The organism is Rhizobium sp. CF142 (assembly GCF_000281145.1).
In the GTDB taxonomy this organism is placed as follows: Bacteria; Pseudomonadota; Alphaproteobacteria; order Rhizobiales; family Rhizobiaceae; genus Rhizobium.
Map to the genome: position 1 here is coordinate 1 of NZ_AJWE01000009.1, position 53,070 is coordinate 53,070.

Genomic DNA, 53,070 nt, shown 5'->3' on the forward strand with positions numbered 1-53,070 from the left:
TCGGTGCAGGCATCGTTGCTTCGATCATCGAGTAATTCATTCGGCTGCTCCGGTGGGGCAGCCGATTCGATGACATTATTATGATGCAGGCGGCGCAAGCCGCTTGCTTATTACACAGAAATGTTGCAAATGGCGCGCGAGCGCGATTTGCGTAACGCTTTGGATGACGAAGCGGCGACTAAACAAACAATAAGGTGGGTCAAAAGGCCCTGAAGAGTGGATAGGGGTGCCGTAACAGGCGTCTCTCTCGATCTTTGAAACCGGTGGTCCGCCTTAGGAAGAAAGAACAACCCGTGTCTTGCCCAAAGACATGTGGAAAAACAAACACAAGGATAACGTCGAATGAACGGCCAAAATATCCGCATTCGCCTGAAGGCGTTCGATCACCGGATTCTCGATGCTTCCACGCGCGAGATCGTGTCGACGGCGAAGCGCACCGGTGCTAGCGTCCGGGGCCCCGTTCCGCTTCCGACCCGCATCGAGAAGTTTACGGTCAACCGGTCCCCGCACATCGACAAGAAGAGTCGCGAACAGTTCGAGATGCGCACGCATAAGCGCCTGCTCGACATCGTAGATCCGACCCCGCAGACGGTAGACGCGCTGATGAAGCTCGATCTCGCCGCAGGTGTCGATGTTGAGATCAAGCTCTGAGCTTGCTCGAGCTGAGTTGGAAGGATTGAACCGATGCGTTCAGGTGTAATTGCACAGAAGGTGGGAATGACCCGCGTCTACAACGACGCCGGCGAGCATGTCCCGGTAACGGTACTGCGTTTGGAAGGCTGCCAGGTCGTGGCCCAGCGCACCGTAGAAAAGAATGGCTATACCGCGCTTCAGCTCGGTGCTGGCCAGGCCAAGGTCAAGAACACGTCCAAGGCCATGCGCGGCAACTTTGCCGTCGCTAACGTTGAGCCCAAGGCCAAGCTTCAGGAATTCCGCGTTTCGGAAGACCATCTGCTTGATGTTGGTACCGAGCTTAAGGCTGGCCACTTTGCCGCTGGTCAGCTCGTCGATGTCACCGGCACGACGATTGGTAAGGGCTTTGCCGGCGCCATGAAGCGCCACGGTTTCGGCGGTCTCCGCGCCACGCACGGTGTGTCCGTTTCGCACCGCTCGCATGGTTCGACGGGTTCGCGCCAGGATCCGGGCAAGGTTTTCAAGAACAAGAAGATGGCTGGTCACATGGGCCAGACGCGCGTGACGACGCAGAACCTTGAAGTGGTTTCGACCGATGAAGATCGCGGTCTGATCCTGATTAAGGGTGCAGTACCCGGTTCCAAGGGTGCCTGGATCATCGTGCGCGACGCCGTCAAGTCGGCAGCGAAGTAAGGGAGCCAGACCAATGGAATTGAACGTCAAGACCCTCGAGGGAAAAGACGCTGGGAAGGTTTCCCTTTCGGAAGCGATTTTCGGCCTTGAGCCCCGCGAAGATATTCTCGCCCGCGTTATCCGCTGGCAGCTTGCCAAGAAGCAGCAGGGCACGCACCAGGCAAAGGGCCGCGCAGACGTCTGGCGCACCGGCGCCAAGATGTACAAGCAGAAGGGTACGGGCCGCGCTCGTCACCATTCGGCTCGTGCTCCGCAGTTCCGCGGCGGTGGTAAGGCTCACGGCCCGGTTGCTCGCAGCCATGAGCACGACCTGCCCAAGAAGGTTCGTGCACTCGGCCTGCGCCATGCGCTGTCCGCCAAGATCAAGGCAGACGAACTGATCATCATCGATGATCTGGTCGCCAACGAAGCAAAGACGAAGGCTCTGGCCGGCGTATTCGCAACGCTGGGCCTCACCAACGCCCTCTTCATCGGCGGCGCCGAGCTCGACGGTAACTTCAAGCTCGCTGCACAGAACATCCCGAACATCGATGTTCTGCCGATCCAGGGCATCAACGTTTACGACATCGTCCGCCGCGGCAAGCTCGTGCTTTCCAAGGCTGCCGTTGAAGCGCTAGAGGAGCGATTCAAGTGACCGATCTCCGCCACTACGATGTGATCGTTTCTCCTGCGATCACCGAAAAGTCCACGCTGGTATCGGAAAACAACCAGGTTGTTTTCAATGTCGCCAAGAAGGCGACGAAGCCGGAAATCAAGGCTGCAGTCGAGGCGCTCTTCGGCGTCAAGGTTACCGCCGTCAACACTCTGCTGCGCAAGGGCAAGACCCGGCGTTTCCGCGGTTTTGTCGGCAAGCAGCAGGACGTGAAGAAGGCTGTCGTGACGTTGGCCGAAGGCCAGACGATCGACGTCTCCACCGGTCTCTGAGGATAAAAAAATGGCATTGAAAACATTCAATCCGACGACCCCGAGCCAGCGCCAGCTGGTCATCGTCGACCGTTCGGGCCTCTACAAGGGCAAGCCGGTCAAGTCGCTGACGGAAGGTCTGACCAAGAGCGGCGGTCGTAACAACCTCGGCCGCATCACGGCCCGCTTCATCGGCGGCGGTCACAAGCGTACGTATCGCATCATCGACTTCAAGCGTCGCAAGTTCGACGTCGAAGGCACCGTTGAGCGTATCGAATACGACCCGAACCGCACGGCTTACATCGCGCTCGTCCGCTACTCCGACGGCGAACAGGCCTACATCCTCGCTCCGCAGCGTCTCGCTGCCGGCGACAAGGTCATCGCTTCCGACAAGGCTGTCGACGTCAAGCCCGGCAACACGATGCCGCTGCAGTACATCCCGGTCGGCTCCATCATCCACAACGTGGAAATGAAGCCCGGCAAGGGCGGTCAGATTGCCCGCTCTGCCGGTTCCTACGCGCAGCTCGTCGGCCGTGACCAGGGCATGGCTATCCTTCGCCTGAACTCGGGCGAACAGCGCCTCGTGCACGGCACCTGCCTTGCTTCGATCGGTGCGGTGTCGAACCCTGACCATGCCAACATCAACGACGGCAAGGCCGGTCGTACTGTTTGGCGCGGCAAGCGTCCGCATAACCGCGGCGTCGTCATGAACCCGGTCGACCATCCGCACGGCGGTGGTGAAGGCCGCACCTCTGGTGGTCGTCACCCGGTTTCTCCGTGGGGCAAGCCGACCAAGGGCAAGCGCACCCGGTCGAACAAGTCGACCGACAAGATGATCATGCGCTCGCGTCATCAGCGTAAGAAGTAAGAGAGGAAGTCCTCAATGGCTCGTTCAGTATGGAAAGGTCCGTTTGTTGACGGCTATCTTCTCAAGAAGGCTGAGAAGGTTCGTGAAGGCGGACGTGCAGAAGTAATCAAGATCTGGAGCCGTCGCTCCACGATCCTGCCGCAGTTCGTTGGTCTCACCTTCGGCGTCTACAACGGCAGCAAGCATGTTCCGGTCAGTGTCAATGAAGACATGGTCGGTCACAAATTCGGTGAATTCTCTCCGACCCGTACCTATTACGGTCACGGCGCGGACAAGAAGGCAAAGAGGAAGTAACGATGGGTAAGGCTAAAGCCGAACGCCGGCTGAAGGACAACGAGGCGCAAGCAGTCGCCCGTACGCTCCGCGTCAGCCCACAGAAGCTCAACCTGGTTGCTGCGGCCATCCGTGGCAAGAAGGTCGAGCGTGCACTCGCTGAGCTGGAATTCTCCCGCAAGCGTATCGCAGGCGCCGTCAAGAAGACGCTCGAATCTGCGATCGCCAACGCCGAGAACAACCATGACCTCGACGTCGACGCTCTCGTCGTCGCCGAGGCCTATGTCGGCAAGTCGATTGTCATGAAGCGCTTCCACGCTCGTGGCCGCGGCCGCGCATCGCGCATCGAACGTCCGTTCGCTCACCTGACGATCGTCGTTCGTGAAGTGCAGGCACAAGAGGAGGCCGCATAATGGGTCAGAAAATCAATCCGATTGGTTTCCGTCTTGGCATCAACCGTACCTGGGATAGCCGCTGGTTTGCGGACAATGCCGAATACGGTCAGCTCCTGCACGAAGACCTGAAGATGCGTAAGTTCGTCATGAGCGAACTGAAGCAGGCCGGCATCTCCAAGGTGGTCATCGAGCGTCCGCACAAGAAGTGCCGCGTCACGATCCACTCGGCCCGTCCGGGCCTGATCATCGGCCGCAAGGGCGCCGACATCGACAAGCTCCGCAAGAAGCTGTCGGAAATGACGAACTCCGAAACGCACCTCAACATCGTTGAAGTGCGCAAGCCGGAAATCGACGCAACGCTCGTTGCTCAGTCGATCGCCCAGCAGCTCGAGCGCCGCGTGGCTTTCCGCCGCGCCATGAAGCGCGCCGTTCAGTCCGCGATGCGTCTTGGCGCCGAAGGCATCAAGATCACCTGCGCAGGCCGTCTCGGCGGTGCAGAAATCGCTCGTACGGAATGGTACCGCGAAGGCCGCGTTCCGCTGCACACCCTGCGCGCTGACATCGACTACGGGACGGCTGAAGCCGAAACCGCATTCGGTATCTGCGGCATCAAGGTCTGGATCTTCAAGGGTGAAATCCTTGAGCACGATCCGATGGCTTCCGAACGCCGCGCGCTGGAAGGCGACGCACAGGGCCCGGCAAGCCGCGAACGCGACCGTGGCGATCGTCGCCGCGAACGCGACAACGCGTAATTAGCGCTGGCGAAAGATAAGCTCGGAGAAGTAAGAAAATGTTGCAGCCAAAGCGTACTAAGTACCGCAAGCAGTTCAAGGGCCGCATCAAGGGCGTTGCCAAGGGCGGTTCCGACCTTGCCTTCGGCGAATTCGGCCTGAAGGCTCAGGAGCCGAACCGCGTTAACGCTCGTGAGATCGAAGCGGCCCGCCGCGCGATCACGCGTTACATGAAGCGCGCCGGTCGTGTTTGGATCCGCGTGTTCCCGGACGTTCCGGTAACCGCAAAGCCTACCGAAGTCCGTATGGGTAAGGGTAAGGGTTCCGTGGAATACTGGGCATGCAAGGTCAAGCCCGGTCGTATGATGTTCGAGATCGACGGTGTCTCCGAGGAAATCGCGCGTGAAGCGCTTCGCCTCGGCTCGGCCAAGCTCTCGGTCAAGACGCGCTTTGTACAGCGCATCGCAGAGTAAGGAGAAGGCACGATGAAAGCCGAAGAAGTACGCGGCCTCACGGCCGACCAGCTCAAGGACAAGCTTGCCGACCTGAAGAAGGAGCAGTTCAACCTGCGCTTCCAGAAGGCGACCGGCCAGCTCGAAAAGTCCTCGCGCATCGATGAAGTTCGCAAGGACATCGCCCGCGTGAAAACCATTGCTCGCCAGAAGGCGGCGGAAGCAAAGGCGTAAAGGAAGAAAAACATGCCGAAGCGCATTCTGCAGGGCGTCGTCGTTGGCGACAAGAACGAGAAGACTGTCGTAGTTCGCGTTGAGCGTCGTTTTGCTCACCCGCTGCTCCAGAAGACCGTTCGTCGTTCCAAGAAGTACAAGGCCCACGACGAAAACAATCAGTACAAGATCGGCGATATCGTCTCCATCGAGGAGTGCGCACCGATCTCCAAGGACAAGCGCTGGACGGTTATTGCCGCCCAGGCCAAGTAAGAATTTTGCGCGAGGCCTTGCGTCTCGCGGAAATTTCTGTATGAAGCAGCGTCGGAACGCTCGAATGCCGGGCGTTCTTTTGCTTTAAGCGCACGGAAGGTCCCATCTGGGAAACCACCCTGGCAACGATCTATCCCGCGCTATTCAAGCTATTGCCGTGTTTTCGCTGTCCTCACGACGAGCGGCCGGTAGAGAATTTTCATAAGCCGGGAGAGGGGGCATTGCCCAACCATTCCGGTAGGAACAAGAAGGCGACCTGATATGATTCAGATGCAAACAAACCTCGACGTCGCGGATAATTCCGGCGCTCGTCGTGTCATGTGCATCAAGGTGCTGGGCGGCTCGAAGCGCAAGTATGCCTCGATCGGCGACGTCATCGTCGTTTCGATCAAGGAAGCTATTCCGCGCGGCCGTGTGAAGAAGGGTGACGTGATGAAGGCGGTTGTCGTTCGCACCGCCAAGGACATCCGTCGTCCGGATGGTTCTGTCATCCGCTTCGACACCAATGCAGCAGTCCTCATCGACAACAAAAAAGAGCCGATCGGCACCCGTATCTTCGGACCGGTTCCGCGCGAATTGCGTGCGAAGAACCACATGAAGATCATCTCGCTGGCTCCCGAAGTACTGTAAGGAGCGAGAGCGATGCAGAAGATTCGTAAGGGCGACAAGGTCGTCATGCTCGCAGGTAAGGACAAGGGCCGCACTGGCGAAGTCCTTCAGGTCCTGCCGAAGGAAGATCGCGCCGTCGTTCGCGGCGTAAACGTCGTAAAGCGCCACCAGCGCCAGACGCAGACCCAGGAAGCCGGGATTATTTCCAAGGAAGCTTCGGTCCACCTGTCCAACGTCTCGATTATCGACAAGGACGGCAAGCCGACCCGCGTCGGTTTCAAGGTTGTTGACGGCAAGAAGGTCCGCGTGGCCAAGCGTTCGGGAGAAGTGATCGATGGCTGAGGCAAAGTACGAGCCGCGGCTCAAGAAGGAATATGTCGAGCGGATCCGCAAGGCGATGCAGGAGAAGTTCTCCTACGCCAACGAGATGATGATCCCGAAGCTCGACAAGATCGTTATCAACATGGGTGTGGGCGAAGCCACGGCTGATTCCAAGAAGCCGACCGTTGCTGCCGCCGATCTGGCTGCCATCGCTGGCCAGAAGCCGGTCATCACCCGTGCACGCAACTCTATCGCTGGCTTCAAGGTCCGCGAAAACATGCCGATCGGCGCGAAGGTCACCCTGCGCGGCGCCCGCATGTACGAGTTCCTGGATCGCCTGGTCAACATCGCGCTTCCGCGCGTTCGCGACTTCCGCGGCCTGAACCCGAAGAGCTTTGACGGCCGTGGCAACTTCGCCATGGGCATCAAGGAGCACATTGTGTTCCCAGAAATCAACTACGACAAGGTTGATCAGATGTGGGGCATGGACATCATCGTTTGCACGACGGCAACGACCGACGACGAAGCTCGCGCGCTCCTCACGGAGTTCAGCTTCCCGTTCCGTCAGTAACCGTAACGACGAGCGTAGAAAAGGAACCTGACATGGCGAAGACAAGCGCAGTTGAAAAGAACAAGCGCCGCCGTAATACGGTCGCAAACCAGGCTGGCAAGCGTGCTGCCCTGAAGGCGATCATCATGAACCAGGCTCTTCCGATCGAAGAGCGGTTCAAGGCCTCGATCAAGCTGGCATCCCTGCCGCGCGACGGATCGAAGACCCGCATTCGCAACCGTTGCGAAGTGTCCGGTCGTCCGCGCGCTTATTACCGTAAACTGCGTATGTCGCGTATCGCGCTGCGCGAACTGGGCAATCTCGGCAAGGTGCCGGGCATCGTCAAGTCGAGCTGGTAAGGAGCAGGTTAGATGACAATGACTGATCCGTTGGGCGATATGCTCACCCGTATCCGTAACGGCGCTTCGCGTCGCAAGTCGTCGGTTTCGACGCCTGCTTCCAAGCTCCGTGCACGTGTTCTCGATGTTCTCCAGTCCGAAGGCTACATCCGTGGCTATTCCGTCGTCGATTTCGGCAACGGCAAGTCCGAGCTGAACATCGAACTGAAGTACTATGAAGGCGCATCGGTGATCCGTGAGATCGGCCGTGTGTCCAAGCCGGGCCGCCGGGTTTATGTCTCGGTCAAGTCCATTCCGCAGGTCGCGAACGGCCTCGGCATCACCATCCTTTCGACCCCGAAGGGCGTGATGGCCGATCACCAAGCTCGCGAACAGAACGTTGGTGGCGAGGTTCTCTGCTCTGTCTTCTAAGACAGCGCAGGGTCTCCATAGCGAACAGACAGGATTGAAACATGTCTCGTATCGGTAAGAAGCCCGTTCAGGTACCTGCTGGGATCACGGCTACGGTCGATGGCCAGAAGGTTACTGCTAAGGGCCCGAAGGGCGAACTGTTTTTCGTCGCAAACGACGAAATCAGCCTCAAGCTCGAAAACAATGCGGTCGTCGTAACGCCGCTTTCCCAGACGAAGGAAGCTCGTTCGAAGTGGGGCATGTCCCGCACGATGATCGAAAACATCTTCAAGGGCGTTAAGGACGGCTTCGAGCGCAAGCTCGAAATCAACGGCGTTGGTTACCGTGCCTCCCTGCAGGGCAAGAACCTGCAGCTGGCGCTTGGTTTCAGCCACGACGTGGTCTACGAACCGCCGCAGGGCATCACGATCGCTGTACCGAAGCCGACGGAAATCGTCGTCACCGGCATCAACAAGCAGCAGGTCGGTCAGGTCGCCGCCGAGATCCGCGAATACCGCGGTCCGGAGCCCTACAAGGGCAAGGGCGTCAAGTATGCCGAAGAGCGGATTGTCCGCAAAGAAGGCAAGAAGAAGTAAGGATCACGCGAAATGGCTAGCAGGAAAGAAGCACTTGCACGTCGTGCCAACCGCGTGCGCCGTCATCTCAAGTCGGTGGCCAATGGCCGTCCGCGCCTGTCGGTTCATCGCTCGTCGAAGAACATTTACGCTCAGGTTATCGACGATGTTGCCGGCAAGACCCTTGCCGCTGCATCGACGCTCGACAAGGATCTGCGCGGTTCTCTGAAGACCGGTGCTGACACCGCAGCAGCTGCCCTCGTTGGCAAGCTTGTTGCAGAGCGCGCTTCGAAGGCAGGCGTCACCGAGGTCGTATTCGACCGTGGCGCCTTCATCTATCACGGCCGCATCAAGGCCTTGGCAGATGCAGCCCGCGAAGGCGGTCTGACCTTCTAATAGTTTCCGGCCGAAGCTTTCATAGTCTTCGGCCGGATTTCACCGGACCGCAAATCGTTCCCCAGAGGAAGCCGATGCGGTCCTCATTTTGTTTGCCGATTGCACCCGGAAAAGAAAAAGGAAGAGGACAATGGCACAGGAAAGAAGGCCACAGCGGGAAGACCGCCAGAGCCGCGAAGAGCGCGATAGCGAATTCGTCGACAAGCTTGTCGCGATCAACCGCGTCGCCAAGGTCGTAAAGGGCGGCCGTCGTTTTGGTTTCGCAGCACTCGTCGTCGTTGGCGACCAGAAGGGCCGCGTAGGCTTCGGCCATGGCAAGGCGCGCGAAGTGCCGGAAGCCATCCGCAAGGCAACCGAAGCAGCCAAGCGCGAACTGATCTTCGTACCGCTGCGTGACGGCCGTACGCTGCATCACGACGTCCATGGCCGTCATGGCGCCGGCAAGGTTCTGCTGCGCTCGGCCAAGGTCGGTACCGGCATCATCGCCGGCGGTCCGATGCGCGCCGTTTTCGAAACGCTCGGCGTCCACGACGTCGTTGCCAAGTCGACCGGTTCCTCGAACCCCTACAACATGGTTCGCGCTACCTTCGACGCTCTGAAGCACCAGGTTCACCCGAAGGACATCGCAGCTCAGCGCGGCATCAAGTATGCTACGCTCCAGGCTCGCCGTGCCGCTTCTGGCAACGCCTCTGAAGAATAAGAGGAGCTGACCAATGGCCAAGGCTACCAAGAAGGCTGAAGCGAAGACTGTTACGATCGAACAGATCGGCAGCCCGATTCGCCGTCCGGACGTCCAGCAGCGCACGCTGATCGGTCTCGGACTGAACAAGATGCACCGTCGCCGCACGCTGGAAGACACTCCGGCCGTTCGTGGCATGATCCGTGCAGTCCAGCATCTCGTTCGCGTCGTCGACGAGAAGTGAGTCCGGAGTAACGCTCATGAAACTCAATGAAATTAAAGATAACGAAGGCTCTACCCATAGCCGCAAGCGTCTTGGCCGTGGTATCGGCTCGGGCTCCGGCAAGACCGGTGGTCGCGGTGTAAAGGGTCAGAAGTCCCGTTCGGGTGTCGCCATCAACGGCTTCGAAGGTGGTCAGATGCCCATCTACCGTCGCCTGCCGAAGCGCGGCTTCAACAACATCTTCGCAGCCGACTACGTCGTCGTATCGCTGGCACGCATCCAGGCTGCCGTCGATGCCGGCAAGCTCGACGCGAAGGTAACCGTTGATGCAGCTGCCCTGAAGGCTGCCGGCGTCATCCGCCGCGCCAAGGACGGCGTTCGCGTTCTCGCCGACGGCGAGCTCAAGGCCAAGATCACGCTCGAAGTTGCAGGCGCTTCCAAGCCTGCCGTCGAGAAGATCGAAAAGGCTGGCGGCAAGGTAACGCTTCTTTCTGCCGCAGCGGCAGAATAATAAACTCATGATATATCGCCCGGGGTGCTTCACACCGGGCGATTTTGCTCCCATATGTGAGCCTCACAAAAACCTGCTTGGACGCATCCGCGTCGAGACGGTAAGACTGAAAACGAGGGTGAGGCATAGGGTTGCGCCAGCGATCCGTCCGAAGCCCGGTTTTTAAAAGAAATTCATACTGATTCCGGTGCCGGCCGACTCGAGAGCGCCCGGAATTGGTAGCGCGGAGAAACGCATGGCTTCTGCAGCGGAACAACTGGCTTCGAACCTCAATTTTTCGACCTTCGCCAAAGCCGAGGATCTTAAGAAGCGCCTGTGGTTCACACTGGCAGCTCTCCTCGTCTACCGGTTGGGTACCCATATTCCGCTTCCGGGCCTCAATCCCCAGGCATACGCCCAGGCCTTCCAGGGTCAGGCTGGCGGCATTCTCGGCCTCTTCAACATGTTCTCGGGCGGTGCCGTACAGCGCATGGCGATCTTCGCGCTCGGCATCATGCCCTACATCTCCGCTTCGATCATCGTGCAGCTCATGACCTCGGTCGTGCCGGCGCTCGAAAACTTGAAGAAGGAAGGTGAGCAGGGCCGCAAGATCATCAACCAGTACACCCGCTACGGCACGGTCATCCTCGGCGCGCTCCAGGCTTACGGTATTGCCGTTGGTCTCGAGAGCGGCAACGGCCTTGTTGTCGATCCGGGCTGGTTCTTCAAGATTTCGACCGTTCTGACGCTGCTCGGCGGTACCATGTTCCTGATGTGGCTCGGTGAGCAGATCACCTCGCGCGGCATCGGTAACGGCATTTCGCTGATCATCTTCGCAGGCATTGCCGCCGGTCTTCCGACCGCTCTTGCAGGTACTCTGGAACTCGGCCGTACGGGTGCGCTGTCGACGACGCTCATCCTGGCCGTCATCGTCGTCGCAATCGCAGTCATTGCCATCATCGTCTTCGTTGAACGTGCGCAGCGCCGTCTGCTCATCCAGTATCCGAAGCGCCAGGTCGGCAACCGCATGTTCCAGGGCGATACCTCGCACCTGCCGCTGAAGCTGAACACTTCGGGCGTCATCCCGGCTATCTTTGCTTCTTCGCTGCTGCTTCTGCCGGCGACGCTCGCAGGCTTTGCCAGCACGACGGCGATGCCCGCCTGGGCGACGTCCATCGTTGCAGCACTTGGCCACGGCCAGCCGCTTTACATGGTGCTCTATGCGGCTCTCATCGCCTTCTTTGCCTTTTTCTACACGGCCATCGTCTTCAACCCGAAGGACACGGCCGATAACCTGAAGAAGCATGGCGGTTTCATCCCTGGCATCCGCCCGGGCGATCGCACTGCCGAATATATCGACTACGTGCTGACCCGTATCACGGTGATCGGCGCTATCTATCTCGTCTTCGTCTGCATCCTGCCTGAGATTCTGGTGTCGCAAACCGGCATCCCATTATCCCTTGGTGGGACTTCGCTTTTGATCGTGGTTAGCGTAACTCTTGATACGGTGGCACAGATCCAGGGCCATCTGATCGCACAGCAGTACGAAGGCCTGATCAAGAAATCGAAGCTGCGTGGAGGAAAGAGGGGGCGATGAGACTTATACTTTTGGGGCCGCCGGGCGCGGGTAAGGGGACCCAGGCCCAGCGGATCGTGGAAAGGCATGGCATTCCGCAGCTTTCCACGGGTGACATGCTGCGCGCCGCCGTTCAGGCCGGTACTGAAGTCGGCAAGCGCGCCAAGGCTGTCATGGACGCCGGAAACCTGGTCTCGGACGAGATTGTCAATGCCATCGTCTCCGAACGAATCGATCAGCCCGATTGCGCCAACGGCTTCATCCTCGACGGCTTCCCGCGCACGCTCGTGCAGGCAGATGCCACAGAGGTGATGCTGAAGGCCAAGGGTCTCGATCTTTCGGTCGTCATCGAATTCCGTGTCGACGACAAGGAACTGGTCCGCCGCGTGGCAGGCCGTTACTCCTGCGCCCAGTGCGGCACCGTCTATCACGACTCGGACAAGATCCCGGTCAAGGAAGGCGTCTGCGACAAGTGCGGTTCGACCCATTTCAAGCGTCGCCCTGATGATAATGCCGAGACCATGACCAAGCGTCTCGAGGTCTACTACAAGGAAACCTCGCCGCTGATCGGCTACTATTATGCCAAGGGCAAACTGAAGTCCGTGGATGGCATGGCCGAAATCGATCAGGTTACTACCGAGATCGAACGCATTCTTTCCAAGCTTTAAAGCTTTGAAAATAAACTTCGCGGGAGCGGTTGCTTTTTTGCACTGATTCCGCTAAACCGCGCCAACTCGCGACATTCCCTGCGATCGGCGCGGATTTCCCGAAGGAAATCCGGGTTCGATCGTTTTGTGATGTTACGAACCCGGATTTAATCGAGCGGCCTCTGGCTGCATAACGAAGCCCTATTGCCGGATGGCAACTGGAATGCAAGGAGAACAGGCGTGGCACGTATCGCTGGCGTCAACATCCCGACTGCAAAGCGCGTCGTCATCGCGCTGACCTACATTCACGGGATTGGATCGAAATTCGCGCAGGAAATCGTCGAGAAGGTCGGGATCCCGGCTGATCGCCGCGTTCATCAGCTCACGGATGCTGAAGTCCTTCAGATCCGCGAAACCATCGACCGTGACTATCAGGTCGAAGGTGACCTTCGTCGCGAAACCTCGATGAACATCAAGCGCCTGATGGACCTCGGCTGCTACCGCGGCCTGCGTCACCGTCGTGGCCTTCCGGTCCGTGGTCAGCGCACGCACACCAATGCCCGTACCCGCAAGGGTCCGGCAAAGGCGATCGCTGGTAAGAAGAAGTAATTTCCGGGAAACCGGGATGGGGAGGCTGGCGGTCTGCGCCGGCCTCTTTTGAGTTTGGAGCGGGGTCATATAGGCGCCGTTCCGGTGTAGCCGCTGGGATTACGGCGGTGAAGAGATCCAAGAAAGGAATACCATGGCTAAGGAAGCCGTCCGCGTTCGCCGTCGCGAACGTAAGAATATCTCGTCGGGTGTCGCTCACGTCAACTCGACCTTCAACAACACGATGATCACCATCACCGACGCGCAGGGCAACGCGATTGCTTGGTCGTCTGCTGGCGCCAAGGGCTTCAAGGGCTCGCGTAAGTCGACCCCGTTCGCTGCCCAGATTGCTGCCGAAGACTGCGCCAAGAAGGCTCAGGAACATGGCATGAAGTCGCTGGAAGTCGAAGTCTGCGGCCCGGGTTCCGGCCGTGAATCGGCTCTGCGCGCGCTCCAGGCTGCCGGTTTCATGATCACGTCCATCCGCGACGTGACCCCGATCCCGCACAATGGCTGCCGTCCGCGCAAGAAGCGCCGCGTCTGATCATCGCTATCGTCACTGGTGAGCGCCTCAGCGCTCCCGGTGGTTTTCAAGCTCGGTTGTCACGATTGGATGGTGGCAACGAACGGAAGGCAAAATTATGATTCAGAAGAACTGGCAGGAATTGATCAAGCCGAACAAGGTGGAGTTCTCTTCGAGCTCGCGTACCAAGGCGACTCTCGTTGCAGAGCCGCTTGAGCGCGGTTTCGGCCTCACCCTCGGCAACGCGCTGCGCCGCGTTCTGCTCTCCTCTCTGCGCGGTGCCGCTGTTACGGCCGTGCAGATCGACGGCGTGCTGCATGAATTCTCCTCAATCCCGGGCGTTCGCGAGGACGTTACGGACATCGTGCTCAACATCAAGGAAATCGCCATCAAGATGGATGGCGACGATGCCAAGCGCATGGTCGTGCGCAAGCAGGGTCCAGGTGTTGTAACGGCTGGTGACATCCAGACGGTCGGTGATATCGAAATCCTCAACCCCGAGCATGTCATCTGCACGCTCGACGAGGGTGCCGAGATCCGCATGGAGTTCACCGTCAACAACGGCAAGGGCTACGTTCCGGCTGAGCGCAATCGTGCGGAAGATGCTCCGATCGGTCTCATCCCGGTGGACAGCCTCTATTCGCCGGTCAAGAAAGTGTCCTACAAGGTTGAAAACACCCGCGAAGGACAGGTTCTCGACTACGACAAGCTGACCATGTCCATCGAAACCGATGGGTCTATCTCCGGCGAAGATGCCGTCGCTTTCGCGGCACGCATCCTGCAGGACCAGCTTGGCGTCTTCGTCAATTTCGACGAACCGCAGAAGGAAACCGAAGAAGAGGCAGTCACCGAACTGGCCTTCAATCCGGCGCTCCTCAAGAAGGTGGACGAGCTCGAACTGTCCGTTCGTTCGGCAAACTGCCTGAAGAACGACAATATCGTCTACATCGGCGACCTCATTCAGAAGACCGAAGCAGAAATGCTCCGCACCCCGAACTTTGGTCGCAAGTCGCTCAACGAAATCAAGGAAGTTCTCGCTTCCATGGGCCTGCACCTCGGCATGGAAGTGCCTGCATGGCCGCCCGAGAACATCGAAGATCTCGCCAAGCGTTACGAAGACCAGTATTAAGAAACAAAAAGGCAGGCTTTTTACGGCTGCCTTTCCCCGTCAAACAGCAGGCCTATCGCCTGCATGTGCCAGGAAACGGCAGGCCCAGTTAGCGTAAGGGCACCTGCATTAAAGGAGAATAGCAATGCGCCATGGTAAAGCCGGCCGCAAGCTGAATAGAACTGCAAGCCACCGCAAGGCGATGTTCGCCAACATGGCGGCTTCGCTCATCACCCACGAGCAGATCGTCACGACCCTGCCGAAAGCCAAGGAAATCCGTCCGATCGTCGAGAAGCTCGTCACCCTCGGCAAGCGCGGCGACCTGCACGCTCGCCGCCAGGCGATCTCGCAGATCAAGGATGCTGTCGTCGTCAACAAGCTGTTCGACACGATCGCCTCCCGTTACGCAACCCGCAATGGCGGCTACCTGCGTATCATGAAGGCTGGCTTCCGTCAGGGCGACAATGCTGCTCTCGCCGTCATCGAATTCGTTGACCGCGACACCTATGCAAAGGGCGCAGCCGACAAGGCACGCGTCGCTGCTGAAGAGCAGTCTGTCGCTGCCTAAGATTTTCCGGTTACGGAAACAGGAAAGCTGGGCTTTGCCCGGCTTTTTTCGTTTGTGCGTTTGAGCCCGCTTCTGTTCAAGCTTTGTCAAGCTGCTGATTGATCATGGCTTCGATATTGTAGCCATCGGGATCGAGAATAAAGCAGGCATAATAATCGGGCGCGTAGTCCGGGCGCGAGCCAGGTGCGCCATTGTCCTGCGCGCCGGCTGCCAGAGCGCTTTGATAGAACGCATCGACTTCAGCCCTGTTCTTGGCCCGAAACGCGACGTGGATGCGCGTCAGAGACGGGGCGCTATCGGCCTGCTGGATTTCGAACAGGCAGCCATTGCCGATATCGAAGGCCCAGAAAACGTTCTCCTTCCCGAAGGACAATGTGTATCCCAAGGGTGCGAAGGCTCTTTCGTAAAAGAGCCTACTCTTTGTGAGATCGCTTACAGCGACGGTGATATGGTCAATCAAGCTTGGCGCTCCTTACGAGCTGACAGGGATGGCGAGATAAAGCCGGTCCGGCGTTCGCTCCACGCATGTCCTGGTTCTCTGCCCGTTTTCGGAAATTCACTCAGGCACGTGGATCTTGTGTTTGATATGCTTAAGGTTCGCAACGATCGTAAAGGTCATGATCACCAGCAGGCACCACGAACTCCATTTGCCGATATGCACGGTCGACCACGCGCCGATCTGGTTTGGATAGCGCCACACTCCGAAGAAGGTGCTGATATTCTCTGCGAGCCAGATGAAGAAGCCGATCAGGACGAAGGCGAGAAGCAGGGGCATCTTGCGGTCTTGATCATAGGGCCTGAAGATGACCGTGGTGCGCGCATAAAGACCGAGCGTGCAGGCGGCGATGTACCAGCGATAATCGCCGATATAGTGGTGGGTGAAGAAGTTGGCGTAGATCGCCAATGCCGTGAGCCCGGCCATCCAGTAGGATGGATGGTGTCTCACACGCAGATCAAACAGGCGCCAGGCCTGGATGACATAGCTGCCGACGGCCGCGTACATGAAGCCGGAAAAGAGCGGGACGCCGAAAAGCTTCGTATAGGCGAAATCCGGATAGCTCCAGGACTGGATGCTGCCGGAAGTCTTGAAGACCTCCAATGCAAAACCGACCACATGGAAGACGGAGATCGCCTTCAACTCATCGATGGTTTCGAGTTTTGTCCAGACCATCCAGGCCTGGATTGCAAGAGCGATAATCAGCAGCAGATCGTAGCGCGGGATACCGACAAGGCCTGCACGCGGCACCAGAAAAACCGACAGAAAAAACAGCCCCGCGAAGAGGCAGGCCCGGGCTTCCTTGATGCCGAAATAGAAGAATTCGACGACGAAGCGTTCGATGCCATTGCGCGGAAGATCGGCCGGTCGGTCGATCAGATGCTTGTCCAGTAGAGGGAGCAATCCTTGAAGCGCGGCAACTTTCGGCATGTTCTTGCGAGTGATCCCGAGACTCGTTTCGAAGCAGTAGGAAGCTATCAGGCTCGGTTACGCTAGGACAGCACCAGCTTGATAATTTGCTGCTTCGCGATTAGGCGTTCAAATCAGTTGAGATCATGGTGGTCGATTGCAATTGAGCAGAGTGATTCAAGGCTGGCAGTTGCAGCGCCTCGCGGCCCTATTCCTGATCATCATTTCCGGCCTGATGCTCAGGCGCTTCGGCTACTCCGTCGATCTGCCCTTCGTCGTCGTCAAATATAGTGGTTCGCTGCTTTGGGGATCGATGGTGTATTTCCTGCTGGCATTTGCTGTTGGAGGCCTTGGTGCAAGAATTCGGCCTGCAGGAATTGCCATCATCGCATGCGCTATCTCCATATGCGTCGAGCTGTTCCGGCTCTACCACACCCCCTGGCTCGATGCCTTCAGATTGACGACCGCAGGCGCCTTGCTGCTTGGGCGGGTATTCTCGCTCTGGAATATTGTCGCATACGCTTTCGGAATAGCGGCGGCCTATGGGCTTGATCCGGCGCGCAGGCAATCATCGCCTTTGAGGTCTTAACGCGGCTTTACGAAGCCGATGAAGCCACGGCGCGGCCGCCACGTTCTCGTCCTTGCCCCTTCTTCCGGCTCCGCCCGATCGGCTTGTAGGAGCGATAGAGGATCAGCGCGATGATCAGGCCGACATAGACATACTGTTCGAGATCGAGGATCTTCGTGGACAGTGCAAAATGCAGCGCGGCACAGGCACCGATGATGTAGATGAGGCGATGCAGCCAGATCCAGTTCTTGCCGAGCCGGCGGATCGAGAAATTATTGGACGTGACTGCGAGCGGTACCAGCATCGCCAGTGCGCCCATGCCGAACATGATGAAGGGGCGCTTCACCACATCGTTGATGACGGCCGCGATATCAAGCGCCTGATCGAGCACCATGTAGACGGTGAAATGCATCAATGCGTAGTAGAAGGTCAGAAGGCCGAGCGCGCGGCGATAACGCAGATAGTTCCAGCCGAGGAGATCGCGGGCAGGGGTAACGGCAAGCGTCAGGATCAGGAAACGGATGGTCCAGATGCCCAGGAAAAGCTCGAAGGTTTTCACGGGATCGGCGCCGAGTTGATCCGTCGCGCCGAGATAGAAATACCAGGCGGCGGGCACGAGCCCGACGACATAGAGCAGCCATACGGACGCCGGCTGCCAGCGCTTCGGAATGGCGAGCGAAAACGCCGTCATCAGAAATTGACCCTCAGATCCATGCCGTCATAAAGGCTGGCAACTTGGTCGGCATAGCCGTTGAAGGGCAGGGTGGGGTGGCGGTTGGCACCGAAGAAACCGCTTTCGCCGATGCGCCGCTCGGTCGCCTGGCTCCAGCGCGGATGGTCGACTGCCGGATTGACGTTGGCATAGAAGCCGTATTCCTGCGGGTTTGTCACCTGCCAGGTATTCTTGGGCTGCTGATCGGTGAGCGTGATGCGCACGATCGACTTGATGCCTTTGAAACCATACTTCCATGGCACGACGAGGCGCACCGGCGCGCCATTCTGATTGGGCAGCGTTTTGCCATAGAGCCCGACGGCGAGCAGCGTCAGCGGGTGGCGTGCCTCGTCCATGCGCAAGCCCTCGACATAGGGCCAGTTCAGCGACTGGAAGATGCCGGCCTGGCCGGGCATCTCCTCGGGGCGCACGACGGTCTCGAAGGCGACATATTTGGCGCTGCCCAGCGGCTCTACCTTGTCTAAAAGTGAAGCAAGCGGAAAGCCGTTCCACGGAATGACCATCGACCAGGCTTCCACGCAGCGCATGCGATAGACGCGTTCCTCGATCGGGAGCTCCTTCATCAGTGCCTCGATATCGAAGGTGCCGGGCTTGTTGACCATGCCGTCGACCTTGATCGTCCAGGGCAGCGGCTTGAACTTGCCGGAAAGTGCTGCGGGATCACCTTTGTCGAGCCCGAATTCGTAGAAATTATTGTAGGTGGTCACGTCCTTGAGCGGCGTCAGCTTCTCATCGACCGTGTACTTGCTCTTGACGGTCGTAAGCGCCGCCGCACTCGCCTTGCCGGCGCCGTAGAGGGCGATCGCGCCAAACGTCGCAGCGCCGAGAAATTCCCGGCGCTTCAGGTAAATCTCGCGCGGCGTAATTTCCGAGGAGCGGATTTTGGGCGGACGATAGGCTGGCATATCGAATTCCTCCTGGGCGGGGCGGCCCGTGTGAATCTTTAGACGCAGATAGCGCGCTTTGGATCAGTGTGTATGCCTTGAATCTTAGGGACGAAAAGCCAATTTTTTGTGTTCGTCCGTGATGGAATAGACCGTAACAAAAGTGCCCTAGTATCCGTATATGCCTGATGGTGCCGCCCGTACCGCTTTGGGCATTCCCGGTAGTGACAGCTTGGGCCGATTGGATTAGGACAATTCCAAAAAGCAGCGACTGCCCGGCCTTCGCAAATCCTTTGCCGCCCCGCATCGCCAGACAATTCCTGGATATTGAGGAAGACACCGATGCCAGCTTATCGTTCCAGAACCACGACCCACGGCCGCAACATGGCGGGCGCGCGCGGCCTTTGGCGCGCCACGGGCATGAAGGATTCGGATTTCGGCAAGCCGATCATCGCTGTGGTGAACTCCTTCACGCAGTTTGTCCCTGGGCACGTCCATCTCAAGGATCTCGGCCAGCTCGTCGCCCGTGAAATCGAAGCGGCCGGTGGCGTTGCCAAGGAGTTCAACACGATCGCCGTCGATGACGGTATCGCCATGGGTCACGACGGCATGCTCTATTCGCTGCCCTCGCGTGAGCTGATCGCCGACAGCGTCGAATACATGGTCAATGCCCACTGCGCCGACGCCATGGTCTGCATCTCCAATTGCGACAAGATCACCCCCGGCATGCTGATGGCCTCGCTGCGCCTCAACATACCCACGGTCTTCGTATCCGGCGGCCCGATGGAGGCCGGCAAGGTCGTCCTGCATGGCAAGACCCATGCGCTCGACCTCGTCGATGCTATGGTCGCTGCTGCCGACGACAAGATCTCCGATGAAGACGTCAAGATCATCGAGCGTTCGGCCTGTCCGACCTGCGGTTCATGCTCCGGCATGTTTACCGCAAACTCCATGAACTGCCTGACGGAAGCGCTCGGCCTCTCGCTGCCCGGCAACGGTTCGACGCTTGCAACGCACGCCGACCGCAAGCGCCTCTTCGTTGAGGCCGGCCACCTGATCGTCGATCTTGCTCGCCGTTATTACGAGCAGGAGGATGAGAAGACCCTGCCGCGCGTGATTGCCTCGAAGCAGGCTTTCGAGAATGCCATGGCCCTCGATATCGCCATGGGCGGCTCCACCAACACCGTTCTGCACATTCTGGCGGCTGCGCACGAGGGCGAGGTGGATTTCACCATGGCCGACATCGACGCGCTGTCGCGCCGCGTTCCCTGCCTTTCCAAGGTTGCGCCGGCCAAGTCCGACGTTCACATGGAAGACGTTCATCGCGCTGGCGGCATCATGTCGATCCTGGGCGAGCTCGATAAGGGCGGCCTTCTCAACCGCGACTGCCCGACGGTTCATGCCGAAACGCTGGGTGACGCTATCGATCGTTGGGACATCACCCGCACCAACAGCGAGACCGTCCGCAAGTTCTATCGCGCGGCTCCCGGCGGCATCCCGACACAGGTCGCCTTCAGCCAGGAAGCTCGCTGGGACGAACTCGATACCGACCGCGTCGGCGGCGTCATTCGCTCGGTCGAGCATCCTTTCTCCAAGGATGGTGGCCTTGCAGTTCTCAAGGGCAATCTGGCGGTCGACGGCTGCATCGTGAAGACGGCCGGCGTCGATGAGTCCATCCTGAAATTCTCCGGACCGGCCAAGGTTTTCGAAAGCCAGGATGCCGCCGTCAAGGGCATTCTCGGCAACGAGGTTGTGGCCGGCGATGTCGTCGTCATCCGCTATGAAGGCCCGAAGGGCGGCCCAGGCATGCAGGAAATGCTCTATCCGACGAGCTACCTGAAGTCGAAGGGCCTCGGCAAGGCTTGCGCGCTGATCACCGACGGCCGCTTCTCCGGCGGCACTTCCGGTCTCTCGATCGGCCATGCTTCGCCGGAAGCTGCCAACGGTGGCGTCATCGGTCTCGTGCGCCAGGGCGACATGATCGACATCGATATTCCGAACCGTACGATCAGCCTGCGTGTCAGCGATGCGGAACTTGCTGCCCGCCGCGCCGAGCAGGACCAGAAGGGCTGGCATCCGGCCGAGCCGCGCAAGCGCAATGTTTCGACCGCGCTCAAGGCCTATGCGGCCTTTGCAACCAGCGCCGACCGCGGCGCCGTTCGCGATCTGAACGCGCGATAAGCCGACTTATTGGAGATTAGTTGGAGCCCCTGATTACAAATCAGGGGCTCTTTCATTTTCAGAGATGCCGCGTTTCGGCCGGCACGGTCCACCAGCTATTGTTTCTGCCGTCGAAATATTGCACTGGCGCTTCCGCAAGCTCTGCGGGATCGAGATCGTCCAGGCAGGCGAGATTGATCGAGACATAGGCGCCGCCGACCGCCTCGACATAACCGTCGCCATAGGCTGGCACCCCGCAATTAGCGCAGAAGCGGTGATGGCCGGAGAAGGTGCCGAACTGATAATCGCTGATGCCGGTCTCCTCGCATAGAAGGCGGAAATCCTCGGGCTTGATATTGGCGCCCCAGTAGCGGCGCTTCCAGCAGATCGAGCAATTGCACTTTCCGGTTCCGGCCTGAAGGTCGATATCGGCCTCGTAGCGGATCCGGCCGCAATGGCAGCTTCCGTGATAGGTCTTCTTCATGTGCTCCTCCTTGCGTGCTGTTGCAGTATATGACAACATATTGTCATTATTAACACATGACAATATGTTGTCAAGATGATGAGAAAACGTACGCCTGATGGCGATGCATTTGCTACCCTTTCCATTTCGGTGATCCGCCTTTCCGCCCACTTGCAGGCCGAAGGCGATGCGCTCGCCAAACCTGCAGGGCAGACCAGCGCGCGCTGGCAGGTGCTTGCTGCAGCCGACCACGCGCCGATGTCGGTTGCTGATGCAGCGCGTGCGCTCGGTCTTGCCCGCCAGGGCGTGCAGCGCATCGCCGATCTTCTGGAAGGAGAGGGGCTGATTACCTACCGCGCCAACCCGGTCCACCAGCGTGCCAAGCTGATGGAGCTGACCGGTGCGGGGAAGAGGGCGCTTGCCGATATCTCCGCCCGCCAGGCCGTCTGGGCAAACGAACATGGCGCTACCTATGGCGAGGAACGTCTGCGCCAGGCCGCAAGCCTCATCAACGAGATGATTGCCGATTTCCAGGGCGGCCGGGGAGATCAAGACTGAACCCTCAGAGGGGCCGATTGATGTTCTTGTAGGTCTCGCCGAGCTGCTTCAACCGTTCCTGATAGGCAGCACCAATGCAGGCAGCATCCGCGCTACAGGCCTGCCGCTTCTTCAGCCACGCGGTCTGCTCGTCCTGCAGCGTACCGCGCGCGCCCATGGCCAGCAGTCCCGACAGCAGCTCGAAGGTCGTCACCATCTTCACATCAGCGTCGTTGAGCGAGCGGTTCTCACAGATCACCTTCTCATCCGGCTGCAGCTCCTTTGCCTCGCAGTTGAAGCTCGCTGCCTGCGCGCCTTGTGGTGCAAACGTGAGAAGCGTGGCGCAGGCCGCGGCTAATAGGATAGTGGTCTTCATGGTCTCTCCTACTGCAAGGACACTCTGTTTCGGTCTCACGGCAAAGATGATGCAGGTCCGTTTTACGGCAAGGATCAAGCCCGTCCGCCTGGCTTCAAAGCATTGTCCCTGCATGGTGACTGTACCCTGCTTTTGAGCTTAGATATCAGTAACCTGCTTGATTTTCCTGATTCAAATTCCCAAATCCATGATGCCTCGATCTTCCATGCTTCCGCCCTCTTTCCTTTCTAGCGTCGGGCGCTACAACATTTTCTCGAGAGCATTTCAAAAGGATTCCCATGCAAGGCCTGTTCAAACACGCCTCCGTTTCTTTTCTGGCATTGACGCTTCTGCTTCCGGCAGCCGCCGAAGCACAAACCAAGACCGTGCCGGAAAGCCAGATGCAGATGCAGCTTTCCTTCGCGCCGCTGGTCAAGCAGACCTCGGGTGCCGTCGTGAATGTCTACGCCGAAAAGACTGTCCAGCGTCAGTCACCCTTTGCCGGTGACCCTTTCTTCGAACAGTTCTTCGGCCAGCAGATGCCGAACCGTTCCGAGAAGCAGTCTTCACTCGGCTCCGGTGTCATCGTCGAGGCGAACGGCACCGTGGTGACCAACAATCACGTCGTCGAGGGCGCCGATGATATCAAGGTGGCACTGTCAGACGGTCGCGAATTCCCCTGCAAGGTGGTCCTGCGTGACGACCGCGTCGATCTCGCAGTGCTGAAGATCGACAGCAAGGCTGATTTCCCGGCGCTGCCGATCGGCAATTCCGATGCGGTGGAAGTGGGCGATCTGGTGCTGGCGATCGGCAATCCCTTCGGCGTCGGTCAGACCGTCACCAGCGGCATCGTTTCGGCGCTTGCCCGCAATCAGGTGGTCAAGAACGAGTTCGGCTTCTTCATCCAGACGGATGCCTCGATCAATCCCGGCAATTCCGGCGGCGCGCTGATGAACATGAAGGGCGAACTGATCGGTATCAACACGGCGATCTTCTCGCGCGGTGGCGGGTCGAACGGTATCGGCTTTGCCATTCCTGCCAATCTCGTCAAGGTCTTCCTCGCCTCGGCCGATTCAGGCGTCAAATCCTTCGAGCGGCCCTATATCGGTGCGAGCTTCGATCCGGTGACCTCTGAGGTCGCCGATGCGCTCGGCCTCAACAAGGCGCGTGGTGCGCTGATCGCCAAGGTCACAGCGGATAGCCCGGCAGCCAAGGCCGGCCTCAAGGCGGGTGAGGTCATCACCGCCGTCGATGGCGTCTCCGTGGAACATCCGGATGCGCTTCTCTATCGATTGACGACTGCCGGCCTCGGCAAGTCCGTGAACCTGACGGTCATGGAGAACGGGCGCGAGCAGCAGATAACGCTTGCCCTTGCCCGCGCACCGGAAACCCAGCCTCGCGATCAGCGCACGATCGGCGGACACACACCCTTTACCGGTGCGGTCGTGGAAAACCTTTCGCCGCGTGTGGCCGATGAACTGAGGATGCCGCTCGATTCGACGGGTGTGGTTATCTCCGATGTCGAGAGTGGGTCTCCTGCTTCCCGGCTCGGCTTCGAGCCGAAGGATATCATCGTTTCCATCAATGGGGCCGAAGTGAAAACCAGCCGCGACCTGCAGGAGATCGCCGATTCCGATCCCAGCCTCTGGCGGGTCGAGATCGAACGCGATGGTCAGCACATCAGGCAGTTCTTCCGATGAGTGATGACCTCTTCGCGCCGCGTGTTCCGGAAGAGGTCGCCAGCCGGCGGCCGCTCGCCGATCGCCTGCGGCCGAAGACGCTTGGCGATGTCACCGGTCAGGAACATCTGACCGGTGAGGATGGCGTTCTGCGTCGGATGATCGAGAGCGGCTCTCTCGGCTCCATGATCTTCTGGGGGCCGCCAGGAACCGGTAAGACGACGGTCGCGCGGCTTCTGTCGGGCGAGGCGGGCTTGGCGTTCGAACAGATCTCGGCGATCTTCTCCGGCGTTGCCGATCTCAAGAAGGTGTTCGAGGCCGCCCGAATGCGCCGCATGGATGGCCGCCAGACGCTGCTCTTCGTCGACGAGATCCATCGCTTCAACCGCGCCCAGCAGGACAGCTTCCTGCCGGTCATGGAGGATGGCACAGTCATCCTCGTCGGCGCGACGACTGAAAACCCGTCCTTCGAGCTCAACGCCGCTCTTCTGTCGCGTGCCCGGGTGCTGACCTTCAAATCGCATGACGAAGAGAGCCTCGAGGAATTGCTGAAACGTGCCGAGACGGTCGAGGGCAGGCTACTGCCGCTGACCGAGGACGCACGCGCCAGCCTGATCCGCATGGCTGATGGCGACGGCCGCGCAGTGCTGACGCTGGCTGAGGAAGTCTGGCGCGCCGCCCGCGAGCGCGAGACTTTCGATATCGAGGGCCTGACGCGCATCGTCCAGCGCCGGGCGCCTGTCTACGACAAGGCGCAGGACGGCCACTACAATCTGATCTCGGCGCTTCACAAGTCGGTCCGCGGGTCCGATCCCGATGCCGCTCTCTACTACCTTGCCCGCATGTTCGATGCCGGTGAGGATCCGCTCTATCTCGGCCGGCGGCTGGTGCGCATGGCGGTGGAAGATATTGGCCTTGCCGATCCGCAGGCGCTGGTGATCTGCAACGCCGCCAAGGATGCCTATGACTATCTCGGTTCGCCAGAAGGCGAGCTGGCGTTCGCGCAAGCCTGCGTCTATCTCGCGACCGCTCCGAAATCCAATGCTGTCTATACCGCCTTCAAGGCGGCGACGATCGCTGCCAAGCAGAATGGCTCGCTTCTGCCGCCGAAGCATATCCTCAACGCGCCGACGAAGCTGATGAAGGGCGAGGGATATGGCGAAGGCTACCGCTACGACCACGACGAGCCGGATGCCTTCTCGGGCCAGGATTATTTTCCCGAAAAGATGGGTCGCCAGACTTTTTACGATCCACCGGAACGCGGTTTCGAACGCGAGATCCGCAAACGGCTGGACTGGTGGGCAAAACTTCGCAAGGAGCGCAATCCGCGCTGAGGTCGGGTACGCTGATCTCAGGCGCGCTTCTGTGCAGCCGGAGCGGTAATCAGCTTGACGGAGGAGTCCGCCAGCCCGTGATGGCCTTCCATGTCGACGACGACATGCCAGTGGCCGCTTTCGGGGATGGCGAGCCTGACCGGCGATTTGCGCGCGACACCGCCGATATATTTGAAATCGAGCACTTCAGTGAACCGCTGGAAGTTCGGAGCCGTCATCAGCCGCACGTTGTTCACGGCGCTCAGAGACACCTCGACGATCGTTCCGGCGCGCTGTTCCTTGATATCGTAGTGGGTGAAGCGGAAGTTCGGTTTCGGCATTGGTCTCGCGGCACAAATAGTCTCTGCATGCGGGACTCTATCAGGATGGCAGTTAAGGAAAAGTTGGAAATCCTGGGCCTGGTGCCGTTCCCGCTGTTTCAAAATGGCAGGAACGGCACAGTATTTAGTGGATATTGCCGGTGTTACGCGCAAGAGGTGCAAAATCGAGCACTATGCCCGTTGCGGCACGGCAGATCTCATCGGGATTGTGGTTGCATTCTTCCGCGGCGAAATGAAGGGCCGCGGCTTCATTGATGAAGAGACCGCCGACGAGCCCCTCGCGGTCCTGGACGATCCAGCCGCCGCCCTTGGTGCGGCCGACTGTGAAGCGGGCCGGACGGGCGGTGAGGGGAGCCGAAATCTGTCGGCGTTGCTGTGCATTTGCCATTGTCGTGATCCTCGATCCGGCGCTTATTGGGAAATCAGGTGGAAGCTCATCTGCACGAGCCCGGCAAAGGCCATGACGGCGCCGAGCCGCGGTGCAGCGGCGACCATGCCGGCAAACAGCGGGTGGGAAGGATCGGCCGCAGCCGCGTGGGCACTCTCGCCACGTTGCAGTGGGTCAGTCTTGGCAGGCGTATCAGTCAGGCGTGACATCGTTTGTCCTTTCGAAGTCTAACTCAACCGCCGTTTGATAGTCGCGGCGGTGTCACGCTCATCAAGATAGATGCCGGCGGATAGGGTTTCCATTTGGCGCCGGAAACGAAAATATTAAAATCTCATAGGGATAGCGCCATGCACGCAGCGCTGCCGCCGATGAAGGGGGCAAGCGACTTGGCGATGGTAAAGCGGCTGTCGGCCTCAGTCGGTACAAGCGGAAGGCGAAGATCCGACGGCGTGCCGCGCAATATCTGCAACGCATATTTCAGCCGCGCAGGATCGCCCTCGTGACCGAGCGCAGTCACAACCGGCAGCAGCCTGTCGCTCAGCGCAAGTGCTGCGGATATGTAGCTCCCACAGGCCGCCTGCTGCAGCGACGTGACGAGCCGGGGAAGGATATTCGCGGCCGCAGAAACGATACCGTCGCCGCCGGAGAGATAAAAGGGCAGCGCGGTACCGTCATGGCCGGACAGGAAACGGAAGCGGTGTCGCAGTGCCGGCGGCATGTTGGCGAAGCGGGCAATATCCCCGGTCGCGTCGACGATGGCGACAATCGCTTCGAGTTCGGCAAGTCGCTCCAGCGTTTCCACCGTGAGGTCACTCGCCGTACGGGCGGGCGCATTCTCGATCAGAACAGGTAGATTGCTTGCCGCAGCGATTTGCTGGAAATGACGGAGAATGCCCTTCTGCCCTGGCTTGGAATAATAGGGCACGGTGATAAGCACAGCGCGGGCACCGCATTCTTCCGCATCCCGGATAAACGCGATCGTACTCTCGGTGCAATTGGTTCCGGCCGCGGCGATCACCGGAATACGGTCCGCCGCGGTCCGGATGCAGATGTCGAGCACCATGCGGCGTTCCTGCTGTGAAAGTGTCGGTCCTTCACCCGCCGCAGTGCAGATAGCGAGTCCATCGACCCCGCTCAGCACCTGCCATTCAACAAGAGCCTCCAATGCTGCGTGGTCGACCTCGCCGTCACGGAACGGCGTGACGAGCGCGGTGATCACGCCACCCAGGCGCAGTCTTCCTGCACTGTTCATGATGAGGCCTCAGAGCGAGCCGAGGATCACGTAGAGTTCCACGCAGGCGAGCACGATGCCGAAGATCATCAGCGCCTGGGCCGTGCGTTTCTCGCGCATCTGCCGCTTGCCACGCGTGATGCGGTAGGGGCGAAGCGGCAGGTATTGAGAGGACATGACATCTCGCATGGTAGTAACCTTTGCTGTTGAGGCGAAGGCTACTGCCGCCTCCGATAGGAAATCCATTCGGAGTAGAGATCGAGGATATAGGAATTGCATAAAGAGGCGGCGGTCAGCCGCCGCGCTGGTTTTCCTTGTCGAGCTGGGTCACCAGCGCTAGTACGACCTCCGACACAGGCGTCGGCACGTTAGCGGTGCGCCCGAGTGCGACGACCATGCCGACGAGCGGCACGATTTCCAGCGCCTTGCCGGCCAGCAGATCCTGCAGCATCGAGGTGCGCACCGGGCCGATGTGACGCGACTGCTGCAGCCTCTCCTCGATGGTGATGCTGAATTTCGCGCCGAGAGCGCTGCCGACGGCGCGCACTTCGTTCATGATCTTCCCAACCATGTGGAAAAGCGCAGGATTGGCCATGATGTCGGTCATCAAGGTCCGCGTCAGCGCGCTGATCGGGTTAAACGCCGCATTGCCCGTCAGTTTGCTCCAGATCTCGTCGCGAATGCGCGGCGTGGTCGAAACATTGAGGCCTGCCTTGGCAAAGAGGCCGGCAACGGTTTCGAGATCGGTCGACATCTCGCCAGAGGGTTCGCCAAGCACGAAACGACCAACATTGGAAAGGCGGATTTCGCCCGGGTTGACGACTTCAGCCCCTTGCATCGCCACGCAGCCGATCACTCGTTCCGGACCGATCAGACGCCACAATTTGCCGGCGGGATCCAGTTCGTCGAACTGCAGTTCGGCGTGGCCGCTTTGCGTATCCCGGTGGAAATACCACCAGGGAATCCCGTTCAGAACCATGACGACGCGGGTGTTGTCCTTCAGCAGCGCCGCCATGCCTTCCGTAGCCGGGCCGAGCTGGTGGCCCTTGAGGCCGGTGATGATGAGGTCCTGCGGTGGCAGTGTGGTCGGATCGTCTGTTGCCTCGATGTGCACATTGATCGGCCTGTCGGCATCGGCTTCATGCAGGGAAAGACCGTTCTTGCGGATCGCTTCCAGATGCGCGCCGCGGGCGACGACCGAGACGGTCGCATTGTCACCAAGCTGGCTTGCAAGCTTGACCGCAATCGCGCCACCGAGGGCGCCGGCCCCGTAAATACAAATGGATGTACTTGCCATGCCTGCCTCTTCCTATTGATGATGACGCGGTAGACATAGGCCATCAGAGCGCCGCGGCGAATGAAAATCTTGCCTTTTGGACACTCTTCACGCCGAAATGAAATGAAACAAGCGCGCCGGAGGGCGCGCTTGTTGCTGTGGGGAAAGTCAGGCCTTCTCAGGCGGTCTGTTCGAAATCCGTGGAGACGGCGAGTTTGCGCCACTGGGCCAGTTCCTTTTCCACGCTGGCATGTTCTTCCTCGATCTTGGCAACCGTATCGCTGCCGAAAGGCATGCGCAGCGGCGGATTGGCCGAGTTCACCATTTCGATGATGCCGGCGGTCAGCTTGGCGGGGTCGCCCGGCTGGGAATGGTTGGCGCCGGCTGCGAAGTCGCGCATGTTGCCGGCCGGCGTGCCGACATAATCGGGAATGGAGGCCGGGCTGATTGCCAGCGAGTTGTCATGCAGGAAGTCCGTGCGGAAGAAGCCGGGCTCGATGATCGTGACCTTGATGCCGAAGGGTTCGATTTCGGTTGCCAGCGATTCCGACAGGCCTTCGACGGCAAACTTTGTGGAGCCGTACACACCCCAGCCGGGGAAGCCGTAGTAGCCGCCGATCGACGAGAAGTTCAAGATATGGCCGGAGCGCTGGCGGCGCATATAGGGCAGCACGGCGCGGGTGACCTTCAGCAGGCCGAAGACGTTGGTGGCGTAGATCTTTTCGATCTCTTCGGCCGTTGCTTCCTCGACGGCGCCGAGCAAGCCGTAGCCGGCATTGTTGGCGAGGATATCGATGCGGCCGAAGCGGGCAATGGCGGCAGCGGCAGCTTGCCTGGCCTGTTCTTCATTGGTGACGTCGAGAGCGACGGCAAGCAGGTTCGGATGATCGCCGAACTGTTCGGTGATGGTCTTGGGGTTGCGGGCGGTGGCAACGACAGCGTCGCCGTTAGCAAGGGCGTCTTTGGTCATCAGCGCGCCGAAACCACGCGATGCACCCGTGATAAACCAGACTTTCATGGCAATTCCCTTTCCTTGAGAGTGTTTGTTTCAGCAGTTCGTTGCTGACGGAGAGGAATTTGACGCAAATCTCACTCATGTATAAGATTCGTTATTTGAGAGACTATGATGAGTGAAATTCAGCAATGAGAGCGACTGAACTTTCCGAAATGGCAGCCTTCGCCGCTGTCGCCAGGCACAAGAGTTTCCGCAAGGCGGGAGAGGAGAGGGGTGTCACCGCCTCCGCAGTCAGCCACGCCGTCCTCAATCTGGAGGACCGCATCGGCATCCGCTTGCTGAACCGCACGACCCGCAGCGTCTCGCTGACGGAGGCCGGCGAATTGCTTCGCTCTCATCTCGATCCGGCCTTCGGCGAGATCAGTTCTGCACTCGATGCGCTGAACCGTTTCCGCGATACCCCCTTCGGCCGTGTGCGCATCAATGTCGGCAATTCCATTGCGCCCTTTGTCGTCGGCCAGGTCATCGGGCCGCTCTTGATGAAGAACCCCAACCTGCAGCTCGAAATCGCGGCGACGGATCGGTTGGTGGATATCGTCGAGGAAGGTTTTGATGCCGGCATTCGCTTCGGCGAGCGTGTCACCGAGGGCATGATCGCCGTGCGCATCAAGCCGCGCATGCGCCTCGTCGTCGTCAGCTCTCCCGCCTATTTCGAAACCCGGCCAAAGCCTGAGACGCCGCATGATCTGAAGCGCCATATCTGCATTCAGAACATGTTCCCCTCGGGTGCGCGTTACCCCTGGGATTTTGAGAGAGACGGCCAGGCTATCACCTTCCATCCGACCGGCCCGCTCTCGCTCGACGACCACGAATTGATGACGGCAGCTGCCTTGAGCGGGGTCGCGCTCGCCTATGTCTGGGAGGGCAGGGTGGTGCCGCTGATTGCGAGCGGCCAGCTTATCCAGGTGCTGGACGAATGGTGCCAGCCGGAGGAGCCGCTCTACCTCTACTATCCCAGTCGGCGGCATATTTCGGCGGGCTTCCGGACGGTGATTGACGCGATCCGGGGCGAGTGAGTGTCAGAGCTTGCGGAATTCCAGCCGGTAGACGACATCCTCTCCCGTGATAGGATCGATGCCGGGCGCATCGCTGATGACGAGCATGTCGCCCTCGATATGCACCGGGCGTATAAGGGGCCGTTCCCATGTCGGGTTCCAGGCGGCCTCGACATGATGGATCACTTTATCGCCCTCCAGCGTATAGGCAGCCGTATAAGCCAGCATCGTATCGAAAAGTGCGGCCTTTTCATTGTCGTTGGGGGCTTTGCCGTTGGGTTTCGGCCTGCGTCGGTTGGTAACGAAAGCCATCATCCGGCCATCGGCATGATAGGCGATGTATCCAATGGGATCGGCACCCATGGCGTCGCTGACTTCTCCCGTCGCGACGACGGTTCGCGTCCACGAGATCATGCGCCACGTCCCGAGCAGGGCGGCTCTGTCCATGATCTTCCCCTCCTTAAAGTAGTTTAGCACAACTAAAAATACGCGCTACGAACCTATGCGATCAGTCAAAACTCCCTTTTGACTCTCGGTGGCGAAGTGGTGAAGATGCGCCGCACGAAGGAAGATCAGCGCCGGAGGGGCGAATGAGAAAACCGATTTTTTCTGCTGGCAGTCGGTGGAAAGTGGAATGTCGCATAGGGCTGCTGTCAGCACTTGCAGCCGTGGTGCTGTCTGCCTTTCCGCTGGAAATATCGGCGCAGGAAATGCCGGCACAAACACCCGCCTCCCAGGAGCAGGTCGAAAAGCTGCTTTCCCGCTGGAAAGAACATTTCAAGGGCGCAGAGACCCTCAGGGACCGGCGCACCGCGTTCCGCGATTTCATGGAAACGTTGCCGGAGCCGACACGCATCCAGATCCGGCATGTCGATGCCGGCGGGGTCGAGGCCGAGCTGATCTGGCCGGCGCGCCTTCATCATCCGATCGGCCGGCGTGTGATCCTCTTCATTCATGGCGGCGGTTTCTACAGCGGCTCCATTCGCAGCCACAGCCTGCTTGCCGGCTCGCTTGCCAAGGCCGCTTCCAGCGACGTGCTGCTCATCGATTACCGGCGGGCGCCGGAATACGGCTATCCTGCGCAGGTCAACGATGCCTTGAGCGCCTACCGCTATTTGCTCGACAGCGGCTACAGCAACGGAAATATCATTATTATCGGCGATGGCGCAGGCGGCAATCTCGCAATCGAAACCGTGCTGCGGCAGATGCGCTCCAGACAGCCGTTGCCGGCCGCCGTCGTGGCGCTCAGCCCGATCACTGATCTGGCGGCATCAGGCGCATCGGTCACGTCGAATGCCGCCAACGATCAGGTACTGGACAAGAATGTGCTGGAGGCGCTGCGTAAAGCCTATCTCGGCAACAATTCCGCGACAGATCCTGACATTTCCCCGCTGTATGCCGATTTCTCGGGTTTTCCGCCATTGCTGCTGCAAGTCGGTTCCGGCGAACTGCTGCTCGACGATACACTGCGACTTGCCGACAAGGCACGCAAGGACGGCGTCGATGTGACGGCTGAGGTCTGGCCGGGAATGCCGCATCAGTGGCAGCTTTTCCCATCAGTGCTCGATGACGCCGACAAGGCCGGCCAGAAGATCGCCGAGTTCGCGATCACGCATTTTGCGGACCCGCCAGCACAGTAAGGACCAATCCAATACCGCACGATCGCAGCTCTTACGAGTGGTTCGAATTCAGCCCCTCGATCGGCCGGCCGATGGCGAGATTCTGACGAAGCTTGGGATCGAGCCGTTCGGCATAGGCATGATCGGGCGCAGCACCCAGCGCATCCAGCATCTTGGAGAAAAAACAGCGGGCTGCCGCCGCCGCAGTGACGTCGAAGATCTCCGCGTCGCTCATCCCGTGCCGTTTCAAGCCGTCGATATCCTGCTGCGTCACCGAAGTCGCATCGCGCGCCACCTTGGTGGCAAAATCCATGATTGCCCGCTCGATGGCATCAATGGGCGCTTTTTCGCTGCCGCCGGCGACTGCCGAAAGACTGTCATTGGTAAAACCGTCGCGCAGCAGCGCCGAACCATGCGCAAGCATACAATAGGACGACTTGAGCTCCCTAGCCGCCGCCAGCGTCACCAGTTCATAGCGCCGCTGGCTCATATGGCCGCGAATGCTGGCAAGCAGCGTCCCCCAGTGCTCCATCACCTCAGGTCGGTGGCCAAAGGCCCGGTACATATTCGGCAGATAGCCATAACTTGCCTCAGCCGAGGCGTACATCGAAGCCGTCTTCTCGCTGGCGGAAGCATCTGGAGTACGAATGAAGGCCATGGCACGATCCTCCCTTGATCCACTGGGAGAATAGAGCGGCATCCGGCGACATCAATCTGCCCGCCAATCGCTTTCCGCAAAACAGATGCCTGATGCCCTCAGCCGGCCGCCTGGCTCTGCCGTTGGCGGTAGAATGGCAGGATATGGTGTTCCGTCAGCGGCGCCATGATAATCTCACCCGGTTCAGACGGCGATATCCAGCAGACCTCTTCGATCTCGGCCGTTGCGTGGATATCGTCATCCTGCACATGCAGCAGGAAAACATCGGCGATGACCACATGATCCGGTTCGTTGGCCGCCGTCGCCTGAAACTGACCCAGGAATTCGAGCTCCGCAAGCGTCGCGGTGACGCCGATCTCCTCTGAGAGTTCGCGCATCAGGGCTTCCTCGGGCGTCTCTCCGGGCTCGATCTTGCCGCCCGGCTGCATGAAGGCCACGGTGTCGCGCTTGCGCACCAAAAGCGTACGGCCGTCGCTCCGCAACAGGAGGGCGGCCGATATTCTGATTATCTTCGTCATACACAAATCTGACCGGATTCGCTGCCGCAATTCAACTGCCGTAGTCGGATCGGCCGTTTGTCAAAACTCGCCTGACCGCCTATATCAGCGGCTCAGAAACAGCAAGTGGATGTGACAATGTTCCAGGCGGCGTCGATCGAGGTGGATAACAAGGCCGAGTTCTATCGAGAGCTTGCCCAGCAGCTGCAGGGTCTGCTCGAGGGCGAGCCGGATATGATCGCCAACGCCGCCAACACTTCGGCCCTGATGTACCAGATGATGCCCGATCTCAACTGGGCAGGCTTCTACCTGCTCAAGGGTGACGAGCTCGTGCTCGGCCCGTTCCAGGGCAAGCCGGCCTGTGTGCGCATCCCCGTCGGCCGCGGCGTTTGCGGCACGGCGGTCAAGGAGCGCGCCTCCATTCTGGTGGAAGACGTCCATGCGTTTCCCGGCCATATCGCCTGCGATGCCGCATCCCGCTCCGAGCTCGTCGTTCCCATCAGAAACGGCGATGAGATCGTCGGCGTCATCGATCTCGACAGCCCGCTTCCCGCCCGTTTCGATGTCGACGACCAGGCTGGCATCGAGCGATTGGCTGGAATCTTCGCAGCGGCAACCCGCTTCTGAGCGGACTGGCGTGGCGACGATCCATCGCCGCGTTTCCGGTCGAGTTTGATCCAGCTATTCACCCTCGCGGAAACTGTCAACGAAGGCGATAGCGACGGATTAATGGAGGGCCTGGAATGCGAAACGTCTGGCAAGCATCGCCAGAGGCAAGATCGCAGCCGAGAAAAGCAGGACGATATTGTACCAGCGTGAGTACCACGGAAAAGTGGTGTCGCGCGGGAGCGAGGGCCCTACGCGATAACCGAGGATCGCACCGAACGAATGCCAGGCAAGCACAATCAGCGAGCCGTAAGCGCCAGGGATTGAAAGCTCGACGAAGAGCCAAATCAGGCCCGCTGACACCGAAATCCCACCGATAAAATAGGCGATCGCCATCAGGCCGCGACCGAGATAGGCCATCACGACGTCAGGGCCGAACAGCAAACCGATAACGGCGGCGCAAGCGGGGCGGCGCACACGGAACGCTTCGAAAACCTGCATGAAAATCCCGGCAAAAACTCTCTGGCTCGCAATTGAGCTTCAGAGGCTGACTTGTCGCAAGTTGTATCCGATGTCGCGAAAAACGCCAGCCGCCGCCTTGCCGTCGTCAGACGATGAAAGTTGGATGGCCGATCGCAGCAAACTGCACAAATGACGAAATTTTGATCGACAGCGCTGTTTTCGGAACTCCGGCCCGGCCTATTTCATTAGCCGACGCTGATATGCGCTGCATTCCGGTGTCGCCGATTATCGGTATGGGGGTAGATCAAATGTCTCAATTTCGAAAACTGCTGGTCATTGGATCAGCTGTCATTGTGGCAATCATCGCTTCGTCCTGCACGACCAGCTCGGATAGTTCGATACAAACCGGTTCGATTGGGTATGGCCCCCAAAGCGCCGACTTTGGGCTCCGACCGGCGTGCCTCGGCGGATTTGGCAACGATCGTCCTTGCAGCTACTAGCGAGAGGCGCGGTTCTGCCCCCGGAGGCCCGAATAGGCCCACAGAAAAAAGTGATGCGATAGGACGCAGGACTTTGTGACTGCGGGGGTCTCGCATATTATTGACAATAAGATAGGTTACGCGAAATCAGTCATTGCCTGATTGTACGAAGCCGACCTCAATTTTGGGGCGGCAGATTTTATAAGTTTTGGGAGATATGTGATGGAATATCGTCGTTTGGGAAAATCGGGTCTGAAGGTGAGCGAGTTCTCTTTCGGATCGTGGGTCACTTTCGGTAAGCAGGTCGATGGTGGCGACGCCATCGATCTCATGAAGCTCGCCTATGACAGCGGGATCAATTTCTTTGACAATGCAGAGGGTTACGAGAGCGGAAAGTCAGAAATCGTCATGGGCGAAGCGCTGAAATCGCTCGCCTGGAGCCGCGACAGCTACGTCGTCTCGAGCAAGGTCTTTTGGGGTGGTCAGAAGCCGACGCAACGCGGCCTGTCGCGCAAGCATGTGACGGACGCCTGCCACGCAGCTCTCAAGCGGCTTCAGGTCGACTATCTCGACCTCTACTTCTGCCACCGCCCGGATATTGACACTCCGATCGAAGAAACTGTCCGCGCGATGCACGATCTCGTCGCCCAGGGCAAGGTGCTCTACTGGGGAACGTCGGAATGGTCCGCACAGCAATTGACGGAAGCCTATGCTGTCGCCCGGGACCTTCGCATCACGCCGCCGACCATGGAGCAGCCGCAGTACAACATCTTCGAACGTCAGAAGGTCGAAGCCGAGTACCTGCCGCTCTACGACCTGATCGGCCTCGGCACCACCATCTGGTCACCGCTCGCCTCGGGCGTCCTGACCGGAAAATACAATGACGGCGTACCGGCCGACAGCCGCATGAACCTGCCGGGCTACGAATGGCTGAAGGAAAAATGGTCCACCGATACCGGCCGCGCCCAGCTCGAACAGGTTCGCAAGCTCGCCAAGCTCTCGAACGAGATCGGCCTGTCGATCACCCATCTCGCTCTTCTCTGGTGCCTCGCCAACAAGAACGTCTCGACCGTCATCCTCGGTGCCTCGCGCGCAAGCCAGCTGCAGGACAATCTCGCGGCCCTCTCGCAAAAGAGCAAGCTGACGCCTGACGTCATGGAGCGGATCGACAGCATCGTCGGAAACAAGCCGGAAGCACCGCGTCGCTTCTAGGCAGGGCCGAAGCCAGATCGAGCATCTTTGATCTTATCTTTTTTCCAGTACAAAATAGCCGGACCTTTTGGTTCGGCCATTTCATTTTACTATGCTTCATTGACCGAGCGTCAGAGCGAGGAGCGCGGTATTTGTCACAGGCGGATGATCACTGTCGTTCCTGTCGGATTGCCTTCGAGAGTTATGCTCCCGCGATGACGGCTCACGATCTGCTTCACGATGCTCAATCCGAGGCCAGCGCCCGTGCTCCGTGGCGTGACCCTGTAGAATGGTTCGAACACGAGGTCTCGATGCGCCGCTGGAATGCCGGGGCCTTCGTCCGAAACCGAGATGCCTCCACGTTCGGACACGCGAACCGATATCATGCCGGAATTTCCGCCATGGTCGATCGCATTGCGCACAAGGTTGCCTATGGCGCGTGACATCGCCGACGGACTTACCAGGCGATAGAGCTCGTCCACTTCACTGTCGAACGAGATCTCATATCCATTTCTGATGGCAAGCGGAGCTTGGTCGGCGACGACGTTCCTGGCGACTCCCACCAGATCGGCTTGTTCATACGGCTCCGGCGACTGCTCGCTCCGCTCGAAGTCGAGCAATTGCTCCGCCGTCTCCCGTAGACGCCCGATGTCATCCATCATGGTTTCGCGAGTGCTTCCTTCCAGGGTCGTATCGATACGTGTCTGCATGACGGCGATCGGCGTGCGGAGTTCGTGTGCGGCGTCGATCAGAAAACGTTCTCTGGCTGCGAACTGCTGCTCAAGGCGCTCCAGAACGGAATTGAACGCATGGATAAGCGGAACGACCTCGCTCGGAACCCGATCCACTGGCAGCCGGGATCCTGGCTGGCGAGGGTCGATCTCCGGAGCTTTCCGAACGACGTCGCTCAGCCCTGAGAGCGAACGCCTGACCAGTCGCGGCACGGCGAAGAAGAGGGCGGGCAGGGTAACCGCAAGCAGAGGCACATAGATCGGATATGTGCCACCAAGCATCGTGAGGAATGTCGACTCGCTTCCGTTACGCCCGCCATAAAGCACCCGGATCTCGGTCGTATCGATCTCAATGTCGTCGACTGAAGCCGGCTCCGGGCTACTTGCCAGCGTGCCACGAATGTCGGCGTCCTTGATAAGCGGCACGAACCTGGCGAGCTGCATATACGGAGGTGGAATATTTCCATATGCGACGGCCGTTCCGTCCGGGGCTGCGGCGTAGAAAAAGAGATTGGCATTGTCATTCTTCAACGCTGTGAGCTGTTCGCTGTCTTTGATGCGAAGCCCTCGTCCAGGTTCGTAGCTCAAGGACCCTTTCAGAGCGTTCAGAAGCCGGTGCTCCAGACCGACGTTCGGAGAAAGGATCATCGCCCCATAGATGCACAGCCCGACGATCACCAATCCCGTGATGACGACGAATAGCAGGCTGAGCTGCCAGCTCAGTCTCCACCACAGCGACGTATTCGGAAATCGCATCAATGTTCCTTCAGCAGATATCCGACCCCGCGGATGTTGTGGATGGACACGCCGGCGTCCGCGTCAGCCAGGCGTTTCCTCAGTCGCGACACATGAGCGTCCAGCGCGTTGGATTGGATCGTCTCCTCGTAATTGTAGATTTCGGTTTCCAGTGCCGATCTGAGGACGGTCTTACCTTTTCGCTTCGCAAGGGTAACGAGCACCATCAGCTCTCGACGAGGCAGGTCGAGCTGCAGTTCGCCGACCATGACATCCATCCGGATCGGATCCACGGTCATCCGTCCTGCGACTATGGACGGCTCCGCCAAGGCCGACGGGCGTCGCATGACAGCGCGCAGTCGAGCGAAAAGCTCTTCCATCAGAAATGGCTTGCCCAGATAGTCGTCGGCGCCGAGGTCCAGGCCCGCGACCCTTTCCGTCGGTTCGTTTCTGGCAGTGAGGACAATGACCGGCGTCAAGACGCCCGAGCTTCGAAGCCAAGGGATGAACGTGATGCCGTCGCCGTCTGGCAGGCGTCTGTCGAGCACGATCGCATCGTAGGTCTGTTGCTGAGCCAGTTCGATTGCATCCCCAAGAAGAGCGGTGTGGTCCACCGCGATACCCTTCTTGCTAAGCGAGGCCGCAACCGCTTCCGCCAGCCTTATCTCGTCTTCGACCAACAGGATCTTCATGTCTCGTCCACCTTTTCCGATCCTATGTTCACGACGACCATTGCGACAGGATTACGGCCTGAGCGTTCGAATGAGGGAAGTCATGGGGCGCTGCGAGTTGGATATCCGCCATTTGCATTCTCGGGCGCATCCGCTTCTGGCGAATTTTGTGGTTTGCAGAACCGAATCCTTGGCGGACGGCGAAGTCAGAGATCGCCCTCTGGCCTGGTGATGGTGACGATGGGACTTTCGGTTCCGTTGCCTCTAGGTGTGAGCTTTCAGGAGGTTGTCCATTCGGAGCGATGGAGAAAGTGCGCCGGCGCCTGAAGGGCATCCATGATGGTGATCGGCAAATGGTCACCATCCTCGGCTGTGTTCCCACCAACGGTCTGGCGGCTGTCGATACTGCCTGCCAGGAGGCTTTGGATCACGGTGTCTGCTTGGTCTCGGTGATCATCAACATTCCGGCCGCAGCCGTGATCCGGGTCCGGCCGCAACCCTGCAAACCCCGGATGCGCTGCGGCTGATCCATGAACCGGTCGCCGACTTGCGCGCGCTATGACAGCCTCAGGAGGGCAAGCTGAGATGAAACGCGCACAGGTGTTGAGGCGTGCTGCTAGGCCCAGAGCCGATCCAGCGATTCAATCCAGCTCGTATCGAACCCAATTCCGACTGCAGGCGCGCAGGCGGCGAACAGGCGCGCCACGTTCACCAGTCGACGGTTACCAGAAAGAAATTCGAGTGCGGCTCCGATAGCAGGCGCGTTCGCAGAGGGCTGGTGCAACAGAAACCGCTGACTTTCAAGCACGAATGTCCAATGCCTAACCTCGTTTTCGATGAACACCGACGCAAGAAGGTCGATGGAGGCTGACTGAGCTATGTGTTGGAGTATCCGAACGTCGCGCTGGAACCGCAGCGCCGGATTGCCTGCCTGCTGCTCTTCTGTCATGCCCACCACATAGGCCATCGCATAGGCTCCTGAGGCGGGCGCCGAATTAACCTGCTTGCCTTCGAGCAGGTCAATTAGACGTTCAAGAGACTGCCCATCGCCGAACACCGTTTCGACAGCGGCGCGAAAGGACGTCCAGAAGGACGTATTAAGCTGTTTCTGGCTCAGTTTGGCGTAAAGGACAAAATCGACGACCAACAAGTCGAGCTTTTGATCGACTTCGGGTAGTGACCGAAGTTCTGATATAGCCGGGACCGCATACCTCTCGATATCGATCCGTCCCGCGATCTGCTGATCTCGTGAAATGCCCTGCAGAACCACATAGGCCCAAAGCACAGTGATTCCTGATCGCAGAGCCGCGGCCGGATCGCCGGATCGCGTCGCGTTCTCATACTGTCTCTGTCGCAGCATAAGCTCGATCCGCGGCACGGTCGACCCGGACAGCATCTGCGACGACCGACGTTCTACGCCCACATCAAGGCCAAGACTGACCTCGATCACCGCGAGGATCCGCATGTGGTCGGGGATCGCAGTCAGCGCCTCCTTCGCCGGTGCCTTTGTCTCTGACTGCAAAACTGTCGAGGTCCCGAAAGTTATGGGAATTTTTGAGGCAGCCGGCATGCCGGGCAGCTCGGACAAGAACAGCCCGACCATACCTCGCGCCAGCTTGTGCGAACGAAGCGCCTGGAAGGACTCGTCATCGGGCAGCAACGATATCGCTTCAAGCGCCTCGGCCGTCACCCTTATAGCACCGGCGCGATCATCCGATCTCCATCGGATCAAAGCTTCTTCCAACATCATCCCGATTGCGAGGGCGATCCGGCCAGGCACCTCGAAAATCGCGACCTCCGCTCCGCTAATCATCCGTATCGCGTCAGGGAAGCGGCCGGCCTTAGCCGCCCAGATCGCGCCGTCCAGAAGGGCGAGAGCTCGATCGAAGGGGGATCGAGCCGCTACATCAGCTTCTATCGGAATCATGACTTCAACGGCATCGCCATGGCGCCCCGCGTGCGCAAGCAACTTCGATTTCTGACGGAGAAGCACCGTATTACGCCCATGGCTGCCTATGGCGTGGTCGACAAGTGCAAGAGCGTCATCTGTACGTCCAAGTCCTTCGTCCAAAATTACTGCCTGGGCGCAGATAACCTCGAGCAAGAGTCCATCGCGATTCCATCCGGATGCAATCTGCTGAAACTCCCCGTAGTTTGCCAGCGCAACTTCCATGTCGCCATCACCTAGCTGGTCCTTGGACCAACCCGAGTGAACGAAGACGCTGTCCCCCTCATATATTGTGCTCATCGCGTCGAGGAAGCGATTGCGATCTTCCTGCGAAATCGCATTGAGGGCCTGGACGGCCTCAAGCTGCGCGGATGAACTGTCGATGTGGCGGACGATGTTTGCAAACAGGATGTCGGCCGCATCCATTTCGTCACCGAACTCCGAAGGCAGAAGCGTCTTCGGATCGGGGATATTGCCTTCGCCCAGGTCCAATATCCGCGGCTCGGATTTTCTTACCATGAGCGCATAGGCAATTCTGTCCTGAGTGGCCAATTTAGCGGATTCGGCCATAAGGAATCTTGTCATCGAGGTATGCGCAAAAAGAACTCGTAGATGGCCGTCCTCGATAAGGTCGAGTTCTTGCACAAGACGGCTTGCGATCGTGGCGGCCAGCGGCCCTTGCTCTGTCGCGTCGGCGACTTCGAACTGCAAGAGCCGCAACTGGATCGAAACCGCGAGATTGGATGGAAGAAGAGGGCGATCCGTCGTCAACACGGCCATTGGAGCAAGCAAAGCTGCCGCCCCTCTGAGTGTTTCAGCCGGCATCGAAGAGATGCTCACGCACAATTGCATCAATACCCACGCGTGCCCGCCGAGAAATGCATTCCAGAAACACAGGGGGAGGGTTCGGGCGTCCAAAGGCCCGTCGCTCGCCCAGTATTCAGCCGCGACCCACCGGTAGAGCTTTCGCTCTTCGTCAGTGACCTCTTTCCCAATATCGGCCAGGAGTGGCGATATCCTAAGGTCGCCACCAGGAAGCTCCTCGAGCCACGAACCCTTCAGCACCGCAAAAGCGTCACCCGCGGTTCGGAGCGCGGGCGTCGCGTGGCCTAGCTTCCTGATAAGCCCTTCATCGACGCGATCGAACACACAGGCTACCCTGCGGAGAAGATCTCCCGCATCAAGGGACCGAGCGGTGTCAAGGGACGACAGATCCGATAGCAGCGCTCGACGCGCCTCCTCCCGCGTAACACGTAGCGCCTCGCCAGGTTTCACAACGTCGTCGGCAAGCGAGGAATCTGGCCAGCCTTGTGCGCGTAGGCTGGCGGATTTGGCGGCGACCATCAGCGGATGACCGCCGCTCGTGGTAAGCTGCAGGAACTTTGCCCACGGCAGTACCATGTTCTCGCGAGGCGCGGGATGTACTCTTACCATCTCAACGGCATCGTCCTCGCTGAAATAGGGAGCTTGGAACGAACTGCTCACCGACGTTCTGCAATCACTGAGGTAGGCCGGCGTCGGCTGATGGTGAGATGTCACGATCAGGCGCGCACCGCGTCCGCCAAAGGATTGGGCCAAGGCTTTCAGCCGGGATCGGAGAGCGTTTGCGGGGGCACCTTCGAAATCGTCGATGATAATGCCGTCATAGGGTTCGGACAGGGCGATTGCTCGGGTGAGCTGGGCCCAGGCGGCGACCGATCCCGCTTTGTCGGTTTGAAAGGGTCGCAGATCCAGCTCAAGCCATCGACCGCCTGCCGCGGTTGCGGCGAGACGGGCAAGGGTGGATTTTCCAATTCCGTTCGTGCCATGAATCCAGACGAGCGGCTGCCCCCGTGTCTGGTTGGCAATCGCGTCGAGAGCTTCACGCCGGGTCGCGACCGATGTAAAGTATTCCAACTCCGAAACCACGGCGCTTTCAATGAGAACCGGCAGGGAAGGCTGGGTAATCCCGGTGACCGCCTGCGCGACCAGATGAGCCGCCGCGCACTCCTCCATGATTTGAGCCAGATCAATCTTAGAAAGGCGTCTGTTGTCGGCGCGAGGCTTGGAGGCCGTCTCAAAAACTAGGTCGATCAAGGAGGCTGTTGCTGGCTTCGCGCAAATTACTGGTAGGTTTCTGCTGTGGTAGATTTCCCCAATCTGCTCACGGAGATAGGAAAACAATTCGTCCGCGGAGGCCGCATCAAGTTCCCATTGGACCCGGCGGAGAAGCCGCTCGCGGAGCTCCGCATCGGTGGGCTCGGATTCGATCCATTGTCCGAGGGGGCTGGCCCCGAGAATCGAAATCAGAGCGGTCCGCAGAGGTAGGGTGTCTGCGTCGATCGCGGCCGTTCGCCAGTATCGCAATCCAGGCATGTTGTCCGGAAAGAGGTGGTGCCGTTCGACGGCGGCCCCACCGCGCGAGATGAAGATCAGTCGACGAGGAGCTCGAGCAGCATCGCTGGTTTCCCAAAATCGATTAAGCGCTGCAGCAATATCCGGAGACTGAAAACTGAAGCTCGTCGGTCCCGATTCCGCCTGTGAGTTCTTTACCTGGACGTCGTCAACCGCCTCCTTTGAGACAACTGTGAAGTCCTCGGAGACCTCGAGGAGCAGCTCTTCGCCTTCGCGTAGCGATACGAGCGCCTGCACGGATTGAAGCACTTGATATCGGAACCCCGCCATCACGTGCGAGGCGCCACGTGCTGTAGGCTTTCGCGATGGGACCTGAGCGTTCGCCTGAATTGTCATCCGGAAGCGCACCCTCCCGCCTCGGGGAGGCGTTTCCAGATGACGTGATACGTTTTAGCCGCGCGCGCGTGCATTGGGTTATCCGTGCGAGCAGATGAGATCCGCTACTTCTGTCGCGATTTCATCGGGCGTATGGGTCATTTTTGCCCTCACATTTGCTCGCGTGACAACTCGCGCTGTACTATTCGTTGCGGCCGCGTCCGCGATTGATCATCCCCGATGTAATTAATTCATGTCTGTTCTGGGCTCTTCCCGGCAGCCGAAGCCGCCGGGAATTAAAATGGCTGATTTAATGACGCCGGGATGGCGTAGTGACAAACCTAGTGGCTCCCTACACTGTATTCTCCCGAAGAAGTCAGCTGCAGCCGCTGGTCGCACCGCATGTGTCGCACTTCTCACAAGTCCCGTTACGGACCATCGTGAAGTTCTGGCACTCGCCGCACATGTTGCCGGTGTAACCCTGCATGATCGAGCGGGCGCGGCGTTCGGCTTCCACCTTCTTGGCTTCCGTCTTGGCGGATGCAGCATCGGCTGCGGCCTTGTCGGAGAAGAGGGCGGTTGCCTCGGTGCCGGATTCTTCGATCACCTCTTCGGCGATTTCCTCGGCCAGTTCTTTGGCACGCTCTTCATAGTCGCGCTTGAAGGCGACGATTTCGGAGGTCGAGATGGCTACCGTCGGCTCCAGCTTGCGGGCTGCTGCACCTGCAAAAGAGGTCACCGAGCCGATCGAGGAGGCGCGGGCGGGGGCGGCTGTTGCCGCGCCCTTGGGCTCGCCGCCCTGACGTTCGAGACCGGTGTTGGAGACCAGCGTCGGCTTGTAGCCGCGGGTCCAGCCGGTGGAAAGCAGGTTCGTCTTGCCTTCCTGGATGCCCTTGCCGAGCGCAGTGTTCGAGAAGTCCGACGTATCGACATGCGCGAGATCGTGGCGGCCGAGATAGGAGACGGCGAGTTCGCGGAACACGTAGTCGAGGATCGACGTGGCGTTCTTGATCGCGTCATTGCCGATGACGATGCCGGCCGGCTCGAACTTGGTGAAGGTGAAGGCCTCCACATATTCTTCCAGCGGCACGCCGTATTGCAGGCCGAGCGAGATGGCGATGGCGAAGTTGTTCATCATCGCACGGAAGGCAGCGCCTTCCTTATGCATGTCGATGAAGATCTCGCCGATACGGCCATCACCGAATTCGCCGGTGCGCAGATATACCTTGTGACCACCGACGGCGGCCTTCTGGGTGTAGCCCTGGCGGCGGTTCGGCAGCTTCTCGCGTTCGCGGGAAACACGCTCGATCACGCGCTCGATGATCTTTTCAGTCACCGTCACGGCCTGGGCCGCTGCCGGCTGCTGGATCAGATCTTCCAGTGCGTCCTCATCGTTGTCGTCCTCGATCAGCGAAGCATTGAGTGGCTGCGACAGCTTGGAGCCGTCACGGTAGAGGGCGTTTGCCTTCAGGCCGAGCTTCCAGGACATCATATAGGCATTCTTGCAATCCTCGACGGTCGCCTCGTTCGGCATGTTGATCGTCTTGGAGATTGCGCCGGAGATGAAGGGCTGGGCAGCCGCCATCATGCGGATATGGCTTTCGACCGAGAGGTAACGCTTGCCGATCTTGCCGCACGGATTAGCACAATCGAAGACCGGCAGATGTTCGTTCTTCAGGAAGGGCGCGCCTTCCAGCGTCATCGCACCGCAGACGTGGATGTTGGCAGCCTCGATGTCCTTCTTGGAGAAGCCGATATGGTCGAGCAGGCTGAAGCTCATGTCGCCGAGCTGTTCGTCGGAGACTTTCAGGGTCGTCTTCAGGAAGTCGGCACCGAGCGTCCACTGGTTGAAGACGAACTTGATGTCGAAGGCGCTCTTGAGAGCAGCATTGACGGCTTCCACCTTCTCGTCGGTGAAGCCCTTGGCCTTCAGCGTCGAGGGGTTGATGGCCGGTGCCTGGTTCAGGTTGCCGTGGCCGACTGCATAGGCTTCGATCTCGGCGATCTGGCTTTCGGAATAGCCGAGCGTGCGCAGCGCATCCGGAACGGCGCGGTTGATGATCTTGAAGTAGCCGCCGCCGGCGAGCTTCTTGAACTTTACCAGAGCGAAGTCAGGCTCGATGCCGGTCGTGTCGCAATCCATGACGAGGCCGATCGTGCCGGTCGGTGCGATAACCGAGACCTGCGCGTTGCGGTAGCCGTGCTTTTCGCCGAGTTCGAGCGCCTTGTCCCAGGCAGCCTTCGCATGGGCGACGAGATCCTGGTCCGGGTTTTCCGAATGGATCAGCGCGACCGGGTTGACCGAGAGGGCCTCATAGCCGGCGTTTTCGCCATGAGCGGCGCGGCGGTGATTGCGGATGACGCGCAGCATGTGCTCGCGGTTCGGCGCGAAGTTCGGGAACGGCCCGAGTTCGGCAGCCATTTCGGCAGATGTCGCATAGCAGACGCCGGTCATGATCGCCGTCAGCGAACCGGCAATGGCACGGCCCTCGGCGCTATCATAGGGAATGCCCGTCGACATCAGCAGGCCGCCGATATTGGCGTAGCCGAGGCCGAGCGTGCGGTATTCGTAAGAAAGTTCGGCGATGCGCTTCGACGGGAACTGCGCCATCATGACCGAGACTTCGAGCACGACGGTCCACAGGCGAACGGCATGTTCGTAGTCGCCGATATTAATGCGCTTGGTTGCCTTGTCCTTGAACTGCAGCAGGTTCAGCGAGGCGAGGTTGCAGGCCGTGTCGTCGAGGAACATATATTCCGAGCACGGGTTCGAGCCGCGGATCGGGCCGCCGGCCGGCGACGTGTGCCAGTCGTTCATCGTCGTGTTGAAGTGGATGCCCGGATCGGCCGATGCCCAGGCGGCATAGGAAATCGTTTCCCACAGATCGCGGGCCTTTAGCGTCTTCATGACCCTGCCGTCCTTGCGGGCGGTCAGGTTCCAGTCGCCGTCTTCTTCGACAGCGCGCAGGAAGTTATCCTTGATCGAGACGGAGTTATTGGAATTCTGGCCGGAGACGGTCAGATAGGCTTCCGAATCCCAATCCGTGTCGTAAGTCTTGAACTCCATGTCCTTGTAGCCCTGGCGGGCAAACTGGATGACGCGCTGGACATAGTTTTCCGGAACCTGGTCCTTCTTGGCAGCGCGGATTTCGCGCTTCAGGGCCGGGTTCCTGGTCGGGTCGAAGCAGTCGCCATTGTCGCCTTCGCAATTGACGCAGGCCTTCATGATCGCCTTCAGATGCTGGGCGACAATCTTGGAGCCGGTTACGAGAGCAGCAACCTTCTGCTCTTCCTTGACCTTCCAGTTGATATATTCCTCGATATCCGGATGGTCGATGTCGACGACGACCATCTTGGCGGCGCGGCGCGTCGTGCCGCCCGACTTGATGGCGCCGGCAGCGCGGTCGCCGATTTTCAGGAAGCTCATCAGGCCGGAAGAGCGGCCGCCGCCGGAAAGCTTTTCGCCTTCGCCGCGCAGCATGGAGAAGTTGGAGCCGGTGCCGGAGCCATACTTGAATAGGCGGGCTTCACGCACCCAGAGGTCCATGATGCCGCCTTCGTTGACGAGGTCGTCTTCAACGGACTGGATGAAGCAGGCATGCGGCTGCGGATGCTCGTAGGCGGACTTGGACTTGGTGATCTTGCCGGTAAAGGGGTCGACGTAGAAGTGGCCCTGACCGGGACCATCGATGCCATAGGCCCAGTGCAGGCCGGTGTTGAACCACTGCGGGGAGTTCGGGGCAACGCGCTGCGTGGCGAGCATATAGGCAAGCTCGTCCTTGAACGCTGCTGCATCTTCCTCAGAAGAGAAATAGCCGCCCTTCCAGCCCCAATAAGTCCAGGTGCCGGCGAGGCGATCGAAGACTTGGCGCGCATCGATTTCCGAGCCGGTCTGTTCGTCCTTCGGCAGGTCTTTCAGCGCAGCGTCGTCAGCAACGGAGCGCCACAGGAAGGAGGGGACACTGTTCTCCTCGACCTTCTTCAGGCGGGCAGGGACACCGGCCTTGCGGAAATATTTCTGCGCCAGAACGTCGGTGGCAACCTGGGAAAACTGCGCGGGAACTTCAATGTTTTCGAGGCGGAAGACGATCGAGCCGTCCGGGTTCTTGATCTCGCTCGTCGCCTTGCGGAATTCGATATCCGCATAGGCGCCCTGACCAGCCTTCGTAAACCGACGTTCGATGCGCATGTTCTTAACCTCTTGTTGGCACCCGAAAGGGCGCAAAATTCCCGTCCAGCTACGCGTTGTCCCTTCGCGCGGCCAGTGCTCGTTCCGTCTTGTGACAGGATTGTCATCCGGAGATGATTTTCCTGTATCTTGTGGTGAGGCTGGCTGCAAACACTAAATATAGTGTTAACAGCTTATTTTTACCAGTCCCCGATGTCGCTTTTTGAGGCCAGAAATAAGGCGCAGAAATGCCTTCGGATGTCACCGCTCTTGACGGTCCAACATCCTGATTCTGCGTTCAATTTTTCTTGGAAGAACCGGTCTCGTTACCTCCGGTTCAGTCGCCGCCGCAACATCTGAAACATTAAGTTTGAAACCGCTGATTCCGTCAAGGGGTGGAACGTAACCGAATGCTAACCACAACATCTTGTGGATGCTGTTGTGAAGATTGGGGAAAGTCTGGGTAAGCCTGAAAATACAAGGGCTTGCGCCGCTGCTCGGGCAAGGGAAAGGCCGCAATGCTAAAAAAATCGGCTGCGGCAAAAGTTAGGATGGCTTTTACGACGCAAATGCGCATGGCGATTCGTTGAGGGAAATCAGCCCTTTCTAGAGGGCGTCAATGGCAATCGTGACGGTCGCCGTGCCGATCGGCTTGCCCGCCTCGTCGGTGATCACGAAGCTTGCCTGAGTCTCGAGAAGCTGGGTCGACTCGTCGCGCTCAGCCCGGCTGATATAGATCTCCTGCGAACCGCGGGCAAAGGTTTGGAGAAACTTCTCCTCATCCCCCTGCCAGTAGTCCGTCGTGATGGTGCTCTGGCCGACATTTAGCCCGTGACAGTCGGTGACGAAGAATTCGAGGATCGTCCCCTGCGAATCATCCTGTCTCGATTTGAGATAATGCGAGACGGATTTTTCCATCAGTGCCTTGACCATCTGGAAATCGCCCTGGGCGACCTCCGCCTGGTAGGTTTCGTCCAGCACTCGCATGTCCATCTCGCTGACATCGCCGAATTTGGCGTTCTGCTCCTCGATCGCCTTCACGACAACCGGCGCCTCGACCATCGGCCGGACGAGCGTTTCGACATATTCACGCACGACGCCGATATAGGCCGGCTCGGCCCCGGCAGGCGTATAAGGAAACAGACAGCCGATCAGCCCGAAGGCCGCTGCCGTTCGAATCTTGCCCCAGCATGCCATTGCGCTTCCCCAACCGCATTCAGCCCCACTTTGCATCCGGTCTTTACGACCGGTAGTTGCCTGAGACTATGCTAATAAAATAAAACGGACGTTACCGAGCAGGGGCTGGAATCCGCTATCGGGGAGACAAATATTGGGACAATTTTCGGTCGCAAAACCGGAGGTTGTTCGCGTCTTCAGCTGTTAGCCGCGAGCACCCTTGGCGATCGGCTCCTGGTAGGTGAAGCCCATATCCCAGGGAAAGTAGATCCAGGTGTCCTGGCTGACTTCGGTGATGAAAGTATCGACGGTCGGCACGCCCTTGGGTTTGGCGTAGACGCAGGCAAAATGCGCCTTCGGCAGCATGCCGCGCACTTGGGCGGCTGTCTTGCCGGTATCGGTAAGGTCATCGACGACGAGCACGCCTTCGCCGCCGTTTTCCATCAGTTCAGGCGCGATGCCCTTGAGCAGCACCATGTCGCCCTGGTTGACGTAGTCATGATAGGACGCGACGCAAACCGTCTCGATGAGGCGGATGTTCAACTCGCGCGAAATGATCGCCGCCGGAACGAGGCCGCCGCGGGTGATACAGACGATCGCCTTGAACTCCTGACCGAGGCCGGCGAGCCGCCAGGCAAGTGCACGCGCATCGCGGTGGAACTGATCCCAGGAAACGGGAAAGGCTTTATCGGGAAGGGACATCGGGCTGCTCCGCGGCATGATAGAGACGACACGCCGTTTGCCGGCGACCGAGTGAATATCGGCGGGCAAAACGCAAATCGCGCAGCCGGAACTGCGCGATGGATGCCGAAGCCTGATATCATCGGTCGCCGCAATTAGCGGGATTTGGAGGCAAAAGGCAAGAGCGGCCTTAACGCGAGAGCAATGTCAGCGCCGTCATGGAATGCAAAAGCGTCCTTGTCGTACCGCCGAAGATCGCCTGCCAGAGCCAGGAATGTGTGTAGGCGCCCATGACCAGAAGGTCGATGCTGTCGTCCGAAAGCCGGTTCTCGATGACATGCGAGGCGTTCTTGTCGCCGCTTGTGGCCGTGGCAAGCGTCACGTTCACGCCGTGGCGGGCAAGCGTTGCGGCGATCTCGGCGCCGGCCATTGTCGCCGATTGTGTCGCCGTCTCGGCCGGATCGACGGAGAAGATTTCCACCTCTTCGGCAGCCTTCAGGATCGGTAGGGAATCGAAGGTGGCGCGCGTCGCTTCCTTCGAGCCATTCCAGGCAATCAGCACGCGCTTGATCGGCTTCGGCTGGCGGATGACGTAAGGGATGATCAGTACCGGGCGACCGCTTTCGAACAGGAATTCGTCGACATTCACGTGGCTGTCGGAGGGTCTTGCGGGATCGGCCTGCGAGGCGATCAGCAGGTCGGCGCTGCGCGCGCTTTCGATCAGCGGCGCCGAGCCGTATCCCGTCGACGTCGCAAAGGCGCGCCATTCGAAGGAAGCGCCGGCAGCCTCCGCACGGGCGCGGAAAATCCGCTCGACCGCGATAGTCTCTGAATGGGCCATGTCCTGAAGCGCCTGCACGGCGACCGGATCGGGAATTTCCATCGGCGCGACCAGCGGCACGGCGGCAATCGTTTCGGCATGCAGGCCGATCACATGGGCGCCGCTTTCTGCGGCAATGGCAAAGGCGAAATCGGCGACGGCGCGGCTATTGTCTGCTGTATCCAGAATGGCGAGAATGGTTTTATAAGACATATCAATTCTCCTTTGCGGCTGAAATGATGGTCCGCGAGGAAGGGAATGCGCCGGAATGCGCTGCGGTTCCTTGACCATGATCAAGGCCGCACACAGTCCTCACGCGTCCGCCGAATGGTTTTCGGCAATGTCCTTCCTGCGTCTGATATCCTCGATCATGGCCCGCACCTCCGCACCTGCGGCCTCGATCACATCCTGCGAACGGCCGCGCACCACGATCTCCGTTGAAAATCTCTGCCCCACATAACGCGGATAGGAGCCGATGCTGGTTTCCGGATGCGCTTTCTGGATCGCCGCCAGTGGTGTGCCGATCTCGCCTTCGCCATAGGGGCAGGCAATAGCGAGCGAGAGGACAGGCGTGCCCGTCTTCAGCGTCGGCAGCACATTGTCGACCATGGCCTGGAAGACCTGCGGGACACCCGCCATGACATAGACATTGCCGATGATGAATCCGGGCGCGGTCGATACCGGATTGGCGATATGGGTAGCACCACGCGGCATGCGGGCCATTCGCTGGCGGGCCTCGGTGAATTCCATCTCCCGGCGCTTATACATTTCGGCAAGCAGCACCATCGCCGCCGCGTCGTGCTCGCAGGGAACGCCAAAGGCCTTCGAGACGGCATCCGCGGTGATATCGTCATGCGTCGGCCCGATGCCGCCGGACGTGAAGACATAGTCGTATTTGCCGCGAAGTGCGTTCAGCGCCTCGACGATCGCATCCTCCTCGTCGGCGACGATGCGCACCTCCTTCAGGTCGATGCCCGAAATAGTCAGCATATCGGCGAGGTGGCCGATATTCTTGTCCTTGGTGCGACCGGAAAGAAGCTCGTCGCCGATGGCTAGCATGGCGGCGGTAACGACAGTCTCATTGCTCATGGGGATATTTCCGTGGTGTGAAGCTTGAAAATAGGTAGCGCCGTTTGGCCAGTTTGCAAACGGCAAAGCGAAGCGGCTCAAGGGTCGAAACGAAACGGCAAGTGAAATTTCGTCTACAACCGGTGAACAGTGAGTTCTTGGGGGCAGGGCTATGTTGAACCGGATGCGCTGCTAGAACGGTCTCGGTCAAGAAATTCAATCAATCCTTGATGGAGATAACAATGGCGAAGATTCTCGTCCTCTACTACTCGGCCTATGGCCACATTGAAACCATGGCTTATGCCGTGGCGGAAGGTGCGAAGTCCGCCGGCGCTGATGTCGTCGTCAAGCGCGTTCCGGAACTGGTTTCCGAAGAAGTCGCCAAGGCTTCCTACTACAAGCTCGATCAGGCAGCACCGATTGCCACCGTTGACGAACTGGCTGACTACGACGCGATCATCGTCGGCTCCGGCACGCGTTTCGGCACGGTCACTTCGCAGATGCGCAATTTCTGGGACCAGACCGGTAGCCTCTGGTTCACCGGCAAGCTCGTCGGCAAGCTCGGCTCGATGTTCACCTCGTCCGCCACGCAGCACGGCGGCCAGGAATCGACGATCCTTGGTTTCGTCCCGACCTTCCTGCATCACGGCATGGCCTATGTCGGCCTTCCCTATGCCTTCCAGGGTCAGATGGGCACGGAAGAAGTCAAGGGTGGCTCGCCCTACGGCGCATCCACCATCACCAACGGCGACGGCTCCCGCCAGCCTTCGGCAATCGAACTCGAAGCCGCCAAGTATCAGGGCGCGCACGTCGCCAAGATCGCTGCAAAGCTCGCCTGAGTTCAGTCTAGATCTTTCTGCGAAACGGCGGTCCTTTGGGCCGCCGTTTTATTTTGGGACAGTGCTCACGTAAGCAGGTTTTTCCGCCACCCACAGAGCCGCGCAAACATTTTCTTGACGAATCCACCCAAGTCGTTGATCTGGACGGCGCGCGAGCGTGGCGAAACTGGTAGACGCAAGGGACTTAAAATCCCTCGGCCTTAGGCTATACGGGTTCGATCCCCGTCGCTCGCACCATCTTCATAAACGTGTTCGAATGTGCTTGTATAGTGTGGATAAACCATAGGCAGCTCTTGTCTATGGCGTCAGTGCTGCAAAAAAATATAGGCACTGTGCGGTTGAGTAAGTGTTGTCTTAGTGGGAGTAAGACGATGGTTTACGACTGGGATGGAGCAAAAACGCGGCGCGTCAGGCTCTTCAAGATGAGTGCCTTTCTACTATTGGGAACGGCGGTGGCAGCGGTGCCGCTGTTCTTCTGGGCGTTGCAGTTGCGCGGTCGCTAGACGGTTTTGAGGGTCCCGAGCCGATGCTCGCGTGCCAGCAGGTCGCGCTTCCGCTTAAAGCCCCAGCGGTAGCCCGAGATCGAGCCGTCCTTTTTGATGATGCGATGGCACGGAACGAGGACGGCGATGGGATTTGAAGCGATTGCTTCGGTCACCTCTCGGGCATCGCGCGTGCCCAAATTGGCCGCCAGCGCACCATAATTCGTCGTTTCGCCCATGGGTATGGCACGCAGCATCGACCAGACCTTAGTCTGGTACGGAGTTCCGCGCAGATCGAGCGGAATATTGGGATCAAAGCCAGGATTTTCGATTGCCTGCTCCACCTTCACAAGGGTGTCGCCGAGATCCGCCTGGCCGTCAATGACGTCGGCTTCCGGAAAACGTAAGCGCAAGGCATCCTCCATTGCGGAGCGCTGCGAACTGAACTCCAAGGCGACGATTCCCTTGTCGGACATGGCAACAATGAAGTCGCCGAGGGAGCTGATTCTCCCACGCAAAGCGGATGACTTCGGGCATTTTTGCCTCCTGTGGAACTGTTCGTATCCGAGGAATAGAAGTTTGCTGCGATACAGCCGATCCGGATCCTGCTTCCAAATCGGAAAAGGCACGATGCCGCCTGATGGCTCCGGAAGCATCAGCCGTGTCCTACTGCGCATCGTGAAAAATGATCCCGACGGTGTGGCGCATACCGGTGCGGATGCGGCTCACGCCATGGCGCAGGTTCACGCGGTAATTCCCCTTCGAACCCTGTACCGGCCGGTTATGAACGGCGAATGCAACGGCATCGCCACGGCGAAGCGGGACCACCTCGACGCGGCTTTGCATGCGCGGCCGCTGTTCGGTCAGCACGAACTCACCACCGGTGAAGTCCTGGCCGGGCTCAGACAGGAGAATCGCAACCTGGATCGGGAACGCGAGATCGCCGTAGAGATCCTGGTGAAGACAATTGAAATCACCTGGAACATACTGCAGCAGAAGCGGTGTCGGCCGCGTCTGCCCGGCTTTGTGGCACTGTTCGAGAAAGGACGGATGTGCATCGGGATAGCGTTCATCGATGCCCATGCGAGCATTCCATTGGTTGGCGACGTCAGCGAGGTGCGGATAGAGCGCCGTCCGTAAGCCGCCGAGCA

General features: G+C 59.3%; 66 protein-coding genes, 1 tRNA gene and 1 pseudogene (1 of these 68 only partly in view). 41 read left to right on the top strand and 27 right to left on the bottom strand.

Translation table 11 applies throughout. The features are described 5' to 3' along the window. The first annotated feature begins 342 nt into the window (after positions 1-342). From rpsJ to rplQ, 27 genes are all read left to right on the top strand, one after another. A complete protein-coding gene (gene rpsJ / locus PMI11_RS02205; RefSeq protein ID WP_003547547.1) occupies positions 343-651 on the top strand; it encodes a 30S ribosomal protein S10 in 309 nt (102 codons plus the stop codon). A 33-nt stretch (positions 652-684) separates the two neighbouring features. Further along, complete coding sequence (gene rplC, locus PMI11_RS02210; protein ID WP_007812859.1) at positions 685-1,326, top strand: 50S ribosomal protein L3; 642 nt, start codon at positions 685-687, stop codon at positions 1,324-1,326. Positions 1,327-1,339: 13 nt separating this feature from the next. Beyond that, the gene (gene rplD / locus PMI11_RS02215; protein ID WP_007812861.1) at positions 1,340-1,960 is read left to right on the top strand and encodes a 50S ribosomal protein L4; all 621 of its coding nucleotides are present in this window, start codon (positions 1,340-1,342) and stop codon (positions 1,958-1,960) included. After that, positions 1,957-2,250 (top strand): 50S ribosomal protein L23, encoded by a 294-nt coding sequence (locus PMI11_RS02220; RefSeq protein WP_007812862.1) that lies wholly within the window; start codon positions 1,957-1,959, stop codon positions 2,248-2,250. Before rplD ends, PMI11_RS02220 begins: the two co-directional genes overlap by 4 nt. Positions 2,251-2,260: 10 nt before the next feature. After that, positions 2,261-3,097: a 50S ribosomal protein L2 gene (gene rplB, locus PMI11_RS02225; RefSeq protein WP_007812864.1), complete on the top strand. Its 837-nt coding sequence runs from the start codon at positions 2,261-2,263 to the stop codon at positions 3,095-3,097. Between the two features lie 15 nt (positions 3,098-3,112). Then, positions 3,113-3,391 (top strand): 30S ribosomal protein S19, encoded by a 279-nt coding sequence (gene rpsS / locus PMI11_RS02230; protein WP_007531666.1) that lies wholly within the window; start codon positions 3,113-3,115, stop codon positions 3,389-3,391. A gap of 2 nt (positions 3,392-3,393) precedes the next feature. Beyond that, positions 3,394-3,783: a 50S ribosomal protein L22 gene (gene rplV / locus PMI11_RS02235; protein ID WP_007812866.1), complete on the top strand. Its 390-nt coding sequence runs from the start codon at positions 3,394-3,396 to the stop codon at positions 3,781-3,783. Next, positions 3,783-4,517: a 30S ribosomal protein S3 gene (gene rpsC / locus PMI11_RS02240; RefSeq protein ID WP_007812868.1), complete on the top strand. Its 735-nt coding sequence runs from the start codon at positions 3,783-3,785 to the stop codon at positions 4,515-4,517. The genes rplV and rpsC overlap by 1 nt, the downstream gene beginning before the upstream one ends. A gap of 38 nt (positions 4,518-4,555) precedes the next feature. Next, positions 4,556-4,969 carry a 50S ribosomal protein L16 gene (gene rplP / locus PMI11_RS02245; protein ID WP_003573792.1) on the top strand — a complete coding sequence of 138 codons (414 nt, stop codon included), beginning with the start codon at positions 4,556-4,558 and terminating at the stop codon, positions 4,967-4,969. 12 nt (positions 4,970-4,981) lie between these two features. After that, positions 4,982-5,182, top strand: coding sequence for a 50S ribosomal protein L29 (gene rpmC, locus PMI11_RS02250; RefSeq protein WP_007812871.1), 201 nt, complete (start codon positions 4,982-4,984; stop codon positions 5,180-5,182). A gap of 12 nt (positions 5,183-5,194) precedes the next feature. Further along, the gene (gene rpsQ, locus PMI11_RS02255) at positions 5,195-5,434 is read left to right on the top strand and encodes a 30S ribosomal protein S17 (RefSeq protein WP_007812872.1); all 240 of its coding nucleotides are present in this window, start codon (positions 5,195-5,197) and stop codon (positions 5,432-5,434) included. Between the two features lie 261 nt (positions 5,435-5,695). Beyond that, the gene (gene rplN, locus PMI11_RS02260) at positions 5,696-6,064 is read left to right on the top strand and encodes a 50S ribosomal protein L14 (RefSeq protein ID WP_003573790.1); all 369 of its coding nucleotides are present in this window, start codon (positions 5,696-5,698) and stop codon (positions 6,062-6,064) included. Positions 6,065-6,076: 12 nt separating this feature from the next. Continuing rightward, positions 6,077-6,385: a 50S ribosomal protein L24 gene (rplX, locus tag PMI11_RS02265; protein ID WP_007812875.1), complete on the top strand. Its 309-nt coding sequence runs from the start codon at positions 6,077-6,079 to the stop codon at positions 6,383-6,385. Next, the gene (rplE, locus tag PMI11_RS02270) at positions 6,378-6,935 is read left to right on the top strand and encodes a 50S ribosomal protein L5 (protein ID WP_007812878.1); all 558 of its coding nucleotides are present in this window, start codon (positions 6,378-6,380) and stop codon (positions 6,933-6,935) included. Before rplX ends, rplE begins: the two co-directional genes overlap by 8 nt. A gap of 32 nt (positions 6,936-6,967) precedes the next feature. Continuing rightward, a complete protein-coding gene (gene rpsN / locus PMI11_RS02275) occupies positions 6,968-7,273 on the top strand; it encodes a 30S ribosomal protein S14 (protein WP_007812880.1) in 306 nt (101 codons plus the stop codon). 12 nt (positions 7,274-7,285) lie between these two features. Beyond that, positions 7,286-7,684, top strand: coding sequence for a 30S ribosomal protein S8 (rpsH, locus tag PMI11_RS02280; RefSeq protein WP_004674934.1), 399 nt, complete (start codon positions 7,286-7,288; stop codon positions 7,682-7,684). A 41-nt stretch (positions 7,685-7,725) separates the two neighbouring features. Next, positions 7,726-8,259, top strand: coding sequence for a 50S ribosomal protein L6 (gene rplF, locus PMI11_RS02285; protein WP_007812882.1), 534 nt, complete (start codon positions 7,726-7,728; stop codon positions 8,257-8,259). Between the two features lie 12 nt (positions 8,260-8,271). Next, the gene (gene rplR / locus PMI11_RS02290) at positions 8,272-8,634 is read left to right on the top strand and encodes a 50S ribosomal protein L18 (RefSeq protein WP_003573785.1); all 363 of its coding nucleotides are present in this window, start codon (positions 8,272-8,274) and stop codon (positions 8,632-8,634) included. A gap of 130 nt (positions 8,635-8,764) precedes the next feature. Then, a complete protein-coding gene (rpsE, locus tag PMI11_RS02295) occupies positions 8,765-9,334 on the top strand; it encodes a 30S ribosomal protein S5 (RefSeq protein WP_007812885.1) in 570 nt (189 codons plus the stop codon). A gap of 13 nt (positions 9,335-9,347) precedes the next feature. Further along, entirely contained in the window at positions 9,348-9,557 is a 210-nt protein-coding gene (gene rpmD / locus PMI11_RS02300) for a 50S ribosomal protein L30 (RefSeq protein WP_007812887.1), read from the top strand. A 16-nt stretch (positions 9,558-9,573) separates the two neighbouring features. Next, the gene (gene rplO, locus PMI11_RS02305) at positions 9,574-10,047 is read left to right on the top strand and encodes a 50S ribosomal protein L15 (protein ID WP_007812889.1); all 474 of its coding nucleotides are present in this window, start codon (positions 9,574-9,576) and stop codon (positions 10,045-10,047) included. 235 nt (positions 10,048-10,282) lie between these two features. Beyond that, positions 10,283-11,623 (top strand): preprotein translocase subunit SecY, encoded by a 1,341-nt coding sequence (gene secY, locus PMI11_RS02310; protein ID WP_007812891.1) that lies wholly within the window; start codon positions 10,283-10,285, stop codon positions 11,621-11,623. Continuing rightward, positions 11,620-12,270, top strand: a complete 651-nt coding sequence (locus tag PMI11_RS02315) for an adenylate kinase (RefSeq protein WP_007812893.1) — start codon at positions 11,620-11,622, stop codon at positions 12,268-12,270. The genes secY and PMI11_RS02315 overlap by 4 nt, the downstream gene beginning before the upstream one ends. A gap of 219 nt (positions 12,271-12,489) precedes the next feature. After that, complete coding sequence (rpsM, locus tag PMI11_RS02320; RefSeq protein WP_022718373.1) at positions 12,490-12,858, top strand: 30S ribosomal protein S13; 369 nt, start codon at positions 12,490-12,492, stop codon at positions 12,856-12,858. 133 nt (positions 12,859-12,991) lie between these two features. Next, positions 12,992-13,381 (top strand): 30S ribosomal protein S11, encoded by a 390-nt coding sequence (gene rpsK / locus PMI11_RS02325; RefSeq protein WP_003547577.1) that lies wholly within the window; start codon positions 12,992-12,994, stop codon positions 13,379-13,381. A 97-nt stretch (positions 13,382-13,478) separates the two neighbouring features. After that, positions 13,479-14,489, top strand: coding sequence for a DNA-directed RNA polymerase subunit alpha (locus tag PMI11_RS02330; protein ID WP_007812895.1), 1,011 nt, complete (start codon positions 13,479-13,481; stop codon positions 14,487-14,489). A gap of 124 nt (positions 14,490-14,613) precedes the next feature. Continuing rightward, positions 14,614-15,036, top strand: coding sequence for a 50S ribosomal protein L17 (gene rplQ, locus PMI11_RS02335; RefSeq protein ID WP_007812897.1), 423 nt, complete (start codon positions 14,614-14,616; stop codon positions 15,034-15,036). 76 nt (positions 15,037-15,112) lie between these two features. Here rplQ and PMI11_RS02340 read toward each other — a convergent pair whose 3' ends face one another. Continuing rightward, positions 15,113-15,496, bottom strand: a complete 384-nt coding sequence (locus PMI11_RS02340) for a VOC family protein (RefSeq protein ID WP_007812900.1) — start codon at positions 15,494-15,496, stop codon at positions 15,113-15,115. 96 nt (positions 15,497-15,592) lie between these two features. After that, positions 15,593-16,462 (bottom strand): DUF817 domain-containing protein, encoded by an 870-nt coding sequence (locus PMI11_RS02345; RefSeq protein ID WP_007812902.1) that lies wholly within the window; start codon positions 16,460-16,462, stop codon positions 15,593-15,595. 142 nt (positions 16,463-16,604) lie between these two features. Here PMI11_RS02345 and PMI11_RS02350 point away from each other — a divergent pair, with 142 nt between their 5' ends. After that, a complete protein-coding gene (locus PMI11_RS02350; RefSeq protein WP_037070561.1) occupies positions 16,605-17,030 on the top strand; it encodes a ribosomal maturation YjgA family protein in 426 nt (141 codons plus the stop codon). A 7-nt stretch (positions 17,031-17,037) separates the two neighbouring features. Here the strand turns inward: PMI11_RS02350 and msrQ are convergent, their stop codons facing one another. Together msrQ and msrP are read right to left on the bottom strand one after the other, a co-directional pair. Beyond that, positions 17,038-17,700, bottom strand: coding sequence for a protein-methionine-sulfoxide reductase heme-binding subunit MsrQ (gene msrQ, locus PMI11_RS02355; RefSeq protein WP_007812907.1), 663 nt, complete (start codon positions 17,698-17,700; stop codon positions 17,038-17,040). Then, entirely contained in the window at positions 17,700-18,647 is a 948-nt protein-coding gene (gene msrP / locus PMI11_RS02360; protein WP_007812909.1) for a protein-methionine-sulfoxide reductase catalytic subunit MsrP, read from the bottom strand. Before msrP ends, msrQ begins: the two co-directional genes overlap by 1 nt. 321 nt (positions 18,648-18,968) lie before the next feature. Between msrP and ilvD the strand changes: the two genes are divergently transcribed. Then, positions 18,969-20,807 carry a dihydroxy-acid dehydratase gene (gene ilvD, locus PMI11_RS02365; RefSeq protein WP_007812910.1) on the top strand — a complete coding sequence of 613 codons (1,839 nt, stop codon included), beginning with the start codon at positions 18,969-18,971 and terminating at the stop codon, positions 20,805-20,807. Between the two features lie 58 nt (positions 20,808-20,865). Here the strand turns inward: ilvD and PMI11_RS02370 are convergent, their stop codons facing one another. Further along, complete coding sequence (locus PMI11_RS02370) at positions 20,866-21,270, bottom strand: GFA family protein (protein WP_007812912.1); 405 nt, start codon at positions 21,268-21,270, stop codon at positions 20,866-20,868. A 75-nt stretch (positions 21,271-21,345) separates the two neighbouring features. On the opposite strand from PMI11_RS02370, the gene PMI11_RS02375 reads away from it, so the two are divergent. Continuing rightward, complete coding sequence (locus PMI11_RS02375) at positions 21,346-21,807, top strand: MarR family winged helix-turn-helix transcriptional regulator (protein ID WP_157179583.1); 462 nt, start codon at positions 21,346-21,348, stop codon at positions 21,805-21,807. Positions 21,808-21,811: 4 nt separating this feature from the next. Here the strand turns inward: PMI11_RS02375 and PMI11_RS02380 are convergent, their stop codons facing one another. After that, entirely contained in the window at positions 21,812-22,162 is a 351-nt protein-coding gene (locus tag PMI11_RS02380) for a lysozyme inhibitor LprI family protein (RefSeq protein WP_007812919.1), read from the bottom strand. Between the two features lie 278 nt (positions 22,163-22,440). Between PMI11_RS02380 and PMI11_RS02385 the strand changes: the two genes are divergently transcribed. Together PMI11_RS02385 and PMI11_RS02390 are read left to right on the top strand one after the other, a co-directional pair. Beyond that, positions 22,441-23,841, top strand: a complete 1,401-nt coding sequence (locus PMI11_RS02385; RefSeq protein WP_007812920.1) for a DegQ family serine endoprotease — start codon at positions 22,441-22,443, stop codon at positions 23,839-23,841. Further along, entirely contained in the window at positions 23,838-25,154 is a 1,317-nt protein-coding gene (locus PMI11_RS02390; protein WP_007812923.1) for a replication-associated recombination protein A, read from the top strand. The genes PMI11_RS02385 and PMI11_RS02390 overlap by 4 nt, the downstream gene beginning before the upstream one ends. Before the next feature lie 17 nt (positions 25,155-25,171). Here PMI11_RS02390 and PMI11_RS02395 read toward each other — a convergent pair whose 3' ends face one another. From PMI11_RS02395 to PMI11_RS02420, 7 genes are all read right to left on the bottom strand, one after another. Further along, entirely contained in the window at positions 25,172-25,474 is a 303-nt protein-coding gene (locus PMI11_RS02395; protein ID WP_007812925.1) for a DUF1883 domain-containing protein, read from the bottom strand. Between the two features lie 124 nt (positions 25,475-25,598). Then, complete coding sequence (locus PMI11_RS02400) at positions 25,599-25,862, bottom strand: hypothetical protein (protein WP_007812926.1); 264 nt, start codon at positions 25,860-25,862, stop codon at positions 25,599-25,601. A gap of 23 nt (positions 25,863-25,885) precedes the next feature. Further along, positions 25,886-26,071, bottom strand: coding sequence for a hypothetical protein (locus tag PMI11_RS02405; RefSeq protein ID WP_007812929.1), 186 nt, complete (start codon positions 26,069-26,071; stop codon positions 25,886-25,888). A gap of 122 nt (positions 26,072-26,193) precedes the next feature. After that, complete coding sequence (dapA, locus tag PMI11_RS02410) at positions 26,194-27,114, bottom strand: 4-hydroxy-tetrahydrodipicolinate synthase (RefSeq protein ID WP_007812931.1); 921 nt, start codon at positions 27,112-27,114, stop codon at positions 26,194-26,196. Positions 27,115-27,123: 9 nt separating this feature from the next. After that, positions 27,124-27,270 carry a hypothetical protein gene (locus tag PMI11_RS37645; protein ID WP_162831967.1) on the bottom strand — a complete coding sequence of 49 codons (147 nt, stop codon included), beginning with the start codon at positions 27,268-27,270 and terminating at the stop codon, positions 27,124-27,126. 115 nt (positions 27,271-27,385) lie between these two features. Next, positions 27,386-28,390 (bottom strand): ketopantoate reductase family protein, encoded by a 1,005-nt coding sequence (locus tag PMI11_RS02415; RefSeq protein ID WP_007812936.1) that lies wholly within the window; start codon positions 28,388-28,390, stop codon positions 27,386-27,388. A 157-nt stretch (positions 28,391-28,547) separates the two neighbouring features. Then, positions 28,548-29,387 carry an oxidoreductase gene (locus PMI11_RS02420; RefSeq protein WP_007812938.1) on the bottom strand — a complete coding sequence of 280 codons (840 nt, stop codon included), beginning with the start codon at positions 29,385-29,387 and terminating at the stop codon, positions 28,548-28,550. 125 nt (positions 29,388-29,512) lie between these two features. Between PMI11_RS02420 and PMI11_RS02425 the strand changes: the two genes are divergently transcribed. Further along, on the top strand, positions 29,513-30,400 hold the full coding sequence (locus PMI11_RS02425) for a LysR family transcriptional regulator (RefSeq protein WP_007812940.1): 888 nt from the start codon (positions 29,513-29,515) through the stop codon (positions 30,398-30,400). Positions 30,401-30,403: 3 nt separating this feature from the next. On the opposite strand, the gene PMI11_RS02430 is transcribed toward PMI11_RS02425, so the two are convergent. Beyond that, positions 30,404-30,826 carry a lipocalin-like domain-containing protein gene (locus PMI11_RS02430; protein ID WP_007812943.1) on the bottom strand — a complete coding sequence of 141 codons (423 nt, stop codon included), beginning with the start codon at positions 30,824-30,826 and terminating at the stop codon, positions 30,404-30,406. Between the two features lie 263 nt (positions 30,827-31,089). Between PMI11_RS02430 and PMI11_RS02435 the strand changes: the two genes are divergently transcribed. Beyond that, on the top strand, positions 31,090-32,019 hold the full coding sequence (locus tag PMI11_RS02435) for an alpha/beta hydrolase (protein WP_244430523.1): 930 nt from the start codon (positions 31,090-31,092) through the stop codon (positions 32,017-32,019). Positions 32,020-32,050: 31 nt separating this feature from the next. On the opposite strand, the gene PMI11_RS02440 is transcribed toward PMI11_RS02435, so the two are convergent. Beyond that, entirely contained in the window at positions 32,051-32,656 is a 606-nt protein-coding gene (locus PMI11_RS02440; protein WP_007812947.1) for a carboxymuconolactone decarboxylase family protein, read from the bottom strand. Between the two features lie 98 nt (positions 32,657-32,754). Next, the gene (locus PMI11_RS02445) at positions 32,755-33,174 is read right to left on the bottom strand and encodes an NUDIX hydrolase (protein ID WP_007812949.1); all 420 of its coding nucleotides are present in this window, start codon (positions 33,172-33,174) and stop codon (positions 32,755-32,757) included. A 117-nt stretch (positions 33,175-33,291) separates the two neighbouring features. Here PMI11_RS02445 and PMI11_RS02450 point away from each other — a divergent pair, with 117 nt between their 5' ends. Next, positions 33,292-33,780, top strand: coding sequence for a GAF domain-containing protein (locus PMI11_RS02450; protein WP_007812951.1), 489 nt, complete (start codon positions 33,292-33,294; stop codon positions 33,778-33,780). A gap of 99 nt (positions 33,781-33,879) precedes the next feature. On the opposite strand, the gene PMI11_RS02455 is transcribed toward PMI11_RS02450, so the two are convergent. After that, entirely contained in the window at positions 33,880-34,260 is a 381-nt protein-coding gene (locus tag PMI11_RS02455) for a hypothetical protein (protein WP_007812953.1), read from the bottom strand. Between the two features lie 269 nt (positions 34,261-34,529). On the opposite strand from PMI11_RS02455, the gene PMI11_RS37960 reads away from it, so the two are divergent. Next, positions 34,530-34,721, top strand: a complete 192-nt coding sequence (locus PMI11_RS37960) for a hypothetical protein (RefSeq protein WP_081493205.1) — start codon at positions 34,530-34,532, stop codon at positions 34,719-34,721. 201 nt (positions 34,722-34,922) lie between these two features. Beyond that, positions 34,923-35,912, top strand: a complete 990-nt coding sequence (locus tag PMI11_RS02460) for a potassium channel beta subunit family protein (protein ID WP_007812955.1) — start codon at positions 34,923-34,925, stop codon at positions 35,910-35,912. Between the two features lie 134 nt (positions 35,913-36,046). On the opposite strand, the gene PMI11_RS02465 is transcribed toward PMI11_RS02460, so the two are convergent. Next, positions 36,047-37,378: a sensor histidine kinase gene (locus PMI11_RS02465; protein WP_007812957.1), complete on the bottom strand. Its 1,332-nt coding sequence runs from the start codon at positions 37,376-37,378 to the stop codon at positions 36,047-36,049. Continuing rightward, positions 37,378-38,049: a response regulator transcription factor gene (locus tag PMI11_RS02470; protein ID WP_007812959.1), complete on the bottom strand. Its 672-nt coding sequence runs from the start codon at positions 38,047-38,049 to the stop codon at positions 37,378-37,380. The genes PMI11_RS02465 and PMI11_RS02470 overlap by 1 nt, the downstream gene beginning before the upstream one ends. A gap of 278 nt (positions 38,050-38,327) precedes the next feature. Between PMI11_RS02470 and PMI11_RS02475 the strand changes: the two are divergent. Beyond that, positions 38,328-38,612 (top strand): annotated as a pseudogene (locus PMI11_RS02475) (IS21 family transposase); the annotation flags it as partial. Between the two features lie 32 nt (positions 38,613-38,644). On the opposite strand, the gene PMI11_RS02480 reads toward PMI11_RS02475, so the two are convergent. From PMI11_RS02480 to PMI11_RS02505, 6 genes are all read right to left on the bottom strand, one after another. Next, positions 38,645-42,706, bottom strand: a complete 4,062-nt coding sequence (locus PMI11_RS02480) for a hypothetical protein (protein WP_007812961.1) — start codon at positions 42,704-42,706, stop codon at positions 38,645-38,647. A 355-nt stretch (positions 42,707-43,061) separates the two neighbouring features. Further along, a complete protein-coding gene (locus PMI11_RS02485) occupies positions 43,062-46,874 on the bottom strand; it encodes a vitamin B12-dependent ribonucleotide reductase (RefSeq protein WP_007812963.1) in 3,813 nt (1,270 codons plus the stop codon). A gap of 585 nt (positions 46,875-47,459) precedes the next feature. Then, on the bottom strand, positions 47,460-48,050 hold the full coding sequence (locus PMI11_RS02490; RefSeq protein WP_007812965.1) for a hypothetical protein: 591 nt from the start codon (positions 48,048-48,050) through the stop codon (positions 47,460-47,462). Positions 48,051-48,233: 183 nt separating this feature from the next. After that, positions 48,234-48,731: a xanthine phosphoribosyltransferase gene (gpt, locus tag PMI11_RS02495; RefSeq protein ID WP_007812968.1), complete on the bottom strand. Its 498-nt coding sequence runs from the start codon at positions 48,729-48,731 to the stop codon at positions 48,234-48,236. A gap of 169 nt (positions 48,732-48,900) precedes the next feature. Further along, entirely contained in the window at positions 48,901-49,743 is an 843-nt protein-coding gene (locus tag PMI11_RS02500; RefSeq protein WP_007812971.1) for a universal stress protein, read from the bottom strand. A gap of 99 nt (positions 49,744-49,842) precedes the next feature. Continuing rightward, positions 49,843-50,619, bottom strand: a complete 777-nt coding sequence (locus PMI11_RS02505) for a competence/damage-inducible protein A (RefSeq protein ID WP_007812974.1) — start codon at positions 50,617-50,619, stop codon at positions 49,843-49,845. Between the two features lie 221 nt (positions 50,620-50,840). On the opposite strand from PMI11_RS02505, the gene wrbA reads away from it, so the two are divergent. The 3 genes from wrbA (at position 50,841) to PMI11_RS38345 (ending at position 51,940) form a co-directional block, all read left to right on the top strand. Continuing rightward, positions 50,841-51,437, top strand: a complete 597-nt coding sequence (gene wrbA, locus PMI11_RS02510) for an NAD(P)H:quinone oxidoreductase type IV (protein WP_007812977.1) — start codon at positions 50,841-50,843, stop codon at positions 51,435-51,437. A 151-nt stretch (positions 51,438-51,588) separates the two neighbouring features. Then, positions 51,589-51,674 (top strand) — tRNA-Leu (locus PMI11_RS02515). A 134-nt stretch (positions 51,675-51,808) separates the two neighbouring features. Beyond that, on the top strand, positions 51,809-51,940 hold the full coding sequence (locus tag PMI11_RS38345) for a hypothetical protein (RefSeq protein WP_007812979.1): 132 nt from the start codon (positions 51,809-51,811) through the stop codon (positions 51,938-51,940). Here the strand turns inward: PMI11_RS38345 and PMI11_RS02520 are convergent. Both PMI11_RS02520 and PMI11_RS02525 read right to left on the bottom strand, forming a co-directional pair. Next, a complete protein-coding gene (locus tag PMI11_RS02520; RefSeq protein ID WP_007812984.1) occupies positions 51,937-52,575 on the bottom strand; it encodes a methylated-DNA--[protein]-cysteine S-methyltransferase in 639 nt (212 codons plus the stop codon). The genes PMI11_RS38345 and PMI11_RS02520 overlap by 4 nt on opposite strands. A 10-nt stretch (positions 52,576-52,585) precedes the next feature. Continuing rightward, positions 52,586-53,070 carry the 3' portion of a 2OG-Fe(II) oxygenase gene (locus tag PMI11_RS02525; RefSeq protein WP_007812986.1) on the bottom strand. 265 nt of this gene lie beyond the right edge of the window, so only the last 485 of its 750 coding nucleotides appear in the window; the start codon falls outside the window, past its right edge; it ends in the stop codon at positions 52,586-52,588.

Coding starts and splice junctions, on each gene's coding strand:
- rpsJ (WP_003547547.1), top strand. CDS start 343: ATGAACGGCCAAAATATCCGCATTCGCCTGAAGGCGTTCGATCACCGG.
- rplC (WP_007812859.1), top strand. CDS start 685: ATGCGTTCAGGTGTAATTGCACAGAAGGTGGGAATGACCCGCGTCTAC.
- rplD (WP_007812861.1), top strand. CDS start 1,340: ATGGAATTGAACGTCAAGACCCTCGAGGGAAAAGACGCTGGGAAGGTT.
- rplB (WP_007812864.1), top strand. CDS start 2,261: ATGGCATTGAAAACATTCAATCCGACGACCCCGAGCCAGCGCCAGCTG.
- rpsS (WP_007531666.1), top strand. CDS start 3,113: ATGGCTCGTTCAGTATGGAAAGGTCCGTTTGTTGACGGCTATCTTCTC.
- rplV (WP_007812866.1), top strand. CDS start 3,394: ATGGGTAAGGCTAAAGCCGAACGCCGGCTGAAGGACAACGAGGCGCAA.
- rpsC (WP_007812868.1), top strand. CDS start 3,783: ATGGGTCAGAAAATCAATCCGATTGGTTTCCGTCTTGGCATCAACCGT.
- rplP (WP_003573792.1), top strand. CDS start 4,556: ATGTTGCAGCCAAAGCGTACTAAGTACCGCAAGCAGTTCAAGGGCCGC.
- rpmC (WP_007812871.1), top strand. CDS start 4,982: ATGAAAGCCGAAGAAGTACGCGGCCTCACGGCCGACCAGCTCAAGGAC.
- rpsQ (WP_007812872.1), top strand. CDS start 5,195: ATGCCGAAGCGCATTCTGCAGGGCGTCGTCGTTGGCGACAAGAACGAG.
- rplN (WP_003573790.1), top strand. CDS start 5,696: ATGATTCAGATGCAAACAAACCTCGACGTCGCGGATAATTCCGGCGCT.
- rplX (WP_007812875.1), top strand. CDS start 6,077: ATGCAGAAGATTCGTAAGGGCGACAAGGTCGTCATGCTCGCAGGTAAG.
- rplE (WP_007812878.1), top strand. CDS start 6,378: ATGGCTGAGGCAAAGTACGAGCCGCGGCTCAAGAAGGAATATGTCGAG.
- rpsN (WP_007812880.1), top strand. CDS start 6,968: ATGGCGAAGACAAGCGCAGTTGAAAAGAACAAGCGCCGCCGTAATACG.
- rpsH (WP_004674934.1), top strand. CDS start 7,286: ATGACAATGACTGATCCGTTGGGCGATATGCTCACCCGTATCCGTAAC.
- rplF (WP_007812882.1), top strand. CDS start 7,726: ATGTCTCGTATCGGTAAGAAGCCCGTTCAGGTACCTGCTGGGATCACG.
- rplR (WP_003573785.1), top strand. CDS start 8,272: ATGGCTAGCAGGAAAGAAGCACTTGCACGTCGTGCCAACCGCGTGCGC.
- rpsE (WP_007812885.1), top strand. CDS start 8,765: ATGGCACAGGAAAGAAGGCCACAGCGGGAAGACCGCCAGAGCCGCGAA.
- rpmD (WP_007812887.1), top strand. CDS start 9,348: ATGGCCAAGGCTACCAAGAAGGCTGAAGCGAAGACTGTTACGATCGAA.
- rplO (WP_007812889.1), top strand. CDS start 9,574: ATGAAACTCAATGAAATTAAAGATAACGAAGGCTCTACCCATAGCCGC.
- secY (WP_007812891.1), top strand. CDS start 10,283: ATGGCTTCTGCAGCGGAACAACTGGCTTCGAACCTCAATTTTTCGACC.
- PMI11_RS02315 (WP_007812893.1), top strand. CDS start 11,620: ATGAGACTTATACTTTTGGGGCCGCCGGGCGCGGGTAAGGGGACCCAG.
- rpsK (WP_003547577.1), top strand. CDS start 12,992: ATGGCTAAGGAAGCCGTCCGCGTTCGCCGTCGCGAACGTAAGAATATC.
- PMI11_RS02330 (WP_007812895.1), top strand. CDS start 13,479: ATGATTCAGAAGAACTGGCAGGAATTGATCAAGCCGAACAAGGTGGAG.
- rplQ (WP_007812897.1), top strand. CDS start 14,614: ATGCGCCATGGTAAAGCCGGCCGCAAGCTGAATAGAACTGCAAGCCAC.
- PMI11_RS02345 (WP_007812902.1), bottom strand. CDS start 16,462: ATGCCGAAAGTTGCCGCGCTTCAAGGATTGCTCCCTCTACTGGACAAG.
- msrQ (WP_007812907.1), bottom strand. CDS start 17,700: ATGACGGCGTTTTCGCTCGCCATTCCGAAGCGCTGGCAGCCGGCGTCC.
- msrP (WP_007812909.1), bottom strand. CDS start 18,647: ATGCCAGCCTATCGTCCGCCCAAAATCCGCTCCTCGGAAATTACGCCG.
- ilvD (WP_007812910.1), top strand. CDS start 18,969: ATGCCAGCTTATCGTTCCAGAACCACGACCCACGGCCGCAACATGGCG.
- PMI11_RS02370 (WP_007812912.1), bottom strand. CDS start 21,270: ATGAAGAAGACCTATCACGGAAGCTGCCATTGCGGCCGGATCCGCTAC.
- PMI11_RS02375 (WP_157179583.1), top strand. CDS start 21,346: ATGATGAGAAAACGTACGCCTGATGGCGATGCATTTGCTACCCTTTCC.
- PMI11_RS02380 (WP_007812919.1), bottom strand. CDS start 22,162: ATGAAGACCACTATCCTATTAGCCGCGGCCTGCGCCACGCTTCTCACG.
- PMI11_RS02385 (WP_007812920.1), top strand. CDS start 22,441: ATGCAAGGCCTGTTCAAACACGCCTCCGTTTCTTTTCTGGCATTGACG.
- PMI11_RS02390 (WP_007812923.1), top strand. CDS start 23,838: ATGAGTGATGACCTCTTCGCGCCGCGTGTTCCGGAAGAGGTCGCCAGC.
- PMI11_RS02395 (WP_007812925.1), bottom strand. CDS start 25,474: ATGCCGAAACCGAACTTCCGCTTCACCCACTACGATATCAAGGAACAG.
- PMI11_RS02400 (WP_007812926.1), bottom strand. CDS start 25,862: ATGGCAAATGCACAGCAACGCCGACAGATTTCGGCTCCCCTCACCGCC.
- PMI11_RS02405 (WP_007812929.1), bottom strand. CDS start 26,071: ATGTCACGCCTGACTGATACGCCTGCCAAGACTGACCCACTGCAACGT.
- dapA (WP_007812931.1), bottom strand. CDS start 27,114: ATGAACAGTGCAGGAAGACTGCGCCTGGGTGGCGTGATCACCGCGCTC.
- PMI11_RS37645 (WP_162831967.1), bottom strand. CDS start 27,270: ATGTCCTCTCAATACCTGCCGCTTCGCCCCTACCGCATCACGCGTGGC.
- PMI11_RS02415 (WP_007812936.1), bottom strand. CDS start 28,390: ATGGCAAGTACATCCATTTGTATTTACGGGGCCGGCGCCCTCGGTGGC.
- PMI11_RS02420 (WP_007812938.1), bottom strand. CDS start 29,387: ATGAAAGTCTGGTTTATCACGGGTGCATCGCGTGGTTTCGGCGCGCTG.
- PMI11_RS02425 (WP_007812940.1), top strand. CDS start 29,513: ATGAGAGCGACTGAACTTTCCGAAATGGCAGCCTTCGCCGCTGTCGCC.
- PMI11_RS02430 (WP_007812943.1), bottom strand. CDS start 30,826: ATGGACAGAGCCGCCCTGCTCGGGACGTGGCGCATGATCTCGTGGACG.
- PMI11_RS02435 (WP_244430523.1), top strand. CDS start 31,090: ATGCCGGCACAAACACCCGCCTCCCAGGAGCAGGTCGAAAAGCTGCTT.
- PMI11_RS02440 (WP_007812947.1), bottom strand. CDS start 32,656: ATGGCCTTCATTCGTACTCCAGATGCTTCCGCCAGCGAGAAGACGGCT.
- PMI11_RS02445 (WP_007812949.1), bottom strand. CDS start 33,174: ATGACGAAGATAATCAGAATATCGGCCGCCCTCCTGTTGCGGAGCGAC.
- PMI11_RS02450 (WP_007812951.1), top strand. CDS start 33,292: ATGTTCCAGGCGGCGTCGATCGAGGTGGATAACAAGGCCGAGTTCTAT.
- PMI11_RS02455 (WP_007812953.1), bottom strand. CDS start 34,260: ATGCAGGTTTTCGAAGCGTTCCGTGTGCGCCGCCCCGCTTGCGCCGCC.
- PMI11_RS37960 (WP_081493205.1), top strand. CDS start 34,530: ATGTCTCAATTTCGAAAACTGCTGGTCATTGGATCAGCTGTCATTGTG.
- PMI11_RS02460 (WP_007812955.1), top strand. CDS start 34,923: ATGGAATATCGTCGTTTGGGAAAATCGGGTCTGAAGGTGAGCGAGTTC.
- PMI11_RS02465 (WP_007812957.1), bottom strand. CDS start 37,378: ATGCGATTTCCGAATACGTCGCTGTGGTGGAGACTGAGCTGGCAGCTC.
- PMI11_RS02470 (WP_007812959.1), bottom strand. CDS start 38,049: ATGAAGATCCTGTTGGTCGAAGACGAGATAAGGCTGGCGGAAGCGGTT.
- PMI11_RS02480 (WP_007812961.1), bottom strand. CDS start 42,706: ATGACAATTCAGGCGAACGCTCAGGTCCCATCGCGAAAGCCTACAGCA.
- PMI11_RS02485 (WP_007812963.1), bottom strand. CDS start 46,874: ATGCGCATCGAACGTCGGTTTACGAAGGCTGGTCAGGGCGCCTATGCG.
- PMI11_RS02490 (WP_007812965.1), bottom strand. CDS start 48,050: ATGGCATGCTGGGGCAAGATTCGAACGGCAGCGGCCTTCGGGCTGATC.
- gpt (WP_007812968.1), bottom strand. CDS start 48,731: ATGTCCCTTCCCGATAAAGCCTTTCCCGTTTCCTGGGATCAGTTCCAC.
- PMI11_RS02500 (WP_007812971.1), bottom strand. CDS start 49,743: ATGTCTTATAAAACCATTCTCGCCATTCTGGATACAGCAGACAATAGC.
- PMI11_RS02505 (WP_007812974.1), bottom strand. CDS start 50,619: ATGAGCAATGAGACTGTCGTTACCGCCGCCATGCTAGCCATCGGCGAC.
- wrbA (WP_007812977.1), top strand. CDS start 50,841: ATGGCGAAGATTCTCGTCCTCTACTACTCGGCCTATGGCCACATTGAA.
- PMI11_RS38345 (WP_007812979.1), top strand. CDS start 51,809: ATGGTTTACGACTGGGATGGAGCAAAAACGCGGCGCGTCAGGCTCTTC.
- PMI11_RS02520 (WP_007812984.1), bottom strand. CDS start 52,575: ATGCTTCCGGAGCCATCAGGCGGCATCGTGCCTTTTCCGATTTGGAAG.